Source organism: Nonomuraea aridisoli, from assembly GCF_003236395.1.
Classification (GTDB): domain Bacteria; phylum Actinomycetota; class Actinomycetes; order Streptosporangiales; family Streptosporangiaceae; genus Nonomuraea; species Nonomuraea aridisoli.
The window spans coordinates 1-56,448 of sequence record NZ_POUD01000010.1 but is presented as its reverse complement, the minus strand read 5'-3'; the positions used below and the strand labels follow the sequence as shown (position 1 = coordinate 56,448).

Genomic DNA, 56,448 nt, shown 5'->3' with positions numbered 1-56,448 from the left:
GCCACCTGTTCAACTGCCTGCGCTGGACCGCCCCCGACGGCCTCGTCGTCGACCCCGAGCAGTGGCAGCCCGCCGCGACCGTCTACGAGCGCGCCGCCCGGGCCGGGGTCCAGCCCGTCTACGTCGCCCCCGCCGAGTTCGAGGGCACCGGCCTGACCAGGGCCGTCTACCGCGGCGTGCGCCACGCACCCGCCGAGTCCGCCGACGAACGGGTCGCCCGCGCGCACGCCGCCCTGCGCGAGAGCCGCCCCGCCCACGTCACCGTCTACTACGGCGACCTCGACGCCGCCGGCCACATGACCGGCTGGGGCAGTGACGAGTGGCTGGAGCAGCTGTCCATCGTCGACGACATGGCCCGGCGGCTCGCCGAAGGGCTTCCGCCCGGGTCCGCCCTGTACGTCACCGCGGACCACGGCATGGTCAACGCCACCGACAAGATCGACGCCGAGAGCACGCCCGAGCTGATGGAAGGGGTGGCGCTGCTCGGCGGCGAGGCGCGGGCGAGACACGTGTACACCCGTCCGGGAGCCGCCAAGCAGGTGCTGGAGGCCTGGCGCGAGACCCTGCGCGACAAGGCGTGGGTGGTCTCCCGGCAGGAGGCGGTCGACTCGGGCTGGTTCGGCCCGCGCGTGCGCGACGCGTGGCTGGAGCGGATCGGCGACGTCGTGGCCGTGCCGTACGGCGGCGTGGCCGTCACCGCTCCCTCGCGGCACCCGATCGAGGCCCGCTTCATCGGCTACCACGGCTCGCTCACCGCGGCCGAGCAGCACGTCCCACTTCTGGAGGTACGCACGTGACCAGCCCGTTGATCACTCCCGAGCAGCTCGCCGCGCTGGAGGGCGCGACCGTGCTGGACGTGCGGTGGCGGCTCGGCGGGCCGCCCGGGCTGGAGTCGTACCGCGAGGGCCACATCGAGGGCGCCGTCTTCTGTGACCTCGACGCCGATCTCGCGGCCCCTCCGGGCGAGGCCGGGCGGCACCCGCTGCCGGAGGCGCAGTCCTTCCAGAGCGCGATGCGCCGCCTGGGCGTGTCGGACGACCGGCCGGTGGTCGTCTACGACGACGCGGCCTCCACCGCCGCCGCCCGTGCCTGGTGGGTGCTGCGCTACTTCGGCCACCGGGACGTACGCGTGCTCGACGGCGGGCTGCCCGCCTGGATCGCGGCCGGGCGGCCGACCACCAAGGAGGTCCCGCAGCCGGCCGAGGGCGACTTCACGGCGCGGCCGGGCGGCATGCCGGTGCTGACCGCCGACGAGGCGGCGGCGCTGGCCGGCGCGGGCGTGCTGCTCGACGCCCGGGCCGCCGAACGCTACCGGGGCGAGGTCGAGCCGATCGATCCGGTGGCCGGGCACGTGCCCGGGGCCGTCTCCGCTCCCACGACCGACAACGTCGGGCCCGACGGCAGGTTCCTCGCTCCCGAGAGGCTCCGGGCCCGCTTCGCCGGCCTGGGCGTCACCGAAGGGGTGCCGGCGGGCGCGTACTGCGGGTCCGGCGTGACGGCCGCCCACGAGGTGCTCGCGCTGGAGGTGGCCGGTCTGCCCGCCGCCCTCTACGTCGGCTCCTGGTCCAACTGGGTCGCCGACCCGTCGAGACCCGTCGCCACCGGCTGACCGCCGCGGGCGAAGGGACGTCAGTGGAGGGGGAGATCGCCGGCGCCGAAGCAGACGAAGCCGGTCTCCTCCGTCTTGGCCGCCGCGTACGCCAGCGCCGCGTCCGGCGGCTGACCGGCGGCCAGGAGCTCGTGGAAGAGGCCCATGAGCGCCCTCGCCGTCTCGTCGCGGACCGGCACCATTCCGGCGATCACGCACGACGATCCCTTGGCGAGGAACGTGCCGGGCAGGCCCAGCGGTGCGCCCTCCATGGGCGTGCGTGACATCCCGGAGTTGCACGCCGACAACACCACGAGCCCGGCCGAACGCGGCGCCTCCAGCAGGTCGTACGCCATCAGCGAGCCGTCCTCCAGCGTGATGCCCGACACCAGCGGGCTGCGCGCGTGGAACACCCCGTGGGCCGCCAGGTGCAGCACGTCGGCCGTCTCCAGCGCCTCCAGCACCGCCGCGGTCCGCGCGGGCACCCGGCGCCCGCCCCGATGGCAGGCGAGCACGTGCTCCACCTCCGCCTCGGCGTGCGCCAGGGCGGGCCCGGCGGCCGCCACCACGACGGGCGTCCCGTTGGGGCGCGGCAGCTCCCGCGCCCGGACCCAGCCGGAGGCGCTGGCCGCCACGCTCACCGGGCGTTCCCGCAGGCACGGCAGCGCGCCCCACGGCAGCGTGTGCAGCGCGCCGACCGGCACCACCACCAGCGGCCGGTCGCCCAGCAGGCCGGCCAGCGGCCGCAGCAGCAGCCCCTCGACCTCCTCGGCGGCGGCCGCCACGCCGGCCTCGTGCCGGCGGCGCAGCGCGTGGCGGAGCCGGACGATCGCCTCCTTGACCTCGCGCACGTCGGCCAGCCGCCGCAGCAGCGCCCGCTCCCCGCTGATCAGCACGGCCAGCAGCGTGTCCTTGTCGGCGACGTACTCGACCAGGACGCCCTCTCCGAGCTCCGCCCGCACCCGCTCGGGGCCGGCGAGCGCGCACGCGTGGGCGGGCGCGGCCACCGCCCGCCACCGCTCGGCCCACTCGAACACCTCCGCGACGACGCCGCCCTGCACCGCCAGCCCCAGCCCGAACGCCGCCAGCCGCTCCCCCGACCTGGCCGCGTGAGCGCGCACCGACGGGTCGTCGAACGTCTCCACCTGCCCGCTCACCTCGGCCAGCCCCTCGCGCAGCGCGTGGAAGGCCGCAGGGACGTCCTCCTGCAGCGCCGCCTGCAGCGCGAGCGCGTGCTGGCGCACCGGCGCGGGGATCGGGGGAGCAGGCGTCTGCTCGGCGGACAACGAGGTCAGCCGGGTGCCGGCCGGCACCCACCGCTCGCGCCGCTCGGCGTGCCGGGTGAGCCGGGTCAGCTGCGCCGACGCCGTTGGGTGGTCGTCCACGGTGAGCGCCGCCTCGGCCGCCGCCAGCCGCAGCGACGCCGCGTCCGCCGGGTGGGCGCCGTCCTCCAGCGCGTCGGCGCACGCGACCAGCTCGGCCACCAGCTCCGGCGTGACGGGTCCCATGGCCAGCCGGGAGCGCAGCACCACCTCCCTGGTCAGCGGCAGCCACGACGTGCGGTCCTGCGCGGACAGCTCGGCCGCGGCCTGCTCGGCCACCTGTACGGCCCGGTGCGGGTCGCCGGTCAGCAACTCGACCTGCGCCAGCTTCAGGCGGGCCTCGGCCAGCGCGACGTGCGCCCCCGACGCCTCGAGATCGGGCACGGCCAGGTTCAGCATCGCCCTGGCCTCGCCGGGCAGGTGCGCGGCCAGCAGCGCGCCGGCGAAGTCGGCCCGCATCGTGGCCAGCCGCTCGGGGAAGCCGAACAGGGTGTCCTCGGCCTCCTGGTAGTGCTTGAACGCCCCCGCGATGTCGCCCCTGCGCACCGACAGGAAGGGCAGGTTGGCGGCGGACAGGCGGGACAGGTGACGCAGCCCGGCCTCTTCGGCGATCTGCAGGCAGGCGGACAGATCGCGCATGGCGGCGTCCCAGTCGCCCCGGTAGGCGTGGATGAGGCCGCGGTTGAGCAGCCCGCCGGCCAGGAAACGGCGGTCGTCGAGGGTGCCGGGCGCGTTCCGCAGAGCGCGCAGCGCGCGGTCGCAAGCGGCGGTGGCCTCCTGGTGGCGTCCGAGATGGGCGAGGGCGACCGCGCGCTGCGTGTCCAGCTTGGCCCGGTCGAGCGGAGACAGGTAGACCCAGGCCAGCGCCGCCACGCGCAGAGCCTGCAGCGGATGCCCCCGCTCGGTGCGTACGGTGACCAGCGACAGCCGCGCCTGCGCGACCCGCGCGGCAGGGGCGCCCGGAGTGGCGATGGCCCGGCGCAGGTGGTGTTCGGCGCCCTCCAGGTCGCCCAGCTCGCGGGCGGCCAGCGCCATCGCGCGTAACGCCACGACCTCGGCCTCCGTGTGCCCGGCCCGACCGGCGGCCTTCAGGATGACCCGCCCCGCGCGCATCGCGTCCTCGGGATCGACCAGGGAACGCATCATGGCGGTCTCGGCCGCGGCGACGAGCCGGTCGAGGCCGCCCGATGCGTCCGCTGGTGTGCTCATGGTCGCGGCGGGGTCAGGGGCGGATGCGCACCCACGTGGTCTGGACGGGCGCCTGGCCCGGCCGGTGGCACACCACGCTGATCCAGCCGGGGGGCAGCCCGGTGGCCGCGAAATGACCGGTGTGGGCGATGCGCCGGGTGAGAGTGAGGTGAGGCGTCCTGACGTCGACGAGGGCGCCCTCACCCGGATAGGGGGAGATGAGTCCGGCCACGTCGATGAGCCCGTCGCCCTCGCTCACCTCCAGGTCGAAGGTCAGCCCGGCGGCGACGAAGCGCACCAGGTGGGAGCCGTCGTCGTCGCGGACGCCGCGAACGGCCGAGCACTCGGCCGGCCCGGCGGTCACCGAGTGGGGGACCCTGAGGCCGAAGGCGTCACGTGCGGCGGCGGACACATGACCGGGCATCGGGTCGTTCCCGGTGGCCAGCCGCAGCGCCGCCAGGAAATACTCGTCGTTGATCATTGCGCCGTCTCCTGGGTCGAGATCAGAGTGCGCAGTTTGTCGAGACAACGGGCCTTCGTCGGGCCGACGCTGCCGACGGGGAGCCCGAGCCGGAAGGCCACCTGCTGGTTGCCCAGGTCGTTGGCGACGAGCTGCAGCAGGCTGCGGCAGGGCTCTTGCAGGGTGGAGACCGTCTTCCAGAGCAGGCGCCGGTCGTCGGCCTCCAGGACGGCCGCGGCCGGGTCGGCCTCCTCGACGACCTCGACCGCGGAGATCAGCGCACGCTCCTTGCGCAGGAGCTGCAGCGCCTCCCGGCGTACGGTCGTCATGAGCCAGGCGCCCACGCCCGCCGGCTCTCTGATCGTGTGCAGGTGCTGGAGCAGCCGCAGCCAGGCGCCCTGGACGGCGTCCGCCGCGTCGGCGGGCCCGAGACCGCAGGCGCGGGCCACGGCCCACATGCGCGGCCCGAAGCGCGACTCCAGCGCGTCCCAGGCCGACCGGTCGCCCCCCGCCGCGGCCAGGAGCAGCTCCGCTGGTTCGCGTGCGTCGCGCATGCGGCCTCCTTCCGTCCGGCACCAGGAGGCGGTCGCGTCTCCTCGTGATTGTCTGGGGACTGAGCGTAAACTCTACAGATTTCCCCGGACGAGAACTCCGAGATCGGCAATTTGCTCGGCGTCCCGGGCCTCGAGCAGCCGCTCGGCGACCTCGCGGGCGGGCGCCTCCGCCGCCCCGTCGGCGATCGCCGCCGTCACCAGCGCGGTGGCGAACGACGTGCCGCTCCACGTCGCGTACCCGCCGAAGTCCGCCGTGTCGAGATAGCTGCTCGTCAGCCAGTCGCCGGGCGCGCACGCGTCGACCCAGGTGCCGTGGGCGGAGTAGGGCGCCCGCCGCCCCAGGGTCGCGTCCACGGCCGCCACGCCGACGACGTACGGCAGCGCGGCGGGCCAGAACGGCTGGTCGGAGCCGGTGTTGCCGGCGCAGGCCACGGTCACCGTGTCGTCGAGCGCGCGGATGGCGTCGGTCAGCAGGGGCGGCGGCCGGTCGTCGAAGCTGTGGCAGCCGAAGGAGAGGTTGAGCACGTGAGGGGGCCTTTGCCGCATGCGGTGAAGAGCGCGGACGACGGTCGCCTCGTCGGTGAGGCCGTCGCCGTCGAGCACCCGCTCCACGCGCAGCTCGGCGCCGGGGGCCGCGCGCGCCAGCAGGCCCGCGATGAACGTGCCGTGGCCGGCCTGCGAGCCCTCGGTGGCGTCGGCCTGCTCGGGGGCCAGCCGGGCGTACCACTCGCTGCCGGACCACCACGGATGCTTGGCCACTCCGGTGTCGAGCAAGCCGATGACGACGCCGGAGGCCGAGCGGCGGCGCTTGAAGGGGACCGGCTCGGCGGGGAACGGGCGTGAGGCCGGGCCGCCGAAGAACAGCGGCTGGCCGCGCAGCACGTGGTTGGGCGAGGCCCGCAGGCCCTGGTCGCGCAGCTCGGCCGTGACCTCGCACGGGTCGGCGCCGGCCGCGAGGTGCACCACGCAGACGCCGTCGGCCTCCGACACCGCCTGGGTCCAGCGCGCCGCGGCGGACATCGCGCTGCGGTCGATCAGCACCTGACCCGTGCGGATGAACGACGCGCCGACAGATTCCAGTTCCATGAGCCGGTATCTTTCCTCGCTCGGCGGCCTGTCACCCGCCACATCAGCACCAACTTGGTATGGCCCCCCTCTGGTGCCGGATGGCGACCGACGGTAGTCTCTCCCTAGTCACTTGTGATCATCCCGGGGCGAGGCCGTTGGGGAAGGCGCACCTCGTACCGAAACGGGAGGTCCGGTGTCTGCTCGTGGCGTCCTTTACGTCCACTCGGCTCAGCCCGCGCTGTGCCCTCACATCGAATGGGCAGTCGCGGGTGTTCTTGGCGTGCCCGTAGACCTGACGTGGACGCCGCAACCCGCAGCGCCCAACGTGGTCCGCGCGCAGGCGGAATGGGAGGGCCGGCCCGGCATCGCGGCGGCCATCGCGTCGTCCCTCATGGGGTGGCAGCGCCTCAGGTTCGAGATCACCGAGGACGCCTCACCCGGCGTGGACGGCTCGCGCCATGCCTACACGCCGACTCTCGGCGCGTTCACGGCGGTCATCGGCGCCGCCGGCGACATCATGATCCCCGAAGACCGGCTCCGCGCCGCGATGATGATGGCCGCGCAGGGGCGCTGCGTGCTGGAGGAGGAGCTGGACAAGCTCCTCGGCAAGCCGTGGGACGAGGAGCTGGAGCCGTTCCGGTACGCCGGCGACGGCGCTCCCGTCCGCTGGCTGCACGCCGCCGTCTGACCGGAGGAGCCGGCCCCGGGCCGTCGCCGAGGCGCGCGGTCACCCGGCTCCGTCCAGGTGCGCCCAGGACAGCGGAACGGCGAGGGCCCCGCACGACGTCGTGCGGGGCCCTCGCCGTTGGCGGAAGGGTTCTACAGCGGGATGTTGCCGTGGGCGCCGCGGGCCGGGGTGGCCTGGGCGAGGAGCTTGGCGATGGCGCCGCGGGTCTCCTCGGGCTTGATCACCTCGTCGATCACGCCGACGTCCTGGGCCCTGGCCAGGCCGCCGACGAGCTTCTCGTGCTCCTCGGCCAGGCGATGCTCCAGCTCGGCCCGCTCCTCCTCGGGGGCGGCGGCGATGTCGCGCCGCTTGAGGATGCGCACCGCGGCCACCGATCCCATGACCGCGACCTCGGCCGTCGGCCAGGCGAAGACCTTGGTGGCGCCCAGGGCGCGGGAGTTCATCGCGATGTACGCCCCGCCGTACGCCTTGCGGGTCATCAGCGTGACGCGCGGCACGGAGGCCTCGGCGAAGGCGTGCAGCAGCTTGGCGCCGCGCCGCACGACCCCGTCGTGCTCCTGGCCGACACCCGGCAGGTAACCGGGCACGTCCACGATGACAACCAACGGCACCCCGAAAGCGTCACACATACGTACGAACCTGGCGGCCTTCTCGGCGGACGTGGCGTCGAGGCAGCCGCCGAGCCGCATCGGGTTGTTGGCGATCACACCGACCGTCCGGCCGCCGAGGCGGCCCAGCGACGTGACGATGTTGGGCGCCCACTTGGGGTGAAGCTCGATGCCGGGCTCGTCGAGCAGGCCGTTGACCAGAGGCTTGACGTCGTAGGCACGACGCGCGGAGTCGGGCAGCAGTTTGGAGAAGTCGACTTCGTCGATCGCGCCGTTGCGCACCCGGCCCTGGTGGCCGAGGAGCGTGGTGAGCTGGCGCGCCTTGACGTACGCGTCGGTCTCGGTCTTGGTCACGACGTGGACGACACCGCTGCGCTTGCTGTGCGGCTCGGGGCCGCCCAGGGCGGCGCTGTCGACGTTCTCGCCGGTGACGCTGCGCACGACGTCGGGGCCGGTGACGAAGATGCGGCCGGAGTCGGCCAGGATGACCAGGTCGGTGAGGGCGGGCCCGTAGGCGGCGCCGCCGGCGGCCGGGCCGACCACCACGGAGATCTGCGGCACGATGCCGGAGGCCTTGGTCATGGCGGCGAACACCCGTCCGACGCCGTGCAGCGACTCCACGCCCTCGGGGATCCGCGCGCCGCCGGAGTGCCAGATGCCGATGACCGGCACCCGCTCGCGTACGGCCACGTCGTAGGCGTGCACGATGTGCTCGCAACCCTCGCTGCCCATGGCGCCGCCCTGGGAGCGGGCGTCGCTGCAGAAGGCGACGACGGGGACGCCTTCGACGCGGCCCATGGCGGCCAGCACGCCGCTCTTGTCCTGGGGAGTGATCAGTCGTACCGAGCCCTCGTCGAGCAGCGCGGCCAGGCGGACGGCCGGGTCGCGGGGATCGGCGGGCTCCTGATCAGAGCCGTCGGTCACCACCCGGTTGTCGAGCACGGTCATTTAAGCCCCCTTAAAGACGACGGAAACGTTGTGGCCTCCGAAGCCGAACGAGTTGTTGATCGCGGCGATGTCGCCGTCCGGCAGTGCGCGGTGCTTGCCGTAGACGAGGTCGACATCGATGCCGTCGTCGAGGTCGTCGAGGTTGATGGTGGCGGGGACGATCCGCTCCTGCAGGGCCTTGATGGTGAAGACGGACTCGATGCCGCCCGCACCGCCCAGCAGGTGACCCGTCATCGACTTGGTCGAGGTCACCAGCGGATGGGTGCCGATGGCCTTGGCCACCGCCTGCACCTCACCGACGTCGCCCGCGGGCGTCGAGGTGGCGTGCGCGTTGACGTGCTTGACGTCGAGGCCGCTGATGCCGGCGTCGGTGAGCGACTGCGTCATCGCCATGATGATGCCGCGGCCCTCGGGCTCCGGCTGCGTGATGTGGTGGGCGTCGGCGGAGTAGCCCACACCCGCGCAGTACGCGTAGATGCGCGCGCCGCGGGCCTTGGCGTACTCCTCGGACTCCAGCACCACGATGCCCGCGCCCTCGCCGAGGACGAAGCCGTCACGGGCGCGGTCCCACGGCCGGGACGCGGCCGCCGGGTCGTCGTTGCGGGTCGACATGGCCCGCGCGGCGGCGAAGGCCGCCATGTTGAGGCCGTGGATCGCGGCCTCGGTGCCGCCGGCGACCACCACGTCGGCGCGGCCGGCCCTGATCATGTCCATCGCGTGGCCGATGGCCTCCGCTCCGGAGGCGCAGGCCGACACCGTGGCGTGCACGCCGGCCTGGGCCTTCAGGTCGAGCCCGATCCAGGCGGCGGGGCCGTTGGGCATGAGCATCGGCACGGTGAACGGCGAAAGCCGGTTCCAGCCCTTCTCCCGCCAGGTGTCGTACGCGCTCAGCGTCGTCGAGATGCCGCCGATGCCGCTGGAGACCACGACGCCGAGCCGCTCGGGCGCCACCTCGGGGGCGCCGGCGTCCTGCCAGGCCTCCCTGGCGGCGACCAGCGCGAACTGCTCGCTGCGGTCGAGGCGGCGGGACTCGGGCCGCGGCAGCACCTCGGTCGGATCGACCGCCGCCGTCCCCGCGAACTTCACGGGGACGGAGTCGATCCAGTCCGTGGTGAGCGTCTCGACACCCGACTGACCGGCGAGGAGCGCCGTCCAGGACGAGGTGACGTCTCCACCGACGGGCGTCGTCGCGCCTAGCCCGGTAACGACGACACGTACCCGGTTCGCACTCACGTTTCGCGCTCCTTACTGATCAGTTGGGTGTGCTTCGGTCAGCCCTGGATGAAGGTGAGGACGTCCTTGACCGTCTTCAGGTTCTTGAGCTGGTCGTCGGGGATCTCGACGCCGAACTCGTCCTGGGCGGCCACGGCGATCTCGACCATGGACAGGGAGTCGATGTCGAGGTCGTCCACGAAGCTCTTCTCAGGGGTCACCTCGGAGGCCGGAATGCCGGTGATCTCGTTGATGATCTTGCCGAGGCCCGCGAGGATTTCCTGCTCGGTGGCAGCCATGTCGCTAGTTCTCCTTTGGTTTCCTGGTGTCTGTGCGGCAGGGCCGCACAAGCTCATGAAATGGACCGCGACCCCGTCAGGGGATCTCGATCACTTGCCCCGCGTACGTCAGGCCCGCGCCGAAGCCGAGCACGAGAGCGAGACCGCCCGAGCGGACCTCGCCGCGCTCCAGCATGCGCGAGAGCGCGAGCGGGATCGAGGCGGCAGAGGTGTTGCCCGCGTGGACGATGTCACGCGCGACGACGGCCTTGTCGGCGCCCAGCTTGCGGGCGATGGCCTCGACGATGCGCAGGTTTGCCTGGTGGGGCACGAACGCCGACAGCTCGGACGGCTCGACGCCCGCGCGGGCGCAGGCCTCCAGCGCCACGGGGTGCAGGGCGGTGGTGGCCCACCGGAAGACCGTCTGGCCCTCCTGGTGCAGGAAGTCGGCGCGGTCCTTGATCTCGATGGCGTCGAACTTGTCGCCGGAGCTGCCCCACACCACGGGGCCGATGCCGGGCGTCTCGGACGGGCCGACCACCGCGGCTCCGGCGCCGTCGGCGAAGATCACGGCGGTGGACCGGTCGGTCCAGTCGACCCACTGCGACAACTTCTCGGAGCCGATGACGAGCACGTTCCTGGCGGCACCGCCGCGCACGGCGGCGCTGGCGGTGGCGAGCGCGTAGCAGAACCCGGCGCAGGCGGCGTTGACGTCGAACGCGCCCGGCGACTTGATGCCGAGGCGGTGGGCCACGACCGCGGAGGCGTTGGGGATCTGCGTCTCCAGCGTGCAGGTGGCCACGATGACGAGGTCGATGTCCTCGGGGGACAGGCCGCCGGCCGCCAGCGCCTTGCCGCCGGCGATGGTCGCCATGTCCTCGACGGACTCCTCCTGGGCGACCCTGCGCTCCTTGATGCCGACCCGCGACTGGATCCACTCGTCGTTGGTCTCCATGGTCTTGGCCAGGTCGTCGTTGGTCACCACGTGGGCCGGCTGGTAGTGGCCCAGGGCCAGAACCTTCGCGCCGGGGGCGATGTCGGGGATCCTCACTTGATCAGCTCCCTGGCCGCGTCGAGGTCGTCTGGGGTCTTGAGCGCCACCGTCCGCACACCGCGCAGCCCGCGCTTGGCGAGGCCGGTCAGCGTGCCGCCGGGCAGCAGCTCGATCATCGCGGTGACGCCGAGACCGGCCATGGTCTCCATGCAGGAGTCCCACCGGACGGGGTTGCTCACCTGCTTGACGAGCCGGTCGAGGAACTCGGCGCCGCTCCCGACCGCCTGCCCGTCGGCGTTGGACAGCAGCGTGACCCGCGGGTCGGCGGGGGCGACCTGCTGGGCGGCCTCGCGCAGGCTCTCCACGGCCGGGGCCATGTGACGGGTGTGGAACGCGCCCGCCACGGACAGCGGGATGAGCCGGGCACGGGCCGGCGCGTCGTCCTTGAACGCGGCCAACTGCTCGAGCGTGCCGCCGGCCACGATCTGGCCGGCGCCGTTGATGTTGGCGGCCGTCAGGCCGTGGCGCTCGATGGCGGCGAGCACGTCGTCCTCGGCGCCGCCGAGCACGGCGGTCATGCCGGTCTCGGTCACCGCGGCGGCCTTGGCCATGGCCTGGGCACGGTCGCGGACGAGGGAGAGCGCCTGCTCCGGGGTGAGCACCCCGGCCAGGGCGGCGGCGGCGAACTCGCCGACGCTGTGGCCCGCGAGCACGTCGGGCGTCGCGCCGAGCGCCTCGGCGGAGGCCAGCGCGGCGGCCACGAGCAGCGGCTGGGCGACGGCGGTGTCGCGGATCTCGTCTGCGCCGGCGGTCGTGCCGTAGGCCACCAGATCGAGCCCGACGACCTCGGACCAGGCGCCGAGCCGGTCGGCGAGCCCGGGCAGCTCGAGCCACGGAGTCAGGAAGCCTGGTGTTTGGGCGCCTTGGCCCGGAGCGACGAGTACAAGCACAAAACCCACCATGCCCTGTAGAACTCCGACACGAGGATGGAGATCCGTACGAACTTTGTCCAGGGTCTTTTGTAGGAAGGCCACAGTGGGGATTTCGGCGGCATTACGTTAGAGCGCGCCAGGTTTCGGCGCTCTCCGACAGCCTGCCGAGGATGAGCCCGACCTGAAGCGTGAAGGCCGACCTGCCCTCGGTCGGCTGGTAGCCGGTCAGTTCGGTGATCTTCTTCAGCCGGTAGCGGACGGTGTTGGGGTGGACGAACAGCAGCCGCGCCGTCGCCTCCAGCGAGGTGCCCTGCTCCAGGTACGTCGCCAGCGTGTCGAGCAGCGGCGTGCCGGCCAGCGGCAGGTAGACGTTCTCGATGAGCTGCCGGCGGGCGTCGGCGTCGCCGTCGAGCGCCCGCTCGGCCAGCAGGTCCTCGGCGTGCACCGGCCGCGGCGCGTCCGGCCAGCCGCAGGACGCCTTCAGCCCGGCCAGCGCCGCCCTGGCGGAGCGGGCGGCGGCGTGCAGGTCGGGCACCTCAGGGCCGATGACGACCGGCCCGACGCCGAAGCGGGCGACCACCTGCCGGGCCGCGTCGTCGACGCTGCCGGCGCCGCCCACGATGACGATGAGCCGGTCGGCCTGCACCCCGGCCAGCAGGTCCATGCCGATGCGGCGGCCCTTCTCGCGCAGCCCGTCGATGACCGCCCGCGGGTCGTCGTCGGGGGCGTGGCCGGCGATGACCACGACGGGGGAGGACGTCCAGCCGAGCGCGGCGGCCCAGGAGTGCAGCCCGTCGTCGACTTCGCCGCGGACCAGGGCGTCCACGATCAGCGCCTCCAGCCGGGCGTCCCACGAGCCCCTGGCCTCCGCCTCGCGGGCGTAGACCTGGGCGGCGGCGAAGGCCACGTCGCGGGTGTAGCGCAGCATGGCCTGCTGGAGCTGGTCCTCTCCGCCGGGGGCGGCCAGCTCGTCGGTCTGGGCCTCGACGACCTCGACCACGACCCTGACGATGTCGACGGTCTGCTGGAGCGAGATGGAGCGCTTCAGCTCGCGCGGAGCCGTGCCGAAGAACTCGATGCTGGGTGTGGGACGGTCCTTGCCCGCGTGCTGGAACCACTCGACGAACGCGGCGATCCCCGCCTGCGCCACCAGCCCCACCCAGGAACGGTCCTCGGCGCTCAGCGCGCGGAACCACGGCAGTTGCTCGTCCATGCGCGCCATCGCCGCGGTGCCGAGCGCGCCCATGGCGCGCTCGAGCCTGCGTGTGGTGTCCTCCCTGGTCCGGTCTGTCACGCCTCTAGAGTGCCAGGTCCAGCAGGATGTCCGGAACGGGCGTTCGCGCCTGTCCGGACCGCCCGCCTGGATGACGGGGCTGTATGACGGGGCTAGATGACGGCGACCGCGGTGATCAGGCCGAGCGCCACGTGCGTCACCGCCAGGACCCGTGCGCCGGGCTGCAGCTCGGGCTCCTTGACCAGCTCGCGTACGGAGATGCCGACGACCTTGTCGAACAGCAGCATCGCGACCGTCTGCACCACGATGCCGACGAGGCCGAACACGGCCGTGCCCGCCAGGCCCTCCGCCAGCCGGCCGCCGGAGGCCCAGATGGAGGCGGCCACGATGAGCCCGACGGCGGCCAGCGCCGAGGAGGCGAGCAGGGTGGCGTTCGGGTTGCGCTCCTGGCGGATGATCTCGCTGAGCTTGCCGGGCGTGGCCCAGTCGATCACGTAGAAACCGACGATCATCAGGATCACGCCGACGGCGGCGTAGGCGGCGATGGCGCCCGCGCCGCGGGCGAGGGTTTCGAGAAGGGTCACGTCAGTTCCTATCACGTGGTGCGGTGGGAAAGGGGGGTCAGGCAGCGATGCGGTGCGGGACGAACGAGGAGGTGTCGTCGGTGATCAGGCCGGTCGTCTCCCTGATGCCGAGGCCGGCCGCCTCGTCGGCGACCACCCAGGCGCCGAGCACCGGCCGCTGCCCCTCGAAGACGGGCAGGGCCTCGAAGCCCTGGAAGACGTAGCCCTCGCGGCCGTAGATCCCCGTCGTCTCCTGCGTGCCCTCGGGGGTGACGATGCGCATGGAGGCGCCCTCCCGGCCGAGCAGCGGCTTGGCGATGTACGAGGTCAGCTCGCGCGGGCCGTCGAGATAGGCGGGCAGCAGGTTGGGGTGGCCGGGGTTGAGCTCCCACAACACGGCCAGCAGCGCCTTGTTCGACAACAGCGCCTTCCACAGCGGCTCGATCCAGGTGGAGTGGCGCACGGCGTGGCGTCCGAAGTCGTCGGACAACATCCACTCCCACGGGTAGAGCTTGAACGCCGAGCGGATCATCCGGCCCTCGACGTCGACGAAGCGGCGGTTGAGCGCGTCCCAGCCGATGTCCTCCATGGCCACGGCGACCGTCTGCAGGCCCGCCTGGTCGGCGGTCTCCTGGAGGTAGGCCACCGTCATGGCCTCCTCGCCGGTCTCGTCGGCGTTGGTGAAGGCGAAGTGGGTGGGGCCGGGCGGCAGCCGCAGCTCGCGCCAGCGGTCGATGAGCCGTTCGTGCACGGAGTTCCACTGGTCGTCGCCGGGGAAGGCGTCCTGCAGCCAGAACCACTGCACGACCGACGTCTCGACCAGCGAGGTCGGCGTGTCGGCGTTGTACTCCAGCAGCTTGGCCGGGCCGGTGCCGTCGTAGCGCAGGTCGAAGCGGCCGTACAGGTGGCCGTCGCGCCGCTCCCACGAGCGCGCGACCTCCTCCCACGCCCACTCGGGGATGGCGAAGTCGGCGAAGCGGCCGGTGGAGACCACGTGGTCGGCGGCCCGCAGGCACATGGCGTGCAGCTCCTCGACCTGCTCCTCCAGCGCCTCGACCTCCTCCAGCGAGAAGACGTAGTGGACGGACTCGTCCCAGTAGGGCCTGCTCAGGCCCGCCGGGTGGGCGGCCCGGTGGTAGGCCAGGCCGTGGCTCTCGATCCTCTTCTCCCAGTCGTCCCTGGGAGGGTGGTGCTCGCGCCGCACGTCAGCTCCCGCCGCTCCAGCTGCGGCCGAAGCCGCCGCGCTGGATCTCCTTGCCGCCCCGGCTGCTGATGTTCACGTCGGAGGGGCGCAGGGTGGTGCCGCCCCGGACCGTGTTGCCGACCCGCCGTCCGCCGTAGTACCACATGTACGCCCCCCGGGACCCGCCGTAGTAGGCGCTGCCGTGGCCGTCGTCGTCATCGCAGTAGTCGTCGTCCACGACCTGGTACGAGCCCGCGGGCAGGGGCGAGGCGGTGGGACTCGGCGAGGGGGAGGCGTCGGCCTGCTCGTCGGAGTCGTTGCCCGGCGTGGCCCCGTAGTAGTCGCTCATGGCCTGCTCGGCGGCCGCGGAGTCGTCGTCGACGTACAGGACGCAGTCGGCGACGACGTCCTCGTCGTCGGAGACGGCCGCGCAGTATCCGACCACCATCACGGACAGCACCCCGAGGACGACCAGCGGGACGACCTTCGAGGACTTGCGCGGCGGCACCGTGGGCGGCTGCGGCGGTTCTGCCATCAAACTCCTGCTTTCCTGGGCCGCTCAGCCTAGCGGCGGCCCGTCTCCCCGTTCAACATGTGTTGGATTCGCGCGGTCATGGACGCCCCGGGCGTGGCCGCCTGGGTATGACGGAACGCATGGAACCGGTTGACGCGCTGCGTGAGATCGCCTTCCTGCTCGAACGCGCCGGCGAGCCGACGTATCGTGTGCGGGCCTTCCGCCGCGCCGCGTCCGTCGTCGCCGACCTCCCCCGTGACGAACTCGTACGACTCTCACGCGGCGGCGGGCTCGCCGATCTCCCCGGCATCGGCAAGGTGACCACACTCGTCATCAACGAGAGTCTCGACGGCCAGGTTCCTACGTATCTGCGGAGAATGCGGGCAACCGCCGAGATCGAGCTCGACACGGAGACGGCCGCGCTGCGCACGGCGCTGAAAGGCGACCTGCACAGCCACTCCGACTGGTCCGACGGCGGCTCGCCGATCGAGGAGATGGCCGAGGCCGCCATCGCGCTCGGCCACGACTACGTGGCGCTGACCGACCACTCGCCGCGCCTGACCGTGGCCAAGGGCCTGTCGGCCGAGCGGCTGGAACGGCAGCTCGACGTCGTGGCCGAGCTGAACGGGCGGCTCGCGCCGTTCCGGGTGCTCACCGGGATCGAGGTGGACGTCAACCCCGACGGCTCGCTCGACCAGGACCCCGCGCTGCTCGAACGGCTCGACGTGGTGGTGGCCAGCGTGCACTCCAAACTGCGCATGGACGGAGAAGAGATGACCCGCCGCATGGTCACCGCGGTGGCCGACCCGCTGGTGGACGTGCTCGGCCACTGCACCGGGCGCGTGGTGCGGGCGGGCGGGAAGCGGGGGGTGAAGCGGCCGGAGTCGGAGTTCGACGCGGAGCTGGTCTTCGAGGCGTGCCGGCGGTTCGGGGTGGCGGTCGAGATCAACTCCCGTCCCGACCGGCTCGACCCGCCGAAGCGGCTGATGCGGCTGGCGTACGAGATGGGGTGCGTGTTCGCGATCGACTCCGACGCGCACGCGCCCGGCCAGCTCGACTGGCAGCGGTTCGGCTGCGAGCGCGCCGCCCGGTGCGGCATCGAGGCCGGGCGGATCGTCAACACCTGGCCCCTCGACCGGCTTCTGGACTGGACGCGCGCCGCGTGAGAACTTTACGGAACGTGAAAAAGACGCGCCCCCGCCCGGGGTCGCCGGAGCGTGAGACCCCTGTGTCCACGGGGTTATGCGAGTGTCGAGGCCTCGGCCGGCGCGCCGCGATTGTCGGTCCCGCCGCGTAGCGTCACCGCTGTGAATCGTACGGACCGGCTCTACGCACTCGTCGAAGACCTGCGCGCCATCGCGCCCCGCCACCGCTCGGCCCGCGAGCTGGCCGAGCGGTTCGAGGTCAGCGTGCGCACGATCGAGCGCGACATCACCGCGCTGCAGGAGTCGGGCGTGCCGATCTACGCCGAGCCGGGGCGCAAGGGCGGCTACGCCATCGACAAGAAGATGTCGCTGCCCCCGCTCAACTTCACCCCCGCCGAGGCCGTGGCCATCGCGGTGGCCCTGAGCCGGGCCGGCGACCAGCCGTTCGGCCGCCAGGCGCGCAGCGCGTTACGCAAGGTCGTGGCGGCCATGCCGGGTTCGGAGGGCGAGCTGGCGCGCGAGCTGGCCCGCCGCGTGCAGCTCATGCAGCCCGAGTCCGAGCCGGGCGGCGACGTCCGGCCGCTCGGCGCCGAGGGCGTCTCGCGGGCGATCGAGGAGGCGCTGCTGCGCCGGCGGGTGCTGCGGCTCGACTACGCCGACGCCAAGGGCGCGCTGACCTCGCGCGACGTCGAGCCGGGGGTGTTCCTGGGCGGGCGCGGCGGGTTCTGGTATCTCGTCGCGTGGTGCCGGCTGCGCGACGACGTGCGCGTCTTCCGCCTCGACCGCATCGCCGCGGCCACCGTCACCCCCGAGCGCTGCCCCGACCGGCCGCTCGAAGGCTTCGCGACCGAGGTGCCGGAAATGGTGGTGCACGGCACGGTTCTCGATTAGACGCTCGATAAGTCGTTCCGAAACACCGACATAGGGTTGTCGCTTACGTGAGAGATCGTCGTCTTGTTCGAAAGAAGCGAGGGAGACGACGATGGACAACACGGTGACGTGGTTCGAGGTCGCGTCCGACGACCCCGAGGGCGCCCAGCGGTTCTACGGCGGCCTGTTCGGCTGGACGTTCGAGCGTGACGAGGGCCCGATCGACTACCGGCTGATCGGCCGTCCGGACGCCGGGCATCCGATGGGCGGTCTCTACAACACCGAGGGCGCGTTTCCCAGTCACGCGATCTTCCATGTGCAGGTGGCCGACGTGGAGGAGACCTGCGCCAGGAGCGAGGCGCTGGGCGGCAAGGTGCTCACCAAGGTGATCGACGACGGTGCCGGCACCGACTTCGCCTACCTGCGCGACACCTCCGGCAGCGTCTTCGGCGTCTTCCACCGCAGGTGACCGCCCGGCCCGGGCACCGCCTTCCCCGCGACACCCCGGGCCCGAGCGGTTCACCCCTTCGCCCTGGACACGCCGCCGATCGCCGAGCGGCGGCGCGTCCAGGGCCTCATCAGAACGCGGTCGTCGCCAGCCAGCGGTCCAGCAGGTCGCGGTCGCCGAAGACCTCCGCCGTGTCGGGGGAGCGGCGGCCGTAGAGCACGAGCAGCAGGTCGGCGACCGGGCCGCGCACGGCCACGTCGCCCTTGGCGTGGCCGCGTTCCCACGTGATCTTCCCGGCGGGGCCCTGCGTGATGGTCCACTCGCCGTCGGCGTCGGTGGCGTGGAGGTGGATCGTGGCCCCCTCCACCCCCAGCTCCGCCAGCGGCCGGGTGACCCAGGCCGCGTACGGCAGGTTGTGCAGGTACTCCTCGATGCCGTCGGCCGCCGTCGCGGCGTCGATCTCCGGCTCGATGCCGAGCGCGAGCTCGGCGTCGGCCCGGTGCACGACCAGCTCGAAGAGCATCCGGCGCGGCCACCACGACGCCCGCCGGTCCGGCCCCCACGTCCACACCTGGGTCGCCGGGTCGGTGGCGCGCAGCGTGTCGAGCAGCTCGGCGGCCCCGGCCCTCAGCCAGTCCGCGTCACCGCTCGCGCCCTCGGGCAGCCCGCCGGCCACCTGCTTCGACCAGATGCGCTCCTGCACCCGGTCGCGCAGCACGTGCGCGGCCCAGCGGTGGGTCTGCCCGACATGGGTGACCAGCTCGGCGAGCGTCCATCCCGGGCACGTCGGCACCGGGACGGACAGATCACCGGCCAGCGCCGCCAGCCGCGAGGTCTCCCTGTCGATCTGCGATGAGTAGTCCGTCACACCGCAAAGACTAGGCGGCCGGGCAGGTCGCGCCCTTCTGCGGGAGCCTGCCTTCGATCAGGTAGCCGTCCACGAGCCCCTGGACGCACTTGCTGCCCGACAGGTACGCCCCGTGACCCTCGCCCTCGTAGGTGACCAGCGTGGCGGTCTTGAGCTGGGCCGTCAGCTTGGGCGCCCACTCGTACGGCGTGGCGGGGTCGCCCTTGCCGCCCACCACCACGATCGGCGCCGAGCCGGTGGCGTCGACGTGCCGCGCCTCGTCGCTGCCCTTGGCCGGCCACACCCGGCACAGCCCGCCCGAGCCCTCGCTGCCGAACAGCGGCGAGATCTTCAGCGCGGCCGCCTCGGTGCGGCGCAGCGTCGCGACGTCGGGACGCTCGGCCGTGTCGACGCAGGTGATGGCCGGGAAACTGGTCATCTGGGTGGAGTACTTGCCGTCGGGGGAGCGGCCGGTGTAAGTGTCGGCGAGGTACATCAGCGCCTCGCCGCGGCCCTTGAGCGCCTCGCCGAGGGCCTGCTCCAGGAACGGCCAGGTCAGTTCGGAGTAGAGCGCGGCGGCCACGCCGGTCGAGGCCAGGCCCTGCGTCAGCGCGCGCCCGCCGATCGGCAACGGCCGCTCGGTGAGCTGCGTCATCAGCTTCTCGACGTTGGCGTCCGCGGTGTCCTCGTCCCGGCCCACCTCGCAGGAGCCGCTCTTGACGCACGAGCGCAGGAAGCTCTCGTACGCCTGCTGGAAGCCGCGGGTCTGGGCCAGCGTGCGCTGCTCGAAGGTGACCGTGGGGTCGAGCGGCGCGTCGAGCACCATGCGGCCGACCTTCTTGGGGAACAGGGTGGCGTAGACGCCGCCGAGCTGGGTGCCGTACGACATGCCGACGTAGTTGAGCTTGGCGTCGCCGACGGCGGCGCGGATGCGGTCCATGTCGCGGGCGGCGTTGACGGTGCCGACGTACGGCAGGATCTTGCCGGAGTGCTGCTGGCACAGGGCGGCGAACTCCTTGTTGGCCGCCTCGGCCGCCCGGTGCGTCTCCTCGTCGGGAGGCAGCGTGTCGAGCGAGGTGAACCTGTCCATCTCCGCGGTCCCGCCGCAGCGTACGCCGGAGCTGCGCTCGACGCCGCGCGGGTCGAAACTGACCAGGTCATAACGGGTGCGCAGCGACGTCAGCGCCTTGCCCGCCTGGTCGAGCGTGTCCACGCCGGACGCCCCGGGGCCGCCGAAGTTGAACACCATCGAGCCCAGCCGCTTGCCCGGACCGGTGGCCGGCAGCTTGATCAGCGCGAGCTCCAGCTTCTCCCCGTCGGGCTTGGCATAGTCCAGGGGCACCGCGAGCTTGCCGCACCGCACGGAGGCGTCCTGGCGGGCCGGCGGCTCGCCGTCGGGCCGCTTGATGTCGGTGCACGGCCCCCAAGCGATCGTGCCCGGACCCCCGGGAGGCTGGTCGGCGGACTGCGCGGCCTGCTGGGTGGCAGGCTGGGCCGGCACGCTGGAGCAGCCGGCGGTCAGGAGCAGAGCGGCGGCTAGGACACGACGCATAACGAAAGTTCCCCTCACATCTCTCAGGGGGAGGTAGTGCCCACAATACGTGACGATGCACCAAATCTGGGTGAGGCGGCACGTACCCCTCCTGAACGTGCCGCCTCACCCGCTGCCGACGGCGGAACACGACGGCGCTCCCACGAGCAGATCGCGGGAGCGCCGCCGGCAGAGCGGGCTCAGACGCCCATCGACTGGGTGTCGTTGCTCTCGGCGCCGCCGGCCTCGGTGACGCCGTTCTTCAGGTGGTAGCGGGCGATCGCCTCGCGCAGCACCTCGCCGTCGAGCTCGCCCCGCTTGACCAGGCTGGTCAGCACGGCCAGCGTGATCGAGGCGGCGTCGACGTGGAAGTGACGGCGCAGCGCCGAGCGGGTGTCGGACAGGCCGAACCCGTCGGTGCCCAGCGAGGACCAGTCACCCGGCACCCACTGCGCGATCTGGTCCTGGACGGCCTTCATGTAGTCGCTGACGCCCACGAACGGCCCCTGCGCCTGCGAGAGCGCCTGGGTGACGTAGGGGACGCGGCGCTCGGCGTCGGGGTTGAGCAAGTTGTGCTCGTCGCACGCCAGCGCCTCGCGCCGCAGCTCGGACCACGACGTGGCCGACCAGACGTCGGCCGACACGCCCCAGTCCTCGGCCAGCAGCCGCTGCGCCTCCAGAGCCCACGGACCCGCCACGCCGGAGGCCAGGATGTTGGCCTTCGGACCCCGCGTCTGCGGGCCGTCGGCGAACTTGTACAGGCCCTTGAGCAGGCCGTCCACGTCGATGCCGTCCGGCTGGGCCGGCTGCAGGTAGGGCTCGTTGTAGACGGTCAGGTAGTAGAAGACGTCCTCCGGCTGGTCGCCGTACATGCGCCGCAGGCCGTCCTTGACGATGTGGGCCACCTCGAACGCCCACGACGGGTCGTAGGCGACCACGGCCGGGTTGGTCGAGGCGATGAGCGGCGTGTGGCCGTCCTCGTGCTGCAGGCCCTCGCCGTTCAGCGTGGTGCGGCCCGCGGTGGCGCCGAGCAGGAAGCCGCGGCCCATCTGGTCGCCCATCTGCCACATCTGGTCGGCGGTGCGCTGGAACCCGAACATCGAGTAGAAGATGTAGATCGGGATCATGTGCTCGCCGTGCGTGGCGTAGGCCGTGCCGGCCGCGATGGCCGAGGCCATCGACCCCGACTCGCTGATGCCCTCGTGCAGGATCTGCCCCTGCACGGCCTCCTTGTACGACAGCAGCAGCTCCCTGTCGACGGCCTCGTACGTCTGGCCGTGCGGCGAGTAGATCTTGGCCGTCGGGAACATCGCGTCGAGACCGAACGTGCGGGCCTCGTCGGGGATGATCGGCACGAACCGGTGGCCGATCTCCTTGTCACGCATGAGGTCCTTCAGCAGCCGCACGAACGCCATCGTGGTGGCCACCTGCTGCTTGCCCGAGCCCTTGCGGAAGGTGTTGTAGACCTCGTCGCCGGGCAGCTTGACCGGCTTGGCGCGCACGACCCGCTTGGGCAGCACGCCGCCGAGCGCCGCGCGGCGCTCCTTCATGTACTGGATCTCGGGGTCGTTCTCGCCCGGGTGGAAGTAGGGCGGCAGGTCGCCTTCCAGGGCGGAGTCGGGGATCGGCAGGTAGAGCCGGTCGCGGAACTCCTTCAGCTCGGCCTTGGTGAGCTTCTTCATCTGGTGGGTGGCGTTGCGCGCCTCGAAGTCCTTGCCCAGCGTCCAGCCCTTGATGGTCTGGGCGAGGATGACGGTCGGCTGGCCGACGTGCTCGCGGGCCGCCTTGAACGCCGCGTAGACCTTGCGGTAGTCGTGGCCGCCGCGCGACAGCTTGCGGATGTCGTCGTCGGTGAGGTGCTCGACCATCTTGCGCAGGCGCGGGTCGGAGCCGAAGAAGTTGTCGCGGATGTAGGCGCCCGACTCGACCGAGTAGGTCTGGAACTGCCCGTCGGGCGTGGTGTTCATCTGGTTGACCAGCACGCCGTCGACGTCGGCCGCGAGCAGCGGGTCCCAGTCACGGCCCCAGACGACCTTGATGACGTTCCAGCCGGCGCCGCGGAAGTAGGACTCCAGCTCCTGAATGATCTTGCCGTTGCCGCGTACCGGGCCGTCGAGCCGCTGCAGGTTGCAGTTGATCACGAACGTGAGGTTGTCGAGCTCCTCGCGCGCGGCCAGGCCGATGGCGCCGAGCGACTCGGGCTCGTCCATCTCGCCGTCGCCGAGGAACGCCCACACGTGGCTGCGGCTGGTGTCCTTGATCTGGCGGTTGAGCAGGTAGCGGTTGAACCGCGCCTGGTAGATCGCGCCGATCGGGCCCAGGCCCATGGAGACCGTGGGGAACTCCCAGAAGTCGGGCATGAGCCGCGGGTGCGGGTAGGACGGCAGGCCGCGGAAGCCGTGCGACAGCTCCTGGCGGAACGCGTCGAGCTGGGTCTCGTTGAGTCGGCCCTCGAGGAAGGCGCGGGCGTAGATGCCGGGCGCCGCGTGCCCCTGGAAGAAGACCTGGTCGCCCGACTCGCCGTGCTCCTTGCCGCGGAAGAAGTGGTTGAAGCCCACCTCGTAGAGCGAGGCCGCGGAGGCGTAGGTGGCGATGTGGCCGCCGACGTTGGTGCGGGCGTTGGCCCGGGACACCATGATGGCCGCGTTCCAGCGGATGTAGGCGCGGATGCGGCGTTCGACGTGCTCATCGCCCGGGAACCAGGGCTCGCGCTCCGGCGGGATCGTGTTGATGTAGTCGGTGCTGCGCAGGCCCGGCACGCCGACCTGGTGTTCGCGCGCCCGCTCGAGCAGGCGCAGCATCAGGTAGCGCGCTCTGGTGCGGCCCTCGGTCTTCACGACGTTGTCGAGAGACTCGAGCCACTCGTTGGTCTCGCTGGGGTCGACATCAGGCAGCTGGCTGGGTAGGCCGTCGCTGATGATCGAGAAACGCTGGCGTCCGGAAGCCACTGGGTCTCGCCTTCCGAGATGGACTGATGTCTGGTCTGGGTGCCCTTCCATCCTGGTAGCTAGCCGTAGAAAACGCATCTCTACTGGCTGGTAACCAGAGTGTCCCTGCTGGCAGGGCCATCTTCGATGGCCTAGACCACCGATGGTAGGACGAATCGCCACCAAAGGTTACATCCCGGGACCAATTTAACAAGACAGGAAAACGGGCGAAATTTCGCTCGGATGCCTGTTGCTGGGCCCGGGCCTCATGGGCGTACTCTGTCCCATCCCCCGATCGGGGAAGGTTCATCCGCGACGGCGCGGATGCGAGCCGCGAGTCTAGCCTCCGGTGACCCTGGTGACCCCGCCGAGGGTGATGAGGAGACGTTGCGTAGCCGGCCGGTCTCTCCGCGTCGCCATGGAAGGCGGTCGGCGCGGTGCGCAACAGGGCATCAGCACCGCGTAACGTTTCCATCAATTTTGTCCCTGCCCCTAGAGGTGCGGCAAAAGTTGCGAATGTCGCTTTTCGTCCGGCACTCCGCGTACCAATCTGGAGGTATGAAGGCGACGGTAGGAGACCGGCTCCTGGTGCACGGGAATACCGTTGGCGAAAGGGACCGGACAGGAGTAATCACAGAGGTCATGGGGCCTGACGGCACGCCTCCGTACACCGTGAGGTTCGACGACGGGCACACCGTCCTGGTGTTTCCCGGGCCGGATGCCCTCGTCGTACATACGTAAGATTTCCACGTGAGATCCGAAATCATCAGTGTGGCCACGGGTTCGCGTGAGAGGGTGCACGACATCACGTCCGAATGCGCCGCATTCGTACGTGCGGAAGGAGACGGACTGCTGCACGTTTTCGTGCCGCACGCCACGGCGGGCGTGGCGCTGCTCGAGCTGGGGTCGGGCAGCGACGACGACCTGCTCGCGGCCCTGGGAGACCTGCTGCCGGCCGACGACCGGTGGCGTCACGCCCACGGCTCGCGCGGCCACGGCAGGTCGCACGTGATGCCCGCGTTCATCCCGCCGTACGCCACGATCCCTGTGCTGGACGGGCGAATGGCGTTGGGCACGTGGCAGTCCGTCGCACTCGTGGACCTGAACGTCGACAACCCGCAACGTCAGGTTCGCCTGTCGTTTTTGTCTGATTGATTCTGGCCGAGTACGGCCGTACCCGTGGCGACCGTTGACGACTGAGGGTCACAGCGTGTGGACTGTGCCGAAGCGATAAACCGCATAAGCGGGGCCACTCAAGCAGGAGGGATAAACGTGAGCGCGACCGCGGGTCAGGCGCAGGGCGAGCGCGGCCTGGCCGAACGACTCGGCCTCAAGCCGGGTCAGGTGGTGCAGGAGATCGGTTGGGACGAGGACGTCGACGACGAGCTGCGCGACTCCATCGAGGACCTGACCGGCAACGAGCTGCTGGACGAGGACAGTGACGACGTCGTCGACGTGGTGCTGCTGTGGTGGCGCGACGGCGACGGGGACCTGTTCGACGCTCTGACCAACGCCATGCGATCACTCGCCGACGGCGGCCAGATCTGGCTGCTCACTCCCAAGGCCGGGCGCGAGGGCCACGTGGAGCCGAGCGACATCGGGGAGGATGCGGCGACCGCCGGTCTCTCACAGACCAGCACCATCTCCGCCGCACCCGATTGGTCCGGAACACGGCTGGTCACACCGAAGGGCCGCCGGTAGGAGAGTCCGAACGCCTGCCGTAGGGCAGGATGGAGACCGTGAACGCGCATCCTGCCGAGGTCGGCGTCCCGGCTCCGGATTTCGAGCTACAGGACCAGCACGGCACCCCGGTGAGACTGTCCCGGTTCCGGGGGCGGAAGGTCGTGCTGGTCTTCTACCCGCTGGCGTTCACCGGGGTCTGTCACGCTGAGCTGGCCGCCCTGCGCGACCATCCGATCGGGGACGCGCAGGTGCTGACGGTCTCCGTCGACTCGGTGTTCACCCACCGCGCGTGGGCCGATCGCGAGGGCTACCGGTTCCCGATGCTCTCCGACTTCTGGCCGCACGGACAGGTTGCCCGGGCGTACGGTGTCTTCGATGAAGAGAAGGGGTTCGCCCTACGGGGGACCTTCATCATCGACGGCGAGGGGGTGATCCGGTGGTCGGTGGTCAACCCGGTCAGCTCCGCGCGCGACATCGCCGACTACGTCAAGGCACTCGCCGCCATTTCTTGACTCTCTCGGAGGAAGCGATGCCCTGCTACCGCTGCGGGGCCCGGCAGACGGACCCGGTGCGCGGGGCGAGCCCGTGGCAGCGCGGGGTGCGCCAAGAGTCGCAGGTGCTGATCTGCCCGGACTGCCAACGGCTGCACGACCTCGACCTCGACACCTGTGCCACCTGCGCGTCCACGGCGCTGATCTGCCGGTTGGGCGAGGTGGAGTGCCGGTCCTGCGGGGCCGTGCGGCTGGCCCGCACGACGCTCGGCAAGCCCGCCGGCGCGGCGCCGCCCGGTCTGTCGGCCGAGGTGGAGGCGGCCCTCAACCGCGTCCTGGGGCGCGCCTGAGCCTCTGGGGCTCTCCGGCTGGGTGTGCAGCGCCGTGCGCTCCTCTCAGGCGGTCTGGGGGCTTTGTGATGGTGTCGTACGCTGGCCCGACTGCGGCTTCGGTGGACAACCCATCGCCTTTCCGGACATTTGATGAGCTGCGATATCGTCTCCTTCCGTGTCCGCAAATTCGTTCGTCGTCGCGCTCGACGTCGGTGGCACGTCCATGAAGGGCGGCCTGGTCAGCGATTCCGGTGCGGTGCTGCTGAGCGAGCGGCGGCCCACGCCACGGGCGGACGGCCCGGACGCGGTCGTGGCCGCCATCTCCACCTTCATCAGCGACCTGGCCGCCTCGGGCGACGGCGCCCCGGCCGGCGTCGGCCTGGCCGTGCCCGGGCTGGTGTCGGAGCACTCGGCCATCTACGCGACGAACCTCGGCTGGCGCGACGTCCCCGCCACCGCCTTCACCACCCTCGACGTCCCGGTCATGCTCGGACACGACGTCCGCACCGGTGGGCTGGCGGAGAGCATCCTCGGCGCCGGACGCGGGCTTTCCGACTTCCTCTTCCTCCCCATCGGCACGGGCATCGCCGGCGCTCTGATCATCCGCGGCGAACCGTACGGCGGCTCGTCCGGCTGGGCCGGCGAGATCGGGCACACCCCCGTGTTCCCGGACGGCGAACAGTGCGCGTGCGGCCAGTTCGGCTGCCTGGAGACGTACGCGTCGGCGGCCTCGGTCGGCCGGCGCTACAGCCAGCGGGCGGGCGTCGAGGGCGTCCGGGCCGAGCAGGTGGTCTCCTCCGACGACCCGATCGCCATCGAGGTCTGGGACGAGGCCGTGGAGGCCCTGTCGCTGGCCCTGGCCACGTACACGCTGCTGCTCGACCCCACCGTGATCGTCCTCGGCGGCGGACTGGCCGAGGCGGGCCCCGCCCTTTTCGACCCCGTACGCACCCGGCTCGTCAAGCGCCTGGCCTTCCGCGAGGCGCCCCCGCTGATCCCGGCGGCGCTCGGGGTCGACGCGGGCATGCTGGGAGCGGCCCTGCTGGGCTGGCGCGCAGCGGGCCGCCCCGAGCTGGGGCCGGGCTGGGCCGTGGATGTGCGATCGGAGCCCTTGGTGTCGTAAGGTGTAGTGCCGATCAGGGGCGGTTAGCTCAGCGGTAGAGCACTCGCCTTACAAGCGAGGGGTCACTGGTTCGAACCCAGTACCGCCCACCAGCAGAAAGAGCCCCGTCTCCGATCATGGAAACGGGGTTTCGTACCATTAGCCGGTCCCAGGGATCTCTTTCAAAGAGCCTTTAGGTGTTTCTGGTGATCTTCGCGTTCATTGCGTCGACCATCCTCCGGTCGGCCTCCGCCGCGCTGCGCTGATGGATCAGTGTCTTGGCGACTTGCCAGGAAGTGTCTGAGTACAGGTGACGTCGGTGTCACTGATCCGATAGACAGACGCCCGAACGTGCGACCGCGATGTCTCGGGAGGTCCAGTGCAAAACCTGGGGGGCTGCTTAGCCGCCGTAGTGATTGTCCCGTTGATCGGGCTCTTCTTTCTGATCATGATTCCGGTGTGGCGGGACGATGCACGCCTCGACGACTTCCACGCGCGAGTGCTGGCCTATCCGGTACCACCGGAGACCCGCGTCAAGGGCGACAGCGACGCCACTTTCGGTAAGAACTCCGGCGGGAGCGGAGACTACTGCGCGTACAGCGTCCGACTGGTTCTTGAGACCAGGTTGTCGCAGAAGGAGATCCATGCCCATTACGGCAGGGCAGCCATCGCGGGCCCTGACAACAGAAGTCGGGCACAGGTCGATCTGCGCTTCAGCGAGGACAGTGGGAACGGCGGAGACGTCACCGTGGAGTTCCACGACATCACCCCCAGCGACTGGGACTGGCGCTGCACATAGACCACCGCGTGATCACGTAACGGGGTAGGCGGCTTTCAGTTCGTGATGATCGGCTGGAAGGAGCACCCCACCACCAGCAGAGGGCCGGCCAAGGGCATGCTGGACAGCCGTGCCACGCAGCCGCTCGTGGTGCTTGTCGCGGTCGTAGCCCGTCGGCGGGACGATGCCGGGGCGTTGCCGTGGGCGGGCGCGCTTGCCGCGCAGCGCCCTGACCAGTACCGGTATGGCGTCACGACACCTGGTATTGGCAGTCCATGGGCCATGCAGGGCACTGCCTGTCCGCCGGCGATGCGACGAAGGTGGAGGTGTTGCATGCCATCGACACCGGAACGACGCCGGCCGGACCGGGCCTCAGTCGTATCAGGCACTGCCTCGGCAGGCACCTGTTGCATATGATCCATCTCTTGGCGGCGGAAGGAATGCCGCTGCCCGGCAGAAAGCGGCTGAGGAGAGCAGTTTGAAGACGTTCCCCCACGAACCAGCTCCGCCGCACGGCATGGCCGCACGCGCGCTGGCTCCCGACCTGGCCCGTGGCGTCATGCTGCTGGCCATAGCCTTGGCGCACGCGCCGCTGTTCGTGGTCACGGTCAACCGCGGCTCCGCCGTGGCCAACGAGATCGCCGGCTTCTTCTACCTGATCTTCGTCCACAACCACGCGCGGCCGATGTTCGCCTTCCTGTTCGGCTACGCGCTGGTGCAGCTGATGGATCGGCAGTTACGGCGCGGCTCCGACTGGGTGAGCATCCGCAAGCTGCAGCGCCGCCGGGGATGGTGGCTGGTCGTGATCGGCTTCGTCCACGTGGCGGTGCTGGTGCCGATCGACATCCTCGCGGTGTACGGCGTGGCCGCCGTGCTGCTCGCCGGCCTGCTGCGAGCCAAGGACACCCTCCTCGTGTGGGCGACGGGCATCAGCCTGGCGGTGTCCACTTTCGTGGTCGGGTTCCCCATGTGGCGGGCGATGTCACACCACGTCGCCGCCTACACCCTGGGCACCATCGCCGTCGGCGACAAGGACTTCGGGGAGATGTTCCTCGCCCGGATCCAGAACTGGCCGTACGGCGTGGCCGTGGGCGTCGTCTCGATCATTCCCGGGGTGATCGCCGGCATGTGGGCGGCGCGGCGGCGGCTGTTGGAGCAACCCGCTCAGCACCGGAGGTTCCTGCTCCGCGCCGCGGTGCTCACCACGGTGGTGTCCGTCGCCGGTGGCGTTCCCGCCGCCCTCATCCAGGAAGGGGAGTGGACCCAGCCGTCGGAGGCCGCGGTGTGGATCGCGGCCCTCGCGCAGGCGCTCACCGGATTCGTGGGCGGTATCGGCATGGCCGCGATCATGGCACTGGTCGCGATCGTGGCCGTCCGGCGGCGCAAGCTCCTGACCACGGCCGTCGAAGCGCTCGGCCAGCGCTCCCTGAGCCTGTACCTCTTCCAGTCCGTCGCGTTCGTCGCGGTCTTCCATCCGTACGGGCTCGGTCTTCAGGACGAACTTGGACTTACCGGCGCCTTGGGGGTGGCCGCGGCGACGTGGCTGGTCTCGCTGGTCATCGCTGATCTCATGCGGCGCGGCGGCCACCGCGGCCCGGCGGAGATCCTGCTGCGCCGCCTCGCCTACCGGAGATAGGCGGCCGGCGCTCGTCCTGAGACGACGTCTCATGTGGTGAGCCGGCGGTAGCGGACTCGCGCACCGCGACCAGTCCGGCTCTCCTCGGCCGGACGACTCCCACAGGTCATCGGGCACCCTTCACTCAAGGAACACCCGGCGTCGAAAGGGTGCCTCGATCTGGGGCGTGGCCTGGGCATTAGCCCGGCCGCTGAGGTGGCCTTCCGCATGCGCGACACGTCCGCATCCGTGAGCGGCATGTAGCGCGAACGTTGCCAGGGCATCAGTCGACGGGAGGGACCAAGGTTGCCGGGCTGCGGCGGAAGCGGCCAGGTGAGACGCCATACTCGCGGGTAAACGCTCCGGAGAAGGCGAACTCCGTCGAGTATCCGACCTCGCGGGCGATCGTCGCCAGTGTGACGTCGGTCTCCCGGAGCAGTTGAGCGCCGAGACTCAGCCGCCAGCTGATGAGGTAGGACATCGGAGGGCGGCCTACTTCTTCGGTGAAGCGCCGCGCGAACACGGTGCGGGGCAGCCCGACCATCTCACTCAACCGGGCCACCGTCCACTTGCGCTGCGGGTTCTGGTGGATCTCCCGAAGGGCGGCGGCGATCTCGGGGTCGTCGGTTCGTGGCCACTCGGCCGAGCCGCGTTGCTCGTGCCACTGACGGAAGACGTGGACCAGGATGAGGTCAAGCAGCGCGGGAAGCGTCGCCGCAGTGCCCATGTCTGCCTCGGACGTATCTGTGCTGAGAAGGTCGATCAGGGCACGCGTCTGCGGATAGCGGTCGTAGTCCAGTGACACTGTGATCAGGTCGGGCAGGGTGCGGAGGTACTGCGGGGTGTGGCCGTGCTGGAGCTGGTAGACGCCGCACAGGAACTCGAAGTCGGACGGCTCAGACCTCGGCGGAGTCGTGCGCATCGACATCGACGGCAGGTCGTTCAGCGCACAGGGGACATGGCTGAGGCCATGGGGGGCACCGGAGGTGATGAGCACGGCATCCCCCGGCTTCAGGCCGACCGGCTCCTGGCCTTCGGAGATGAGCCAGCAGGTGCCGCTCAGGACGACATGGAAGCCGGTGCCGTCGAACGCGGAGAAACGAACGCCTTGGAAATCGTACTGTCTGACCACGCGGCTGCCGGGGCTCCCGACCCGAACGGCGCGGACTACCTCGCTCAGTAGGTCCACTCAGTCGAGTGTAGCGACGCCGCAGTTCAAGCTCGTATAAGGGCGTGCGGCTCTAGTATGGTCCGGCGCGGCAGGCGTTGGTTGGATGGTGAGCATGATCGATTACTCACCCGAACACACGACGAGCGAAATCCTGCGTGCCCACGCGGAGAAGGCGGAAGCAGCCGATCGACCCGCTCCGGAGAGCATGAACGCGCTGCGCGATGACGGGATTTTCGCCTTGCGGACCCCCAAGGAGCACGGCGGAACTTGGGCAGATGCGGAAAGCATGGCCCGGTGCTTCACGGAGCTCGGCCGGGCTTGCCCGTCCATGGCCTGGATCGCTGGGACCTGCGTGACCGCGAAGAACATGGCTGCCAATTGTTTCCGGGATCCGTCGGTACGCGAGTCGCTCTTCGCCGACCCGGATGCGCTCTTCTGCGGTTCGGGAGTTCCCGGAGCTCAGGGCAAGCGTGTGTCCGAAGGGGTGCGCGTCAGCGGCCGGTGGCGGAATGTCTCGGGGTGTGAAGACGCGGCTTGGGCCGGCCTTTCCCTCATGGTGGAGGGCACGCTTTCGTTCGCTGTCATACCGGTGGCCGATCTGACGGTCGAGCGGACCTGGCACATGGCCGGCATGCGCGCCACGGGCAGCCACAGCCTGGTTGCTCAGGACGTGCTGGTGCCGGCCGAGTATGTCGCGCCAGCGGCGGGCTTCACCGTGGCAGATGTCACGCTATACGCCATCACGGTGCTGGGCGCAGTGGTGGGAGCTGCCAGGGGCGCACTCGACGCGACCGAGGCGATGTTCGCGTCCGACAGGAAACCCTTCATGACCGCGTACTCCCGCATGGGTGAGTCCTCCGGGGCCCGGCAATGGTTGGCAGAGGCGACCCACCTGGTGAACCGGGCCGAAAGGACCATGCTTACGGTCGCGAGGGCTGTGGACACGGCCGACCTGTCCGCAGCCGAGAGGCCCCGTCTGCAGATGGACCTGGCGGACGCGGGCCGTGACTGCCGGGCTGCGGTTGAGCGCATGCTCGACCTGCATGGCGCGAGCGGATTCAACACCTCCAACGTGCTCCAGCGGCACTGGCGGGATCTCTCCGTCGGCAGCCGTCACCCCCACCTCAATCCGTACCTTGCGGTCGAGTCCTTCGGCGCGACGTTGGTCGACCGCCTCTGAGGCTTAGCTTGATCTTTGATCTTGGTGTTGGTGAGGCAGGTATGGGGCGGTCTCGTGTCGCCTTACCAGCGAGGGGTCACTTGGTTCGAACCCCGTATCGGCCGATCTTCCTCGCCAGCTCCGGAAGCGGTACTGAAGACCGGCCGTCGCCGATCTTCGCCCGCTCGATCAGAGCTCTGCAACTCGTCCGTGATCTGATTGATCATCACGGGCGACGTGCGTGAGGGGGAAGACGCCGTGACCTTCCTCGCTCTCGACCCCTCCCAGGAAACCGGTCGGGGGTTAGCCTGCCGAGTGATGGACGAGCCCCTCGCTCTCGACTTGGACGAGCCTGCTGACAAGGAGCACGTGTCCCGGTGCGCGGCCTGCAAACACCGGCTGCGCACCGAGGCATCGCGCAGTCTGGGCTTGGGCCCGGACTGCGCCTCCAAGCTGGGCATCACCTCGCGCCGACCGGTCCGCATCACCGGTGTGGCGAAGTGGCGCGACTGCGACGGGCAGATCAGCCTGCTGGATGAGGAACACCCAAGTAGCGCGCCGCCGTCCTCGCCCTCGTCGTAGTCGGTTGCAACGCCCCTCTTCGCCGGCAACGACCCAGAGCCTACAAGCGACCATGACCCGCGTGTGGATGACCTGCGGAACCGTTGATCGGGTGGATGGCTGGTGCCCTCGTCTGGTGCCTTGCCGACGCCTCCGCGGTCCGCACCGCTGCTGGTCGACCTGGACCAGCAGATGACGCTCAGGCTGCTCGCCTTGGACGGGCGCGGCTCCCTCAACCGCGCCGAACGTGGCTCGTCCTCCCGGAACCCGCCTCGCCGTCGCCCGCCCACGACGTGAACGGTGGGCGTCATGACCGTTACCTGCCGCCGCCTACTGTTCGAAAGCGTGCCGCGACGTCGCAGCCGAGAGAGCGCACCGCGCTGTGCCAGCGCTTCCCCCGCGCCCATGCACTGACATTTCCTTATTCGCCGGATAATCAGGTGTGACGCGGCACGATGATCGGTACGGTGGGAAACAGCTTCACGAGACCTGGAGAGGTGCGGGTCGAATGGGTGTCGGTTATCTTTTGGGAAGAATCATCCGATGCCCGCTTCACACATCCGCGCCTTTTCCAGAAAGGGTGAGCTGGTCAGGTCTGGTGCCGGCGCGGGTCGAAGTCTCGTCGGTTATCCACTGTTAATGGGGTTGTCGCAGGTTCGAGTCCTGCCCGGAGCCTGGGCTTCGGTAGCTCAGTCGGCAGAGCGCCAAAAATGCCGGCGGGCGTTCCCATATCCGCGCCAGTTCCAGACCTGATGTGTTCGTCAGTCCTGCCAGCGGTACGGGTCGAATCTCTATCGGTTATCGCCTCAGGAGCGGGTGGCGCAGGTTCGAATCCTGCCCACCCGACCAGCGGTTCCGGGTGGTAGCTCAGCGAGGCAGAGCGTCTGTTTAAACGCCGGTGGACATCACCACATCCGTTCCCTTTTCTCATATCCGCCCTCGGGCGGGTCGAAGGTGAAGGAGCGTAGCCATGGCCCGTGACCCTCTCGCGGCGGTGTCGACCATCGCCACCCCGCAGACGCAGCCGATCCCCGGCCGCACCGACCAGGTGAAGAACGCCGCCGGCGGCTACGTGTTCGGCAAGGACCTGTGGCGCAGGCTGGAGGACTTCCTCATCCTCGGCACCACGGGCGGCACGTACTACGTGGGCGAGGACAAGCTGACCGCGGAGAACGCGGGTGTGCTGTTCGAGGCGATCGCGGAGGACGGACCGCGCGTCGTCCGGCTGCTCACCGAGATCTCGACGGCCCGTCCGCCGCGGGCGCCGAAGCAGCGTCCCGCCCTGTTCGCGCTGGCCGCCTGCTACGCGAAGGGCGACGCCGACACCCGCCAGGCCGCGAAGACGGTCCTGGCGAAGGTGGCGCGGACGACCGACCATCTCGCCCAGTTCTTCGGCTACTACAAGAACCTCGGCGGCAAGCCGACCTCTCGCGGTACGGCGCCCACGGTGGGTCGTTCGCTGCGCACCGCTCTCGGCTCCTGGTTCCTCGCCGGCAGCGCCGACGACGTGGCGTTCAAGGCGTGCAAGGCCATGCAGCGCAAGACCCCGCAGGGTGAGGCGTTCGCGCTGCGGGACGTGCTCCGCATCGCCCACCCGGCCGCGGACGACGCTCAGCGCAGGACGCTGTTCGGCTGGATCGCCGGCAACGTCTCCGACGACGAGGCCCGTGACGAGCTGCCCGCGGTGGACCGGTTCCTGACCGCGAAGGCCGTCACCAGCGTGGACGACGCGGTGCGGGTCGTCACTGAGGCACGGGTGCCGTGGGAGTTCCTTCCCGATGCGATGCTGCGCGCGCCCGAGGTGTGGGAAGCCCTGGTCGACACGGTCGGCATGACGGCGCTCATCCGCAACCTGGCCCGCATGACCCGCATCGGCACCCTCAAGCCGATGGCCGACGCCACCACGCGCGCCGTCGCCCGGCTCACCGACCGGGACGCGATCCTCAAGGCCCGCATCCACCCCATGGACGCGTGGCTCGCCATGCGCGTCTACGCCTCCGGGCAGGCGCAGCCGAACCCGCGCGCCGACCGGCAGACGTGGCACCCGGTGCCGGCCGTCCTGGACGCGCTGGAGGAGACGTACGAGCTCGCCTTCGGCACGGTCGAACCGTCCGGGAAGCGGCTGCTCGTCGCCGTGGACTCCTCCGGGTCGATGAGCTGGGGTGGCGGTGTCCATGTCGGCGCATCGCCGATCGGCTCCCCGTACGAGGTCGGCTGCGCCATGGCGGTCATGCTCGCCCGCATCGAGAAGGGCAACGTGCACGTCATCGACGTCGACACGAACGTCCACGCGTCCAAGGTGACGCCGCGCACCAACCTGCGCGAGATCGCCTCCTGGCAGCCCTCCGGCGGCGGCACGGACCTGTCGCTGCCGTTCGCGTGGGCGGCACGCCGGCGGATGAACGTGGACGGCGTCGTCGTGTTCACCGACAACGAGACGTGGGCCGGCCGCGCTCACCCGACGCAGGCGCTCGACGTCTACCGCCGCACCGTCAATCCGCAGGTTCGCGTGGTCGTGGCTGCGATGACCGCGGCGGGCTACTCGATCGCCGCCCCCCGAGACGAGGGAGTGCTGAACGTGGCCGGCATGGACGCGTCGCTTCCGCTCATCGTCAACGGATTCGTCCGCTCCTGAAAACGCGTCGAGCTGACGGGCTGGTGACCGTTCCTGGTGCTGTTATCGGTCTGGGTGCAGCAGGGTTTCGGCAATTTGTTGAACGCGTGCGAGGGTGATGCCGTTTCGCTGCTCGACGGCGAGTGGGTGGTCGGTCGGCTCCAGTTCGATGAGGGGACGTTGGCCGACCGGGCGGATGTGGAGGTTGGTCTTGAGGTTGATCGTCGGCGGGTAGGTCGGCAACGCGGTCGACAGCCAACCGAAGTAGGGCGGTTCGTTCTCCCTGCCGGGGGTTTCCCAGAGCTCGCCGGCGCGGGCGTACTTCTCGGGGCTGAGGGAGACCCAGACGCCCCAGCTGAGCGTCTCGCCGAGATCGGTCACCGGGATCTCGATCGTGCCGCGCATGAAGAACGCCTGGCCCTGGATCACGCACTGATCGGAGCTCAGCTCACTGTCCGGATCGTCGGCCATCTCGGGCGTCCAGTAGACGGGAGCCTCGGTGGAATAGGCCAGCGGCAGACCGTCGTGCCGTTGCCCGCAACATGAACAGGTGAATCCGAGATCGTTCGACACCGGTCAAGGATACTGAGGCGATTCGAACCCACGTGGCGGTCAAGCTGCTGCGCGCGGATGTACCGGGTGTGTGTCCGCCGGGGCACGGGCGGCTGAGGAGGTGTTCCGGCCGGGCGCGGGGGCCGGAACACCATGGAGTCGCCGAGGTCACAGGGCGAGAAAGGACTCGCGTCGAGCCGGAGCGCGGTACTCGGGCTGCGCGAGCAGCGCCGAGATGGTTCTCCACGTGGTGAAGGGCGTTGTCGTACGGTTTGGCTGCGCGGGTCCAGGCGAATGGCTTGAGGCTGGTCGTTCTGTCGGGGTGTCCGGGAGCGGCTGCCGCGGCCGAAGGCCGGCTGCGACAGCTGGTTCGTCGGGTCAGATGGCTACGAGGTTCTGGATCTGGAACTGGAAGCCGGTCGGGGTGGGGTCGCCTTGGCGGCGCCAGCCCGACGCGGCGTAGAGGGCGTCGAACTCCGCGAGGTCGCGTTCCTGGCCGGGCAGCATGGCGAGCATGTGCATGTCGGCGAGGGGTTCGAACCCGGGGGTGCCGAGGGGGCCGATGATGTTCTCCACGACCAGCGCGCGGGCGCCCGGGCGTGCCGAGGCGCGGCAGTTGCGGAGGATCTTGACGCAGTCCTCGTCGTCCCAGTCGTGCAGGATCGTCTTGAGCAGGTAGAGGTCGGCGGCGGGGACGCTGTCGAAGAAGTCTCCGGTGACGGCGGTGAAGCGGTCACCGAGCCCGTCCTTGTCGCCCGCTTCCTGGGCGCCCGGTGTGGCGTGCGCCAGGTCGAGGCTGATGCCGCGCAGCTCCGGGTGGGCCGCCAGGAGGCCGCGGACCAGCGCGCCACTGCCCCCGCCGACGTCCACCACGAGCGAGATGCCGGTGGTGTCGATGGCGGTGAGCAGGTCCTCGTTCAACGCGCCGACATTCCTGACATGGCGATCGAGAACAGCTGGCCTTCCTCGGGGTGTCGCCCCAGGTAGGTGAAGAAGTCCGTGCCGAGGACGCTCTCGATCTGGGTGCCGCCCTTCCGGACGGCCTCCGGCATGCGTTCCCAGGCTCGCCAGTGCGACGGACCCGTCCAGGTAAGGGCAAGCTCCCGGACCGTGTTCGGCACCCCTTCGCGCAGCAACTCGCTCATCGGCGTCCCGGTGAACCGGCGGTCGCCGACATGGGACACCAGCCCGAGCGAGGCACACGCGCGCAACAGCCGGTAGGTGGCTCGGGGATCGCTCGACTCCCGTGACGCGATCTCCTCCGCGGTCAGCGCGGCTCCGGCAAGGTGGTCGGGGATCGAAAGCTCGACAGCGGTACGGATGATCTGGCTCACCCAATAACCGCTCAACATGCCCAGCAACGTCACCGCAACCGGGGCTTCAGGGGCTGGATTACCCACGGTCTCCGTCATGGAAAAACGCCGTTCTCCTCAAATCAGACATGGAAAAAGTGCGCCCACGCGAGGGCTGCCGCACCGGCAGCCGCTGAGCGTCGTCCGACATCTTCCATCGGCAAGGTGAGGACGGTTACGGCGGGGGTCCCTGTCGGTCGGGTGACGGTGTGAGCCTCAGACGGCGGTGGACCAGGTTGATGTCGGAGATGCGCACCGTCAGGTTCTCGCCTTTGGCCGGCAACCGCCGGTCGGGGAAGTCCGAGACGTGGACGAGTCCCTCGACGCCGTCGGCCACCCTGACGAAGACCCCGAAGGGAACGACCTTGGTCACCAAACCGGTGACCACCATGCCGAGGCGCGTCCTCGCGACCTCCAGCAGCGGGTCGTCCTGGAGGGCCTTCAGCGACAGGATCACCTGGGCACGTTCGAGGTCCACCATGAGGACCTGGCCGACGACCTCCTGCCCGATCCGGACGATCTCCGAGGGATGGTCGAAGCGCCGCCGCGACAACTCGGCCACGCTCACGAAGCCTTCCGCGCCGTCGAGATCGACGAACACCCCGAACCGCTCCACGGAGCACACCCGTCCCCGGCGAACCTGGCCCTGCTCGAACGTGCGCAGCGGATCCAGGTCAGCCATCGAGCGCCGCCCGGTTGCGGAGTGCCATGCCCGTGACGGGGCGCATGGCGCGGCGTTCGCAGTACGGCCGCAGCGGCGGGTCGCACAGCAGGTCGACGGAGTAGAAGCGGCCGGCGGCGGTCAGGACGCGGTCCAGCAGCTCGCCGCCGATCGGCGCGGGCCGGCCCACGAAGAAGCCGTGCAGCCGGCCGGCCGTGATCGTGCTCATGTCGTCGGTGTACCGGATCATGTCCAGCAGTATCCGACGGCAGGAGGCGGCGGGGGTCAGGAGGCGGCGGGCCGGTACGGGGAGTCGATGAAGACGAGGGCGTCGCCGACGGCGCGTTCCGCCGATCCGCTGGGCCTGTTGACCAGGGCGCCCTGGACCGACATGGCGGTGGAGCCGCCGCCGTCGAGGTTGACGGCGTCGTGCAGGCCGAGGGCGTTCGCCACGGCGGCGGTCTCGTCCATCGTGGTGCCGACGCTGCTGGTCAGGCGGCCGTCGATGGTGGCGAGCACGATCTTCTTGTCCTCGGTCGTGCCGGCGATCGTGCGGGGGTTGCGGTCGAAGAAGCTGCCCGAGCCGGGCGGGACGACGACCTGGCCGTCGGCGATGAGGCGGTAGCGGCCGGTCACGCCGTACAGGCCCTTGCGCATGGGGAGCTTGTCGCCGTGCTCGTCGAGCAGGGTGGAGGTCTCCTTGAGGCAGCCGTCCGCGGCCACCTGGAGCAGGGAGGCGGCCTCCTGGCCGGTGGCCTGCAGGGACGTCTGGTCCTGCGCCAGCGTCGTACCGCGGGTGGTCAGCGTGTCCACCACGCAGCCGCGGTCGTCGAGGACGACCTCGACGCCGGGCCCGGACGGGGTGGCGGCGGCGAACTCGGGGGTGAACTTGGCGACGTCGCCGGGGACGGCGCACTGGGTCTGGTCGGCGAGGGCGGCGCACGCGGAGGGGACCACCGGCGGGTGGTTGACGAACTCGAGCGGCAGCGTGGCGTCGGTCCGCTTGTTCCGTACGCTGCCGGACCAGCTCAGCTTGCCCATGATGACGCGGTTGCTCGTGGCGTCCACCACGAAGTTCGCCTCGGCGGGGTCGGTGATGGGCTCGCTGAGCAGCTTCCCGCCGAACAGGCCGAGGCCGACCTGCTCGCCCGGGTACTGCTGGCTGGCGGTGAAGGTGAAGAACGAGGCGTTCACCCCGGCCAGCGCGCCGGACAGGCGTACGAGGTCGGTGGTCTTCTCGGTGCGGGCCAGGTCGGGGCCGTAGGTGGCCTCGAGGTGGCCGCGGGTCCGGCTGGGGTCGATCGTCAGGACGTTGACCACCCAGGGGCCGCGGGTGGTGGTGTTGATCTGGTCGGCCGGGGCGGGATCGGTGCCGCGGACGATGCGGGTCAGCGTGACGCCGTCGGCCAGCGTCCGGGTGGTGCGGGTCTCCGTCAGGTCGGCGTCGCCCAGCGGGAGGGCGGTGTCGGCGTGGGCGGCCGGGACGAGGGCCAGGCCCAGCAGCGCCGTCGCGGCCATCGTCGTGGCCGCCGCGGCGCGCTTCATCCCGCCCAGGAAGGGGGTGTAGATCATGCCCCGAGCTTGATCGGCTCGGGATAACGGCGACTGGTGTGACGACTGTGCTCGAAGTGACGTACGGGTTAAATCACTGACCGCCGAAGGCGTCAGTAGCGGGAGTTCACGAAGACGAGGGCGTCGCCGACGGCGCGTTCGCGTGATCCGCAGGGCTTGTTGACCAGGTCGCCCTTGACCGACATCGTGGCGGAGCCGCCGCCGTCGAGGTTGATCGCGTCGTGCATGCCGAGCGCCCTGGCGACGGCGGCGGTCTCGGCCAGCGTGGTGCCGACGCTGGTGGCCATCCGGCCGTCGATGGTGACGAGCATGATCCTGCCGTCCTCGGCGACGCCGGCGACGGTGCGGGGGTTGCGGCCGTAGAGGCCGCCGGAACCGGGCGGGACCGCGATCTCGCCGTCCGCCAGGAGCCGGTAGCGGCCGGTCACGCCGAACAGCGCGCCGCCCGCCGGCACCTCGTCGCCGTGCTCGTCCACCAGGGTCGAGGTCTCCTCGAGGCAGCCGTCCGCGGCCACCCGCAGCAGGGCCGCCGCGTCGCGGCCGGTGGCCTGGAGGGACGTCTGGTCGTCCGCCAGCTTCCTGCCGCGGGTCCCGAACGTGTCCACCACGCAGCCCTGGTCGTCCAGGACGACCTCCACACCCGGCCCGGACGGGGTGGCGGCGGCGAACTCGGGGTCGAACCGGGCCACGTCACCCGCCGCCCCGCACGCGGTCTGGTCGCCGAGCTCGGCGCACGAGGCCGGCACCACCGGCGGGTGGTTGAGGTACTCCAGCGGCAGCGTGGCGCCGCTCCGCTCGTTCCGCACGCTGCCCGACCAGCCCAGCCGGCCCACGAGGACGCGGTTGGTGTCGGCGTCCACGACGAAGTCGGCCTCGTCGGGGTTGGTGGTGGGCTCGCTGAGCAGCTTCCCGTCGTACAGGCCGAGACCGACCGGCTCGCCGCGGTATTCGGGGTTGGCGGAGAAGGTGAAGAACGAGGCGTTGATCCCGGCCAGCGCGCCGGAGGAGCGGACGAGGTCGGTGGTCGTCTCCGTCCCGGCCAGGTCGGGGCCGTAGGTGGCCCTGAGGTGGCCGCGCGTCTCGCCGGGGTCGATCGTCAGGACGTTGATCACCCAGGGGCCGCGGTTGGTGGTGTTGATCTCGTCGGTCGACGCGCGGCCGGCGCCCCGGACGATGCGGGTCAGCGTGACGCCGTCGGCCAGCGTCTTGGTGGTGCGGGTCTCCGCCAGACCGGCGGCGCCCAAGGGGACGGCGGCGTCGGCGCTCGCGGCCCGGCCGGTCGGCAGGAGGACCAGGCCCAGCAGGGCCGCCGTGGCGCGGATCAGGAGATCACGCACGGGCGGCGTCCTGTTCCAGCCAGGCGACGATGTGCTCCACGTAGCTGTCCACGCCGGCCAGCGGCCTGCCGCCGAGCTCCAGCACGGCGACCAGATGATCGACGCCGAACGTGTCCTCCCAGACGCGGGCGCGGCGGTAGGTCTCGCCGTCGACGGCCCGGCGCAGGGTGTCCCAGCCGTGCCAGCTCATGAAGGCGGCGTCGATCGCCGGGTCGAACAGGTGGGCGCGGTCCCAGTCGAGCACGCCGACCAGCTTGCCGTGCGCGCCCCACAGCACGTTCCCACCGCAGAGATCGCCGTGGACGAGCGCGTCGGGGACCGGCTCCAGCGCGACGGCGGCCTCGAGCCGGCGGCGGCCCTCGGCCCGCCACTTCGCGGGGAAGCGGGGGACGACCTCGTCGGCCAGGATCCGCGCCCAGTCGTGGTCGCGGGCGGCGGGCAGCGCGGCCCGCAGCTCCGGAGTGACGGGCAGCTCGCGCAGGGCCTGGAGCAGCTCGCCGATCCGCGCGGGGTCGCCCTGCCCCTCGGGCAGGCCGGCGCCGTCGAGCCACGACACGGCGACGGCCGCGCGATTCCCGAACGTCCGCACCGGCGTCAACGGCTGGGGGACGGCGAACGGCAGCCCGGCCGCGCCGATCACCCGCAGCAGCTCCGTACGGCGGGGCAGCTCCTCGGCGCCCCTGGGGCGGCGGCTGACCCGCACGGCCGCGACTCCGGGGAGCAGCACGACGTCGTGCATGCCGCCCTTGGCCAGCCGCGCGGTGCCGAGCGCGGCTCCGGGTACGAGCGCGTCGGCGATCTCCAGCAGGTCGCCGGGGACCTGGTCACTCATACGTCGGGGCCACTCTCTCTGCGAACGTGAACGCGGCCGGCAACGGTCGGTCGCCGCCGGAGCGATGTGAGCCAGGCAGATGATAGATGGTTCGAGAACGTACCGTGACCGTCCGTTGGCGCTCTCGTGGCCCCGCCGCCCGGTGGACGCGTAAGGTCGGGAATGTGGGGGATCACGACATGCCGCGGCTCGCCCGGGCCCGAGCCGCCGCCGGGGCGTTGTTCTTCGACGACGAAGGCCGGGTGATGCTCGTGCGGCCGGTCTACAAGCCGGAGCGCGACATCCCGGGCGGCTGCGTCGAGCCCGGTGAGACGCCCTACGAGGCGTGCGTGCGGGAAGTGCGCGAGGAGCTGGGCATCGAGCCGCCGATCGGCCGGCTGCTCGTGGCCGACTGGGCGCCCCACCCGGACCACGGCGACAAGATCCTCTTCGTGTTCGACGGCGGTGAGCTCGACGCGGAGACGCTCGGACGGATCAGGTTCGCCGACGGAGAGCTGAGCGCCTACGACTTCCACCCGGCCGGCGAGCTGGAGGAGCTGCTGGTCGAGCGGATGGCCCGCCGGGTCAAGGCCGCCGTGGTCGCCCGGGAGCTCGGCGAGACGGTCTACCTGGAGCACGGGCGGGCCGTCGCGTCCGGCTAAATGGATTGCGGGTCAACAGGGTGATCGCTGTAGTTTTGCCGTGTTCCACTCGAATCCCTCATGAACGGACCTCGCCTGTGGCGAAGCTGAACCAGATCCTCGCCGTGGAGAAGGGCGTCAAGGCCGGCGGCCAGCGCGCGATCACCGACGCCTACCACGCCATCCAGAAGGCGCCCCTGCTGTCGGGCCTGTCGCGCACGTACCAGCCGATCGACGACGAGGGCGAGCAGCTTCCGCCGGAGTCCACCCGCGTGCAGGTGAAGGCGGAAGAGGTTCTCGCCGACGTGGCCAAGGCCCTGACCAGGCTGTTCGACGTGACCGCGGCCAAGGACTGGACGAACACGGTCGCCAGGGCCGACGTGGTGGTGGACGGCCAGACCCTGCTGCGCGACGTGCCGGTCACGTACCTGCTGTTCCTGGAGAAGCAGCTCGTCGACCTGCACACGTTCGTGGCGAAGCTGCCGACGCTGGACCCGGCCGAGACGTGGACGTTCGACGACAACGCCGAGACGTGGCGGACCGAGCCGGTCAAGACGACCAGGACGAAGAAGGTCCCGCGCAACCATGTGCTCGCCGAGGCGACCGACAAGCACCCGGCGCAGGTCCAGGTCTTCACCGAGGACGTCGTCGTCGGCTACTGGACGAAGACGGCGTTCTCCGGGGCGCTGCCGGCCCGGCGCGTCAACGAGCTGCTCGCCCGGGTGCGGAAGCTGCAGGACGCGGTGAAGTACGCACGCGAGGAGGCCAACGGCACCGAGGCCGAGGAGCGCGAGATCGGCGCGGCCGTGTTCCGTTACCTTTTCGCCTGATTTCGCCTAGCATGAGACTCCCCGTTCGAGCGACGGGGTGCGCGATAGCGCGAAGCTGAAGCTCAGGCTGAAGCTGACGAACGGTGACAGTGGAGGTTCGAATCCTCCCCCGGGCACACGCGCCCGGGTGGCCCAACCGGAAGAGGCAGCCGATCAGACTCAGATTCTCGCTCTAGCCTCAGCATCGACCGTCGAGCGCCAGATCGACCGAGGGCGGGCTGTGATCGTTGAGATGCCGGTTCGAATCCGGCCCGGGGCTCTGCGTGCCCCGGTGGCTCAATGGCAGAGCACACGTCGTCAGGACTGACCTGCCCTCTTAAACGCCGCTGGCGCCATACATGGCGGCACCTTTCAGGCCCCCCGGCTTGGGTAGTCCGGGGGGCCGCTGCCGTCTGGAGGGTTACCTGACTTCGTAGGCCCGGATCACCGTCGAGGTGACCTCGTTGCCGGAGGCGTCCACGGCGTGGCCGCGCAGGGAGACGAAGCCCGGGGCGGAGGGGTTCTTGACGCGGGCGGTCCACGTGCCGGCGTGCCGGGTGAGCGGGGCCTTCTGCCAGGTGGCGCCGTCGTCGTAGGAGAACTCGGCCTCCACCGCGCGGACGTCGCCGGCGGGGCCCTGACTTGTGAGCGTGAGCGGGACGTGCAGGCTCCGGTGCGGCTCGGCGGTGTTGTCCACGCTCAGCTCCGGAGCGAAGCCGACGGCGGTGAGCGGCGGGGTGACGCTCCCGTCGGTGTGCTCGGAGGTGAACTCCAGCACCGTCTCGCGCCGCGTCGACAACCGCAACGCCGGGGACGTCACGCCGTACTCGACGCGGTACCGGCCCGGCGACGGGTCGACGTCGATGCCGACCAGCGCGTCGTCGCGCTCCTCGACCAGCTCGCCGTCACGCAGGAGCGCGAGGTGCCGGCCGCCGTAGTCGACGTCGGCCGAGCCGACGTGGCCCGCGCCGTCCGCGTACCCGCCGAGCCGGAGCACCAGCTCGTCGCCCCGCCGCTCCACGGTCGGGTACGGGGGCAGCGCCGGCGTCATCGGCAGGCCGAACACGGCGCCGTTCCAGCGCTCGGTGGACGTGCTGCCGGCCGGGTAGGCGGTCGCCTCCTGGGCGAGCCGGGTCAGCACGGTGGGCCAGCTCTCCGTCTCCAGGCCCTCGGTGAAGGACGACTGCCAGGAGACGTCGCCCGCGAAGTACTCCGTGCGCGTCGAGGGCAGCGCGACCGGCGGCAGGTCATATCCGGTCGGGTACGACACGCCGGGGACGACCGGGGTGTTGTTCCGCCATCCCAGGGCGCCGGGGACGTTGGCCGCGTACTCGGTCTCGACCTTCGCCACGTCCCTGCCGGTCACGTGGCGGGTGAAACCGGTGGTGTACGACCCGGCGAGGCGCCAGCCGGACTGGTAGACGTACGGGGTGCCGGTGAAGCCGCCCTGGCCGTCCGGCTCGGCGAACAACGCGCTCACCACGGTGGACAGCTCCGGCGTCGCCTGCGACGACTGGTCGGCGGTGCGGTCATCACCGTGGCGACGAAGTAGGTGCCGTACGGGACCCGGAACGTGCCCTCCGGCTCCATCAGGTAGAACGCGTCGTAGTCGGCGTGGTCGGCGATCATGGTGATCGACTGCGCGGCCGGCGCGCCCGTGCGGTCGAGCGTGCTCACCTTCAGGTCCGCGCTCGGCTGCTCGCGGAAGACGCTGAACGGCGTCCGCACGCTGACGCCCTCGGCGCTCGCCACCAGGTTGCCGGAGAAGACGCCGTACGCGCCGCCGGCGGCGCCGACCGAGGTGCGCAGCTCGACGGAGGACTCCCCGCGGGCGGGCACGGTCACGGACTCGGCGCTCAGGGCGAACAGCCCGGACGGCGCCGCGGTGTCCATGGCCAGCTTCAGCGTGACCGGGGCGTCGGAGGTGTTGCGGTACGTCACGGCGCGCACGAGGGTCTCGTCGCTCTGCGGGTACTTCTGGAAGCCGACGTTGACCGTGGCCGGCGCGGCGCTGACCGGCTGCTTCAGCGCGCGCACGATGTCGAGCTCACCGGCGCCCTGGTCGAACACGCCGAAGTCCGGGTTCGGCCGGGCGGCGCCCACGAGCGCCGACTTGCGCTGCTGGGCCGTCCAGTCCGGGTGCGCCTGGGTGAGGATGGCCGCGGCGCCCGCCACGTGGGGGGTGGCCATCGACGTGCCGGTGAAGGAGACGTACGGGTCGCCGGGGGAGCCGGCCTCGCCGGCAGAGCTGCGGGCGGCGACGATGTCGGTGCCCGGGGCGGTGATCTCCGGCTTGACGCCGTAGTCGTCGAGGCGCGGGCCGCGGCTGGAGTAGCTGTCGACCACACCGGTCTTGTCGACCGCGCCGACCGCGAGCGCCGCGTCGGCGGAGGTCGGCGAGCCGATCGACTGCTCGGCGCCGACGTTGCCGGCCGCGACGACGAAGAGGGTGCCGTACTCGGCGCTGAGGTCGTCGACGGCGGCCTCCAGCGGGTCGACGCCGGGGGTGTCGTCGGCGCCGAGGCTCAGGTTGACCACCTGGGCGCCCCACTGGGCGGCCCACTGCATGCCTTCGAGGATCGACGACTCGGGGCAGGCGCCCCGCCCGAGGTAGTTGAAGCAGACCTTGCCGTCCAGCAGGGTCGCGCCGGGCGCGACGCCCTTGTACTTACCGCCGGAGGCCGCGCCGCTGCCGGCGACGGTCGAGGCGACGTGGGTGCCGTGGCCGTTCAGGTCGTCGTCGCCCTCGTAGTCCGGGACGAAGTTCCGGCTCGCGGCCACCTTGCCGGCGAGGTCGGGGTGGGGCACGCCACGCGCATGGAAGAGCGCGGTCTCGTACGGCGCGCGCCCGACCATGCTGACGGCAGAGGCTGCTACCTCGTTCTCACCGGGCACGGCCTGGACACACCCGAGAACGCCGCGCCGGCCCATGTCGTGTCGGTGCGACGTCATTTCCTCGACCGGCTCAGCCGGGAGGATCTCACCGCCCTCGAACGCATCGCCCGAAAAGTGGAGGGGCCCTAGAGCGGGCGCCCGGGATGACCACCGAGACGCCCTCCTGGTCGAGGATCCAGCGCAGGGCGAACTGGGCCATGGTCACGCCCTCGGGCACCAAGGGGGCCAGGCGGCGGACCGCCTCCAGGCCGGTGGCGAAGTCGACGCCCGAGAACGTCTCGCCGACGTCGAACGCCTCCCCGTGCCGGTTGAACGCGCGGTGGTCGTCGGCGGCGAACGTCGTGTGCTCGTCGTACCGGCCCGACAGCAGGCCGCTGGCCAGCGGGACGCGCGCGATGATGCCGACCCCGGCGGCGCGGGCGGCCGGCAGCACCTGCTCCAGCGGCTTGAGGCGGAACGCGTTCAGGATGATCTGCACGGTCGCCACGCCCGGCCGGGCGATCGCCGTCAGGGCCTCGTCGCACGTCTCCACGCTGACGCCGTACGCCGCGATCTTCTTCTCCGACACCAGGGTGTCGAGCGCGTCGTAGACGGCGTCGGTCGAGTAGACCGGCGTCGGCGGGCAGTGCAGCTGGACCAGGTCGAGGGTGTCCACGTCCAGGTTGCGGCGGGAACGTTCGTTCCAGGCGCGGAAGTTGGACATCACGTAGTTGGCAGGGATCTGCTCCATCCGGCGGCCCATCTTGGTGGCCACGGTGAGCCCGGGGTGCTTCTTGGCGAAGCGGCCGACGATCTGCTCGCTGCGCCCGTCGCCGTACACGTCGGCGGTGTCGACGAAGGTGACGCCCGCGTCCACCGCCGCCTGAAGCGTGGCGAACGCGTCGTCCTCGGAGACCTGACCCCAGTCGGCGCCCAGCTGCCAGGCGCCGAGCCCGACCACGCCGACCTCACGCCCGGTGCGTCCCAGCACGCGGTGTTCCATGGTTGTCAACCTTTCTCACATGCGAAGACGTCAAGCAGCACCAGTGTCCCGGATGAGGGTGAGCGGACCACCCCCGGGTGCCCTCGGGCACCGTCCTGCGGCTCGGGCCGAATCCGGCGCGCGCCGGCAGGCCCCGGGGCGATCGCACACGAAAGCGCACTTCAGCGGACAGTACGCTGTTGGCCATGATTCGTCCTGCCGTGCCTGCCGACGTGCCTCAAATCCTCAGCATGATCCACGAGCTCGCCACGTACGAGAAGGCCGCCCACGAGGTGCGCGTGACCGAGGAGCAGCTGCGCGACACCCTCTTCCGCGACCATCCGGCCGCCTTCGCGCACATGGCCGAGCAGGACGGCGAGACGGTCGGGTTCGCGCTGTGGTTCCTGACCTACTCGACCTGGCGCGGCGTGCACGGCATCTACCTGGAGGACCTGTACGTACGCCCGCAGCACCGCGGCGGCGGCCACGGCGTCGCCCTGATGAAGCGGCTCGCGGAGATCTGCGCCGAACGCGGCTACCAGCGGCTGGAATGGTCGGTCCTCGACTGGAACGAGCCGTCGATCCGGTTCTACGAGAAGCTCGGCGCGGTCGACCAGGACGACTGGCGCAGATACCGGCTGACCGACGAGCCCCTGCTGCGCCTGGCCGGCCGCCGCGACTGACTCCCCGGCGGGCTCGCGCGGACGACCGGCCCCGGACACGCGTCACGCAGGTCACGTACGGTGACGTGGCCTGCGTGACCTGGACGTTAAATGCCGGCGCGGGTCGGGGCGCGGCCCGCTTCGGCCTGTTCGAACATGCCCATGCCGGGCTCTTCGAGGTCGCGGTGCGTCTCCTCCATGCGCAGGGCGAGGCCCATCGCCATGAACGTGGGCGCCCACTCGCCGATGAAGATCCCCCACCGGTCGGCGCGGTCCAGGCCCGCCTGCTCGGTGTTCTTGGACATGAGCCAGGTCGCGAACGACAGTCCGATCGACGCGATGCCGGCCATGTACATGTGGGTGGACTTCACACCCATCTGGTGCAGCTTCTTGATCATGTTCCCCCCTTGCTCTGACACCTGTTACCCGAGGGGACCTGCGCTAACCGATCATTTCCGGCATGTTTCCTGCGTGACGGTTGTGCGGGACTTGTTACCACGGTGAATCACCCGTAACCGACGCACAGCCACGCAGGGTCAGAGTGCGTAACGAGCGCTTCCTAGCTTGGGGATCCCGGACGCCGAGCGTAGGAGAGGTCGATGGCGCGCTGGATCGCCGACTGGCACCCCGATGACCCAGCCTTCTGGGAGAGTTCAGGCAAGCGCGTGGCCCGGCGCAACCTGATCTTCTCTATCCTGGCCGAGCACCTCGGCTTCACCGTGTGGACGTTGTGGAGCATCGTGGCGACCCGGCTGGGATCGTACGAGTTCTCCACCGACCAGCTCTTCTGGCTCGTCGCGCTGCCCAACCTGATCGGTTCGGTGCTGCGGGTGCCGTACACGTTCGGGCCGGCGCGGTTCGGCGGGCGCAACTTCACCGTGGCCAGCGCGCTGCTGCTGCTGATCCCGGCGGTGCTGCTCGGGGTGGCGGTCAACGAGCCGGGGACGCCGTACTGGATGTTCCTGGTGATCGCGGCGCTGGCGGGGGTCGGCGGCGGCAACTTCGCCTCCAGCATGGCGAACATCACCTACTTCTACCCCCGCCACAAGCAGGGCGTCGCGCTGGGGCTGAACGCTGCCGGCGGCAACATCGGCGTCAGCTCCGTCCAGCTCGTCATGCCGCTGGTGATCGGCTCGCTCGGGCTGGCCGCCGCCGGGTGGTTCTGGATCCCGTTCATCGTCGTGGCGGCCGTGTGCGCCTGGGCGTTCATGGACAACCTGACCAGTGCCAAGGCGAACCCGCGCGAGCAGCTCGCGGTGGCGGGCAAGGCCCAGACCTGGATCATGTCGTTCCTCTACATCGGCACGTTCGGCTCGTTCATCGGCTACTCCACCGCGTTCCCGCTGCTGAGCCAGAGCCTCTTCCCGGACGCGCCGTACGCCGCGGTGGCCTTCGCCGGGCCGCTCATCGGGTCGCTGATCCGGCCGGTCGGCGGCTGGCTGGCCGACCGGCTCGGCGGCGCGCCCGTCACGTTGTGGAACTTCGCCGCGATGGGCGGCGGCGTGCTGCTGGTCTGGCTCGCGGCGGGGTCGGGCAACTTCTGGCTGTTCTTCCTGGCCTTCCAGGTCCTGTTCCTCACCTCCGGCATCGGCAACGGCTCGACGTACCGGATGATCCCGGCCATCTTCCAGGCCAAGGCCGTCGCCGAGCGCGGCGAGGGCGAGGAGGCCCTCATGTACGGCAAACGCCAGGCCTCGGCCGCCATCGGCATCATCTCGGCCGTCGGAGCGCTCGGCGGGTTCCTCATCAACCGGGCGTTCGGCATGTCGTTCGCCGCGGCCGGCACCCCCGGCCCGGCCTTCCTCGCCTTCTGCGCCTTCTACGCCTGCTGCTTCGCCCTGACCTGGTGGTGCTACACCCGCAAGGTCGGCGCCAGGGTCGTGGCCAGCCTCGCCTACGCCAGGGTCTGATCGGATGAGCGAGCCGGTGAAGACGCACTGCCCGTACTGCGCCCTGCAGTGTGGCATGGAGATAGGCACAGGGATCGGCCCGGGGAGCGGCACAGGGCTGGTGATCACTCCCAGGACCGACATCCCGGCCAACGCCTCGGGCGCGCTGTGCCAGAAGGGGTGGACGGCGGGCGAGCTGCTCACCAACGGCGAGCGCCTGACCACGCCCCTCCTGCACGGCGAGCCCGTCGCCTGGGACGTCGCGCTGGACTACGTGGCCGACCGGGTCTCCGCACTCCGTGCCGAGCACGGCCCCGACGCCGTGGCCGTGTTCGGCGGCGGCGGGCTGACCAACGAGAAGGCGTACGCGCTGGGCAAGTTCGCCAGGGTCGCGCTCGGCACCAGCCAGATCGACTACAACGGCCGCTTCTGCATGTCCTCGGCCGCCGCCGCCTCGATCAGGGCGTTCGGCATGGACCGCGGCATGCCGTTCCCCATCACGGACCTCGCCGAGGCGGACGTCGTGCTGCTGGCCGGCGGGAACGTCGCCGAGACGATGCCGCCGTTCGTCCGCCACCTGTCGGGGCCGCGGCTGATCGTCGTCGACCCGCGGCGCACCCCGACGGCCAAGATGGCCTGGCTGCACCTGCAGCCCGCGCCCGGCACCGACCTGGCCCTGGCCCTCGGCCTGCTGCACCTCGCCGTCGCCGAGGACCTGGTGGACGAGGCGTACGTCGCCGCCAGGACCACCGGGTTCGAGGAGGTGCGCACGTCGCTGGCCTCCTGGTGGCCCGAGCGGGTCGAGCGGATCACCGGCGTGCCCGTCCACCGGATGCGGCAGGCGGCCCGAGCCCTGGCCGCCGCGGGCAACGCGTACGTCCTGACCGGGCGCGGCGCCGAGCAGCACGCCAAGGGCACCGACACGGTGACCGCGTTCATCAACCTGGCCCTCGCGCTCGGCCTGCCCGGCACCCACGGCTCCGGGTACGGCTGCGTGACCGGGCAGGGCAACGGGCAGGGCGGCCGGGAGCACGGGCAGAAGGCCGACCAGCTCCCCGGCTACCGCAAGATCGACGACCCGGCGGCCCGCGAGCACGTAGCCGGCGTCTGGGGGATCGCGGCCGAGGACATCCCTGGGCCGGGGCGGTCGGCGTACGAGCTGCTCGACGCCCTCGGCACCCCGGAAGGGCCGAAGGCGCTGCTGCTGTTCGGGTCGAACCCGATCGTCTCGGCCCCCGGCTCCGACCGCGTGGCCGCCCGCATCGGCGCCCTCGACCTGCTGGTGGCCTGCGACGTCGTCATGTCGGAGACCGCCGTGCTGGCCGACGTGGTCTTCCCCGTCACCCAGTGGGCCGAGGAGACCGGCACCATGACGAACCTCGAAGGCCGCGTCCTGCTGCGCCGCCGCGCCGTCGCGCCGCCCCCGGGCGTGCGCAGCGACCTGGACGTCATCGCCGGGCTCGCCGAACGGCTCGGCCACCGCTTCGCGACCGACCCCGGCGAGGTCTTCGACGAGCTGCGCCGCGCCGGCGCGGGCGGCCCCGCCGACTACTCCGGCATCACCTACGAGCGGATCGCGGACGAGACCGGCGTCTTCTGGCCGTGCCCGTCGCCGGAGCACCCCGGCACGCCCCGGCCGTTCCTCGACTCCTTCGCCACCCCGGACGGCCGCGCCCGGTTCGTACCGGTGCAGCACCGGCCGGCGGACGAGGAGCCCGACGACGACTACCCCGTCCACCTGAGCACCGGCCGGGTGCTCGCCCACTACCAGAGCGGCGCCCAGACGCGCAGGATCGAGCCGCTCGTCCGGGCCGCGCCCGAGCCGTACATCGAGCTCCATCCGGACCTCGCCGAACACCTCGACATCGCCGCCGGCGACGTCGTGCGCGTCACCAGCAGGAGGGGCGAGACCAAGGCCGTGGCCAGGATCAGCGACGCCATCAGGCGCGACACCGTGTTCATGCCCTTCCACTGGGAGGGCGCCAACCGGCTCACCAACCCGGCACTCGACCCCACGTCGCGGATGCCGGAGTTCAAGGTGTGCGCGGTCAGGGTGGAGAGGTTGTCATGAGACTCGTCGTCGTGGGCAACGGAATGGCCGGATCCCGGCTGGTCAGCGAGGTGCGTGCCCGGGACCCGCACATCAGGATCACCGTGTTCGGCGCGGAGTCGTGCCGGCCGTACAACCGGGTGCTGCTGTCGAACGTGCTGGCCGGCGGCTCCAGGCCCGAGCAGGTGCGCCTCCTCGACGCCTCCTGGTACGACGCCAACCGCGTCACCGCCGTCTTCGGCAGCGCGGTCGCGCACATCGACCGCGAGACCCGGCACGTCGTCACCGAGGACGGCCGGCGCGAGCCGTACGACCTGCTGGTGCTGGCCACCGGCAGCGACGCGATCGTGCCGCCGATCCCGGGCGTGGAGCGGGCCATCCCGTTCCGCACGCTCGACGACTGCGAACGCATCCTGGGGGCGGCGGAGAAGGCCCGTCAGTCCGTGGTCATCGGCGGCGGGCTGCTCGGCGTCGAAGCGGCCCGCGGCCTGGCCGGGCGCGGCCTGCCCGTCACGCTGCTGCACCTGGCCGGACACCTCATGGAACGCCAGCTCGACGTCGAGGCGGGCGAGGTGCTCGGCGAGACGCTGGCCGGGCTCGGCATCCAGACCCGCACCGGCGTCAGCGCCGCCGGCGTGGACGACGACGGCGTCCGGCTCGACACCGGCGAGCTGGTCGAGGCCGACCTCGTCGTGCTGGCCTGCGGGGTGCGCCCCGTCACGAACCTCGCCGCCGAGGCCGGGCTGGAGGTCCGCCGCGGCGTCGTCGTGGACGACGAGCTGCGTACCGACGACCCGTCGATCTTCGCGATCGGGGAGTGCGCCGAGCACGACGGCACCGTCTACGGCCTGGTCGCGCCCGCCTGGGAGCAGGCCGCCGTGGCCGCCGACGTCATCACCGGAGGCAAGGCCCTCTACCGCGGCTCCCGCCTGGTCACCCGCCTGAAGGCCAAGAGCGTCGAACTGGCCGCGATGGGCGAGACCCAGCTCGGTGAGGAGCACGCCGAGGTGGTGCGCTTCAGCCACCGGGCCCGCGGCACCTACCGCAAGCTCGTCATCCGCGACGGCCGCCTGGTCGGCGCGATCCTGCTGGGCGAGAGCGACGCCGTCGGCACGCTCACCCAGCTCTTCGACCGCGGCGCGCCGGTGCCGGGCGACCGCGCCGGGCTGCTGTTCCCCGGGCTCGGGTCGGCGCCGGTGACCGACAGCCCGACGCTGATGCCGGACGCGGCCAAGGTCTGCCACTGCAACAACGTGACCAAGGGCCAGATCAGGGCGTGCTGGGAGGCCGGCGCGCGCGACGTGGCCGGGGTGGCCGCCGCCACCCGGGCCACGACCGGCTGCGGCACCTGCCGCGACGCGGTGGAGGGCATTGTCGGATGGCTCTGCGAGCAGGAGGGAATCTCGGTATGAGGATCGTCGTCGTGGGGTACGGGCCGGCGGCTCACCGGTTCGTCGAGACGCTCGCCGGCAAGGGGTTCGACGGGCGGGTCACCGTCATCGGGGAGGAGCCGCGCCCGGCGTACGACCGGGTGCACCTGACGTCCTACCTGTCGGGCACGAGCGCCGACGAGCTCACGTACGCGGTGCCCGGCGGGATCGTGACGCGGCTCGCCACCCGGGTCACCGCCGTCGACCGGGAGGCCAGGCACGTCGTCACCGCCGACGGCGGGGCCGAGCCGTACGACGTGCTCGTGCTGGCCACCGGGTCGGCGCCGTTCGTGCCGCCGGTGCCGGGGGCCGAGCACGCCTTCGTCTACCGCACCATCGAGGACCTCGACGCCATCCGCGCGGCCGCCAAGGACGCCGTGGAGGGCGTCGTGGTCGGCGGCGGGCTGCTCGGGCTGGAGGCCGCCGACGCGCTGCGGGCGCTCGGGCTCAAGGCGCACATCGTCGAGATGAGCCCCTGGCTGATGCCCCGCCAGGTGGACGAGGGCGGCGGCTCGGTGCTCAAGGGGCACATCGAGTCCCTCGGGCTGGGCGTGCACGCCGGCTCGGGCGTCCAGGAGGTCGTCACCGGCCCGGACGGCCGCGTCGCCGGGCTGCGCAAGCCCGACGGCACGCTGCTGGAGGCGCAGGTCGTGGTCTTCTCCGCGGGCATCAGGCCGCGCGACGAGCTGGCCAGGGCGTGCGGGCTGGACGTGGGCGAGCGGGGCGGCATCGTGGTCGACTCCGCGATGCGCACCTCCGACCCGTCCGTCTACGCAGTCGGCGAGTGCGCGCTGGCCGGCGGCATGGTCTACGGGCTGGTCGGGCCGTGCAACACGATGGCCGAGGTCGCGGCCGATCGGATCATGGGCGGCACGGCGGCCTTCGAGGGCGCCGACATGTCCACGAAGCTCAAGCTGCTCGGCGTCGAGGTGGCGCAGTTCGGGGCGATGGACGGGGCGCTCGACGTCACCTACATGGACCCCGTGGGCGGCGTGTACAAGAAGTTGTTCATCAGCGACGACGCGCGCACGCTGCTCGGCGGCATCTGCGTCGGCGACGCCTCGCCGTACACGGCGCTGCGGCCGTTCGTGGGCAAGGAGCTGCCGGCCGCGCCGTCGGACCTGCTGTTCAGCGGGGCGGGCGCCACCCTCGACCTGCCCGACGAGGCGCAGGTCTGCTCCTGCAACAACGTGTGCGCGGGCGACATCCGCACCGCCATCGCCGACCAGGGCGTCACCGACGTGCCCGGCATCAAGGGCTGCACCCGCGCCGGCACGACCTGCGGCAGCTGCGTGCCGATGCTCAAGCAGCTGCTGGAGAAGTCGGGCGTCGAGGTCAGCAAGGCGTTGTGCGAGCACTTCGCGTACTCGCGGGCCGAGCTGTTCGACATCGTACGGGTGCGCGGCATCACGACGTTCTCCGAGCTCATCGCCGAGCACGGGCAGGGCCGCGGCTGCGACATCTGCAAGCCGGCCGTCGCCTCGATCCTCGCCTCGCTGCACAACGGGCACGTGCTCGACGGCGAGCGCGCCGCCCTCCAGGACACCAACGACGCCTTCCTGGCCAACATCCAGAAGAACGGCACGTACTCGGTCGTGCCGCGCATCCCCGGCGGCGAGATCACGCCCGAGAAGCTCATCGTGATCGGCGAGGTTGCCCGCGACTTCGGCCTCTACACGAAGATCACCGGCGGGCAGCGCATCGACCTGTTCGGCGCCCGGATCGAGCAGCTGCCGGAGATCTGGCGGCGGCTGGTCGAGGCCGGGTTCGAGTCGGGGCACGCCTACGGCAAGGCGCTGCGCACGGTGAAGTCGTGCGTCGGCTCCACCTGGTGCCGCTACGGCGTGCAGGACTCGGTCGGCATGGCCATCGCCCTGGAGCTGCGCTACCGGGGGCTGCGCTCGCCGCACAAGCTCAAGTCGGCCGTCTCCGGCTGCGCCCGCGAGTGCGCCGAGGCCCGCTCGAAGGACTTCGGCATCATCGCCACCGAGCAGGGCTGGAACCTGTACGTCGGCGGCAACGGCGGCTTCAAACCCCGCCACGCCGACCTGCTGGCCAAGGACCTGAGCACCGAGGAGCTGATCAGGACCATCGACCGGTTCCTGATGTTCTACATCCGCACCGCCGACCGGCTGCAGCGCACCGCCGCGTGGCTGGAGTCGCTCGACGGCGGCCTCGACTACCTGCGGGAGGTCATCATGGAGGACTCGCTCGGCATCTGCGCCGACCTCGACGCGCAGATGGAGCACCACGTCGCCACGTACGCCGACGAGTGGCGGGCCACGCTGGACGACCCCGAGAAGCTGGGCAGGTTCGTCAGCTTCGTCAACGCGCCCGGCGTGCCCGACCCGTCGATCGTGTTCGCCAGCGAGCGCGGCCAGATCAAGCCGGTGATGGCCCGATGAGCTGGACCCGGATCTGCGCCTACGACGCGCTGGCGCCCGAGCGGGGGGTCTGCGCCCTCGTGGACGGCGTGCAGGTCGCCGTCTTCCGCACCTACGACGGCGACCTGCACGCGCTCGACAACCTCGACCCGTTCAGTGGCGCGTACGTGCTCTCGCGCGGCATCGTCGGCACCAGGAAGGGCGAGCCGACGGTCGCCTCGCCGCTGCACAAGCAGGTCTTCTCCCTGGTCACCGGGCGATGCCTGGACGAGGAGGGCGTGTCGGTGCCCGTCCACGCCGTACGGGTGAGGGACGGGCTAGTGGAGGTGAACGTGCGGCGACCGGCGGGTTTCTTTGAAGAGCTGCGCGCGGTGGCGGCGGCGGGTTAGGCTCGGGCGCGTCCCTACACCGGGTCCGTCTCCAGCGGGGGATAGACGTGCGGGCCGCGGTGGGCCGCGGGAAGCACGCAACGCCGTCCGGAATCCACGCTTTCGCAGCGTTCGGCGTCTTCGCGGTTGGGGAGTGGCTCGGAGTTCGGCTGGGTTCGCGGCACTGGATGGACGGTATCCCCGCGACCATGATCGCCGGTCTCGGTTGCGCAACGATCGAAGCTCTGAACGGTCTCGCCAATTTCAGTAAGCCGTGATGGTGAGTACTGGCGAGTAAAGGCGTTGTGCGAAGTGCCTAAACCGGGCATTCGTAGCGGACTGGTGCGGGCATCAAGCGGCCATGAGCAAGAACTCTCAGCGCAGGGCACTCCTGCTGGCCGCGATAGTCCCCGCCCTCCTCGTCGCGGGTTGCTCCGCGGGGACCACGCAGGCGATGCAAGGAGCCGCGAGCCCACCCGCGCCCACCGAGATGGAATCGCCCGGCATGTCGCCGGACATGTCGCCGACGGACCAGGCCCCGGCGACGGATCCCCGTACGGCCATCCAGAACTACTTCAACGCCCTGAAGTCCGGAAACGTCGACCAAATCGTCGATTCCTTCTCCGACGACGCGGTCGTCGCCTGGAACGGCGAGCCGACGGCCGAGGGCACCCAGGCCATCCGCCGGCTGTACCAGGAGCAGGCGCAGGGCCAGGAAGGCGCCACGCACACCATCGACGAGGCGCGTACGGCCGGCCAGGAGAACGCCGTCGTCCGCGCGACGAGCAAGCAGGACGACGAGACCCACCGGGAGCTGTTCGTGCTCACTCGGGACGGCGAAGAGTGGAAGATCTCGGAGCTCATGACCAACCAGCAGTCCTGATCGCTCTTTCCGGGGCGGTGCGCCTCGGGCGGCCGGTGGCCGGGACCGGCGCCGGCGGTCGGAAAAAGGCGGGAGAGCGGTTTCTGCTCTCCCGCTTTTCTTTTGCCTGGATATATGGCAGGCGTCAATTATTTGGCGCCGGGAATGCGGGGGTGGATACGGCGCTGGTCGACCAGCGCGAGATAGACGGCGAAAGCGCCTCTGGCCCACATTTCTGCCTGGGAGAGGGACAGCCTGATCTCCTCGCCCTCATGCGAGACGATCAGGTATCCACCGGGCGGCGTCCGCCGCCAGGCGACCACGATGCTCTCGTACACCAGCACATCCAGCATCGCGGTCAGGTGGTCATGTCCGGCGGCGGGCACGGCGCAGGCCTCCTCGCTCCTCGCCGAATTCTCGCCCTCGCCTCCATTGTGCGCGCCACGCCGCCGAACGGCGCGCCATCCGGCCGAACCGGCTGGAACCTCGGGAGCGCCTGCGGTGTAACACCACCGGAGGTGGTCCCATGAGGGCGATTCTGGTCGTGCTGGCCGTTCTGTCAGGGGTGTTCGCCGGTACGGGCTCGGCGGCGGCGTCGGGCGGG

The 56,448-nt window shown here is 71.0% G+C and carries 56 protein-coding genes and 1 tRNA gene (1 of these 57 only partly in view); 27 read left to right on the top strand and 30 right to left on the bottom strand.

Features of this window, described 5'->3' with window-relative positions; translation table 11 throughout:
* A protein-coding gene (locus C1J01_RS04550) for an alkaline phosphatase family protein (RefSeq protein ID WP_111176284.1) crosses the window boundary here: on the top strand, positions 1–797 show its 3' portion. The gene continues 316 nt to the left of window position 1, outside the view; the window shows 797 of its 1,113 coding nt (coding positions 317–1,113); its start codon lies beyond the left edge, outside the window; it ends in the stop codon at positions 795–797.
* The gene (locus tag C1J01_RS04545) at positions 794–1,609 is read left to right on the top strand and encodes a sulfurtransferase (RefSeq protein ID WP_111176282.1); all 816 of its coding nucleotides are present in this window, start codon (positions 794–796) and stop codon (positions 1,607–1,609) included. The genes C1J01_RS04550 and C1J01_RS04545 overlap by 4 nt, the downstream gene beginning before the upstream one ends.
* A gap of 20 nt (positions 1,610–1,629) precedes the next feature.
* Here C1J01_RS04545 and C1J01_RS04540 read toward each other — a convergent pair whose 3' ends face one another.
* From C1J01_RS04540 to C1J01_RS04525, 4 genes are all read right to left on the bottom strand, one after another.
* Positions 1,630–4,119 (bottom strand): CHAT domain-containing protein, encoded by a 2,490-nt coding sequence (locus C1J01_RS04540; RefSeq protein WP_111176280.1) that lies wholly within the window; start codon positions 4,117–4,119, stop codon positions 1,630–1,632.
* Positions 4,120–4,132: 13 nt separating this feature from the next.
* Entirely contained in the window at positions 4,133–4,579 is a 447-nt protein-coding gene (locus C1J01_RS04535) for a hypothetical protein (protein WP_111176278.1), read from the bottom strand.
* Positions 4,576–5,112 (bottom strand): RNA polymerase sigma factor, encoded by a 537-nt coding sequence (locus C1J01_RS04530; protein ID WP_111176276.1) that lies wholly within the window; start codon positions 5,110–5,112, stop codon positions 4,576–4,578. The genes C1J01_RS04535 and C1J01_RS04530 overlap by 4 nt, the downstream gene beginning before the upstream one ends.
* A gap of 72 nt (positions 5,113–5,184) precedes the next feature.
* On the bottom strand, positions 5,185–6,198 hold the full coding sequence (locus C1J01_RS04525; RefSeq protein ID WP_111176274.1) for a S8 family peptidase: 1,014 nt from the start codon (positions 6,196–6,198) through the stop codon (positions 5,185–5,187).
* Positions 6,199–6,373: 175 nt separating this feature from the next.
* On the opposite strand from C1J01_RS04525, the gene C1J01_RS04520 reads away from it, so the two are divergent.
* Positions 6,374–6,868: a DUF3145 domain-containing protein gene (locus C1J01_RS04520; RefSeq protein ID WP_111176272.1), complete on the top strand. Its 495-nt coding sequence runs from the start codon at positions 6,374–6,376 to the stop codon at positions 6,866–6,868.
* Positions 6,869–6,999: 131 nt separating this feature from the next.
* Here C1J01_RS04520 and C1J01_RS04515 read toward each other — a convergent pair whose 3' ends face one another.
* The 9 genes from C1J01_RS04515 to C1J01_RS04475 all read right to left on the bottom strand — a co-directional run bounded on the left by C1J01_RS04515 (position 7,000) and on the right by C1J01_RS04475 (position 15,355).
* Positions 7,000–8,424: an acyl-CoA carboxylase subunit beta gene (locus C1J01_RS04515; protein WP_111176270.1), complete on the bottom strand. Its 1,425-nt coding sequence runs from the start codon at positions 8,422–8,424 to the stop codon at positions 7,000–7,002.
* Positions 8,425–9,657: a beta-ketoacyl-ACP synthase II gene (fabF, locus tag C1J01_RS04510; protein ID WP_111176268.1), complete on the bottom strand. Its 1,233-nt coding sequence runs from the start codon at positions 9,655–9,657 to the stop codon at positions 8,425–8,427.
* 38 nt (positions 9,658–9,695) lie between these two features.
* Complete coding sequence (locus C1J01_RS04505) at positions 9,696–9,935, bottom strand: acyl carrier protein (RefSeq protein WP_055506111.1); 240 nt, start codon at positions 9,933–9,935, stop codon at positions 9,696–9,698.
* Between the two features lie 76 nt (positions 9,936–10,011).
* Positions 10,012–10,965 (bottom strand): beta-ketoacyl-ACP synthase III, encoded by a 954-nt coding sequence (locus C1J01_RS04500; protein WP_111176266.1) that lies wholly within the window; start codon positions 10,963–10,965, stop codon positions 10,012–10,014.
* A complete protein-coding gene (locus tag C1J01_RS04495; protein WP_111176326.1) occupies positions 10,962–11,858 on the bottom strand; it encodes an ACP S-malonyltransferase in 897 nt (298 codons plus the stop codon). Before C1J01_RS04495 ends, C1J01_RS04500 begins: the two co-directional genes overlap by 4 nt.
* 103 nt (positions 11,859–11,961) lie before the next feature.
* Complete coding sequence (locus C1J01_RS04490; RefSeq protein WP_111176264.1) at positions 11,962–13,086, bottom strand: PucR family transcriptional regulator; 1,125 nt, start codon at positions 13,084–13,086, stop codon at positions 11,962–11,964.
* Positions 13,087–13,226: 140 nt separating this feature from the next.
* A complete protein-coding gene (locus tag C1J01_RS04485; protein WP_111176262.1) occupies positions 13,227–13,658 on the bottom strand; it encodes a DUF350 domain-containing protein in 432 nt (143 codons plus the stop codon).
* Between the two features lie 37 nt (positions 13,659–13,695).
* The gene (locus C1J01_RS04480; RefSeq protein ID WP_111176260.1) at positions 13,696–14,841 is read right to left on the bottom strand and encodes a glutathionylspermidine synthase family protein; all 1,146 of its coding nucleotides are present in this window, start codon (positions 14,839–14,841) and stop codon (positions 13,696–13,698) included.
* 1 nt (position 14,842) lies between these two features.
* Entirely contained in the window at positions 14,843–15,355 is a 513-nt protein-coding gene (locus C1J01_RS04475) for a hypothetical protein (RefSeq protein WP_111176258.1), read from the bottom strand.
* A gap of 119 nt (positions 15,356–15,474) precedes the next feature.
* Between C1J01_RS04475 and C1J01_RS04470 the strand changes: the two genes are divergently transcribed.
* From C1J01_RS04470 to C1J01_RS04460, 3 genes are all read left to right on the top strand, one after another.
* Positions 15,475–16,500, top strand: a complete 1,026-nt coding sequence (locus C1J01_RS04470) for a PHP domain-containing protein (RefSeq protein WP_111176324.1) — start codon at positions 15,475–15,477, stop codon at positions 16,498–16,500.
* 141 nt (positions 16,501–16,641) lie between these two features.
* Positions 16,642–17,370, top strand: coding sequence for a helix-turn-helix transcriptional regulator (locus tag C1J01_RS04465; RefSeq protein ID WP_111176256.1), 729 nt, complete (start codon positions 16,642–16,644; stop codon positions 17,368–17,370).
* Positions 17,371–17,461: 91 nt separating this feature from the next.
* Positions 17,462–17,818, top strand: coding sequence for a VOC family protein (locus C1J01_RS04460; RefSeq protein ID WP_111176254.1), 357 nt, complete (start codon positions 17,462–17,464; stop codon positions 17,816–17,818).
* 109 nt (positions 17,819–17,927) lie between these two features.
* Here the strand turns inward: C1J01_RS04460 and C1J01_RS04455 are convergent, their stop codons facing one another.
* The 3 genes from C1J01_RS04455 to aceE all read right to left on the bottom strand — a co-directional run bounded on the left by C1J01_RS04455 (position 17,928) and on the right by aceE (position 23,123).
* Complete coding sequence (locus C1J01_RS04455; RefSeq protein ID WP_111176252.1) at positions 17,928–18,665, bottom strand: maleylpyruvate isomerase family mycothiol-dependent enzyme; 738 nt, start codon at positions 18,663–18,665, stop codon at positions 17,928–17,930.
* 10 nt (positions 18,666–18,675) lie between these two features.
* A complete protein-coding gene (locus tag C1J01_RS04450) occupies positions 18,676–20,196 on the bottom strand; it encodes an alpha/beta hydrolase (protein ID WP_111176250.1) in 1,521 nt (506 codons plus the stop codon).
* Between the two features lie 179 nt (positions 20,197–20,375).
* On the bottom strand, positions 20,376–23,123 hold the full coding sequence (gene aceE / locus C1J01_RS04445) for a pyruvate dehydrogenase (acetyl-transferring), homodimeric type (protein ID WP_111176248.1): 2,748 nt from the start codon (positions 23,121–23,123) through the stop codon (positions 20,376–20,378).
* Positions 23,124–23,345: 222 nt separating this feature from the next.
* On the opposite strand from aceE, the gene C1J01_RS53440 reads away from it, so the two are divergent.
* From C1J01_RS53440 to C1J01_RS04400, 9 genes are all read left to right on the top strand, one after another.
* Positions 23,346–23,843: a DUF1918 domain-containing protein gene (locus tag C1J01_RS53440; protein ID WP_328589595.1), complete on the top strand. Its 498-nt coding sequence runs from the start codon at positions 23,346–23,348 to the stop codon at positions 23,841–23,843.
* Positions 23,844–23,852: 9 nt separating this feature from the next.
* Positions 23,853–24,257, top strand: a complete 405-nt coding sequence (locus C1J01_RS04435; protein WP_111176244.1) for a secondary thiamine-phosphate synthase enzyme YjbQ — start codon at positions 23,853–23,855, stop codon at positions 24,255–24,257.
* 117 nt (positions 24,258–24,374) lie between these two features.
* Entirely contained in the window at positions 24,375–24,803 is a 429-nt protein-coding gene (locus tag C1J01_RS04430) for a DUF3052 domain-containing protein (RefSeq protein WP_111176242.1), read from the top strand.
* Between the two features lie 38 nt (positions 24,804–24,841).
* Complete coding sequence (locus C1J01_RS04425) at positions 24,842–25,297, top strand: peroxiredoxin (protein WP_235854249.1); 456 nt, start codon at positions 24,842–24,844, stop codon at positions 25,295–25,297.
* Positions 25,298–25,314: 17 nt separating this feature from the next.
* Positions 25,315–25,626 carry a hypothetical protein gene (locus C1J01_RS04420; protein WP_111176238.1) on the top strand — a complete coding sequence of 104 codons (312 nt, stop codon included), beginning with the start codon at positions 25,315–25,317 and terminating at the stop codon, positions 25,624–25,626.
* Between the two features lie 157 nt (positions 25,627–25,783).
* Entirely contained in the window at positions 25,784–26,731 is a 948-nt protein-coding gene (locus C1J01_RS04415; RefSeq protein WP_235854248.1) for an ROK family protein, read from the top strand.
* 17 nt (positions 26,732–26,748) lie between these two features.
* Positions 26,749–26,823, top strand: a tRNA-Val gene (locus C1J01_RS04410).
* A 311-nt stretch (positions 26,824–27,134) separates the two neighbouring features.
* Positions 27,135–27,509, top strand: a complete 375-nt coding sequence (locus C1J01_RS04405) for a hypothetical protein (protein ID WP_146615467.1) — start codon at positions 27,135–27,137, stop codon at positions 27,507–27,509.
* Positions 27,510–27,966: 457 nt separating this feature from the next.
* Positions 27,967–29,124 (top strand): DUF418 domain-containing protein, encoded by a 1,158-nt coding sequence (locus C1J01_RS04400; protein WP_328589594.1) that lies wholly within the window; start codon positions 27,967–27,969, stop codon positions 29,122–29,124.
* A gap of 262 nt (positions 29,125–29,386) precedes the next feature.
* Here the strand turns inward: C1J01_RS04400 and C1J01_RS04395 are convergent, their stop codons facing one another.
* Positions 29,387–30,292, bottom strand: a complete 906-nt coding sequence (locus C1J01_RS04395; protein WP_111176230.1) for an AraC family transcriptional regulator — start codon at positions 30,290–30,292, stop codon at positions 29,387–29,389.
* A 94-nt stretch (positions 30,293–30,386) separates the two neighbouring features.
* On the opposite strand from C1J01_RS04395, the gene C1J01_RS04390 reads away from it, so the two are divergent.
* The 3 genes from C1J01_RS04390 to C1J01_RS04380 all read left to right on the top strand — a co-directional run bounded on the left by C1J01_RS04390 (position 30,387) and on the right by C1J01_RS04380 (position 34,629).
* On the top strand, positions 30,387–31,454 hold the full coding sequence (locus C1J01_RS04390) for an acyl-CoA dehydrogenase family protein (protein WP_111176228.1): 1,068 nt from the start codon (positions 30,387–30,389) through the stop codon (positions 31,452–31,454).
* A gap of 297 nt (positions 31,455–31,751) precedes the next feature.
* Entirely contained in the window at positions 31,752–32,015 is a 264-nt protein-coding gene (locus tag C1J01_RS04385) for a DUF6011 domain-containing protein (protein WP_146615466.1), read from the top strand.
* A gap of 949 nt (positions 32,016–32,964) precedes the next feature.
* A complete protein-coding gene (locus C1J01_RS04380; protein ID WP_111176224.1) occupies positions 32,965–34,629 on the top strand; it encodes a TROVE domain-containing protein in 1,665 nt (554 codons plus the stop codon).
* 42 nt (positions 34,630–34,671) lie between these two features.
* Here C1J01_RS04380 and C1J01_RS04375 read toward each other — a convergent pair whose 3' ends face one another.
* The 8 genes from C1J01_RS04375 to C1J01_RS04340 form a co-directional block, all read right to left on the bottom strand.
* Positions 34,672–35,181, bottom strand: coding sequence for a DUF2199 domain-containing protein (locus C1J01_RS04375; protein WP_111176223.1), 510 nt, complete (start codon positions 35,179–35,181; stop codon positions 34,672–34,674).
* 357 nt (positions 35,182–35,538) lie between these two features.
* Positions 35,539–36,081: a methyltransferase gene (locus C1J01_RS04370; protein WP_111176221.1), complete on the bottom strand. Its 543-nt coding sequence runs from the start codon at positions 36,079–36,081 to the stop codon at positions 35,539–35,541.
* A complete protein-coding gene (locus tag C1J01_RS04365) occupies positions 36,078–36,572 on the bottom strand; it encodes a methyltransferase family protein (RefSeq protein WP_111176219.1) in 495 nt (164 codons plus the stop codon). The genes C1J01_RS04370 and C1J01_RS04365 overlap by 4 nt, the downstream gene beginning before the upstream one ends.
* A gap of 115 nt (positions 36,573–36,687) precedes the next feature.
* Positions 36,688–37,194, bottom strand: coding sequence for a S1 RNA-binding domain-containing protein (locus C1J01_RS04360; RefSeq protein WP_111176217.1), 507 nt, complete (start codon positions 37,192–37,194; stop codon positions 36,688–36,690).
* Complete coding sequence (locus C1J01_RS04355; RefSeq protein ID WP_111176215.1) at positions 37,187–37,423, bottom strand: hypothetical protein; 237 nt, start codon at positions 37,421–37,423, stop codon at positions 37,187–37,189. Before C1J01_RS04355 ends, C1J01_RS04360 begins: the two co-directional genes overlap by 8 nt.
* Before the next feature lie 35 nt (positions 37,424–37,458).
* Positions 37,459–38,745: a phosphodiester glycosidase family protein gene (locus C1J01_RS04350; RefSeq protein ID WP_220039725.1), complete on the bottom strand. Its 1,287-nt coding sequence runs from the start codon at positions 38,743–38,745 to the stop codon at positions 37,459–37,461.
* A 92-nt stretch (positions 38,746–38,837) separates the two neighbouring features.
* A complete protein-coding gene (locus tag C1J01_RS04345; RefSeq protein WP_220039724.1) occupies positions 38,838–40,082 on the bottom strand; it encodes a phosphodiester glycosidase family protein in 1,245 nt (414 codons plus the stop codon).
* Complete coding sequence (locus tag C1J01_RS04340) at positions 40,075–40,914, bottom strand: phosphotransferase (protein WP_111176213.1); 840 nt, start codon at positions 40,912–40,914, stop codon at positions 40,075–40,077. The genes C1J01_RS04345 and C1J01_RS04340 overlap by 8 nt, the downstream gene beginning before the upstream one ends.
* Before the next feature lie 164 nt (positions 40,915–41,078).
* Here C1J01_RS04340 and C1J01_RS04335 point away from each other — a divergent pair, with 164 nt between their 5' ends.
* Together C1J01_RS04335 and C1J01_RS04330 are read left to right on the top strand one after the other, a co-directional pair.
* Positions 41,079–41,555 (top strand): NUDIX domain-containing protein, encoded by a 477-nt coding sequence (locus C1J01_RS04335; RefSeq protein ID WP_111176211.1) that lies wholly within the window; start codon positions 41,079–41,081, stop codon positions 41,553–41,555.
* Positions 41,556–41,632: 77 nt separating this feature from the next.
* Positions 41,633–42,364, top strand: a complete 732-nt coding sequence (locus tag C1J01_RS04330) for a DUF7873 family protein (protein ID WP_111176209.1) — start codon at positions 41,633–41,635, stop codon at positions 42,362–42,364.
* Between the two features lie 400 nt (positions 42,365–42,764).
* Here the strand turns inward: C1J01_RS04330 and C1J01_RS04325 are convergent, their stop codons facing one another.
* From C1J01_RS04325 to C1J01_RS04310, 3 genes are all read right to left on the bottom strand, one after another.
* Positions 42,765–43,826, bottom strand: coding sequence for a hypothetical protein (locus C1J01_RS04325; RefSeq protein ID WP_111176207.1), 1,062 nt, complete (start codon positions 43,824–43,826; stop codon positions 42,765–42,767).
* The gene (locus C1J01_RS04320; protein ID WP_111176205.1) at positions 43,820–45,199 is read right to left on the bottom strand and encodes a S8 family serine peptidase; all 1,380 of its coding nucleotides are present in this window, start codon (positions 45,197–45,199) and stop codon (positions 43,820–43,822) included. Before C1J01_RS04320 ends, C1J01_RS04325 begins: the two co-directional genes overlap by 7 nt.
* A gap of 124 nt (positions 45,200–45,323) precedes the next feature.
* Positions 45,324–46,220: an aldo/keto reductase gene (locus tag C1J01_RS04310; RefSeq protein ID WP_235854247.1), complete on the bottom strand. Its 897-nt coding sequence runs from the start codon at positions 46,218–46,220 to the stop codon at positions 45,324–45,326.
* Positions 46,221–46,405: 185 nt separating this feature from the next.
* On the opposite strand from C1J01_RS04310, the gene C1J01_RS04305 reads away from it, so the two are divergent.
* On the top strand, positions 46,406–46,882 hold the full coding sequence (locus C1J01_RS04305) for a GNAT family N-acetyltransferase (protein WP_111176203.1): 477 nt from the start codon (positions 46,406–46,408) through the stop codon (positions 46,880–46,882).
* An 86-nt stretch (positions 46,883–46,968) separates the two neighbouring features.
* Here the strand turns inward: C1J01_RS04305 and C1J01_RS04300 are convergent, their stop codons facing one another.
* On the bottom strand, positions 46,969–47,259 hold the full coding sequence (locus tag C1J01_RS04300) for a hypothetical protein (RefSeq protein ID WP_111176201.1): 291 nt from the start codon (positions 47,257–47,259) through the stop codon (positions 46,969–46,971).
* Between the two features lie 201 nt (positions 47,260–47,460).
* Between C1J01_RS04300 and C1J01_RS04295 the strand changes: the two genes are divergently transcribed.
* The 6 genes from C1J01_RS04295 to C1J01_RS04270 all read left to right on the top strand — a co-directional run bounded on the left by C1J01_RS04295 (position 47,461) and on the right by C1J01_RS04270 (position 55,865).
* The gene (locus tag C1J01_RS04295) at positions 47,461–48,771 is read left to right on the top strand and encodes an MFS transporter (protein ID WP_111176199.1); all 1,311 of its coding nucleotides are present in this window, start codon (positions 47,461–47,463) and stop codon (positions 48,769–48,771) included.
* Positions 48,772–48,775: 4 nt separating this feature from the next.
* Positions 48,776–50,821 (top strand): molybdopterin oxidoreductase family protein, encoded by a 2,046-nt coding sequence (locus C1J01_RS04290; protein ID WP_111176197.1) that lies wholly within the window; start codon positions 48,776–48,778, stop codon positions 50,819–50,821.
* On the top strand, positions 50,818–52,212 hold the full coding sequence (locus tag C1J01_RS04285; protein WP_111176195.1) for an FAD-dependent oxidoreductase: 1,395 nt from the start codon (positions 50,818–50,820) through the stop codon (positions 52,210–52,212). Before C1J01_RS04290 ends, C1J01_RS04285 begins: the two co-directional genes overlap by 4 nt.
* Positions 52,209–54,635, top strand: a complete 2,427-nt coding sequence (nirB, locus tag C1J01_RS04280) for a nitrite reductase large subunit NirB (RefSeq protein WP_111176193.1) — start codon at positions 52,209–52,211, stop codon at positions 54,633–54,635. Before C1J01_RS04285 ends, nirB begins: the two co-directional genes overlap by 4 nt.
* Positions 54,632–55,003, top strand: a complete 372-nt coding sequence (gene nirD, locus C1J01_RS04275) for a nitrite reductase small subunit NirD (RefSeq protein WP_111176191.1) — start codon at positions 54,632–54,634, stop codon at positions 55,001–55,003. The genes nirB and nirD overlap by 4 nt, the downstream gene beginning before the upstream one ends.
* 340 nt (positions 55,004–55,343) lie before the next feature.
* Complete coding sequence (locus C1J01_RS04270; protein ID WP_111176189.1) at positions 55,344–55,865, top strand: nuclear transport factor 2 family protein; 522 nt, start codon at positions 55,344–55,346, stop codon at positions 55,863–55,865.
* A gap of 128 nt (positions 55,866–55,993) precedes the next feature.
* Here the strand turns inward: C1J01_RS04270 and C1J01_RS04265 are convergent, their stop codons facing one another.
* Entirely contained in the window at positions 55,994–56,230 is a 237-nt protein-coding gene (locus C1J01_RS04265; RefSeq protein WP_111176187.1) for a VOC family protein, read from the bottom strand.
* Between the last annotated feature and the right edge of the window lie 218 nt (positions 56,231–56,448).

Coding starts and splice junctions, on each gene's coding strand:
- C1J01_RS04505 (WP_055506111.1), bottom strand. CDS start 9,935: ATGGCTGCCACCGAGCAGGAAATCCTCGCGGGCCTCGGCAAGATCATC.
- C1J01_RS04365 (WP_111176219.1), bottom strand. CDS start 36,572: ATGACGGAGACCGTGGGTAATCCAGCCCCTGAAGCCCCGGTTGCGGTG.
- C1J01_RS04525 (WP_111176274.1), bottom strand. CDS start 6,198: ATGGAACTGGAATCTGTCGGCGCGTCGTTCATCCGCACGGGTCAGGTG.
- C1J01_RS04305 (WP_111176203.1), top strand. CDS start 46,406: ATGATTCGTCCTGCCGTGCCTGCCGACGTGCCTCAAATCCTCAGCATG.
- C1J01_RS53440 (WP_328589595.1), top strand. CDS start 23,346: ATGCCTGTTGCTGGGCCCGGGCCTCATGGGCGTACTCTGTCCCATCCC.
- C1J01_RS04360 (WP_111176217.1), bottom strand. CDS start 37,194: ATGGCTGACCTGGATCCGCTGCGCACGTTCGAGCAGGGCCAGGTTCGC.
- C1J01_RS04290 (WP_111176197.1), top strand. CDS start 48,776: ATGAGCGAGCCGGTGAAGACGCACTGCCCGTACTGCGCCCTGCAGTGT.
- C1J01_RS04295 (WP_111176199.1), top strand. CDS start 47,461: ATGGCGCGCTGGATCGCCGACTGGCACCCCGATGACCCAGCCTTCTGG.
- C1J01_RS04535 (WP_111176278.1), bottom strand. CDS start 4,579: ATGATCAACGACGAGTATTTCCTGGCGGCGCTGCGGCTGGCCACCGGG.
- C1J01_RS04460 (WP_111176254.1), top strand. CDS start 17,462: ATGGACAACACGGTGACGTGGTTCGAGGTCGCGTCCGACGACCCCGAG.
- C1J01_RS04380 (WP_111176224.1), top strand. CDS start 32,965: ATGGCCCGTGACCCTCTCGCGGCGGTGTCGACCATCGCCACCCCGCAG.
- C1J01_RS04320 (WP_111176205.1), bottom strand. CDS start 45,199: ATGGTCGGGCGCGCGCCGTACGAGACCGCGCTCTTCCATGCGCGTGGC.
- C1J01_RS04355 (WP_111176215.1), bottom strand. CDS start 37,423: ATGATCCGGTACACCGACGACATGAGCACGATCACGGCCGGCCGGCTG.
- C1J01_RS04470 (WP_111176324.1), top strand. CDS start 15,475: ATGGAACCGGTTGACGCGCTGCGTGAGATCGCCTTCCTGCTCGAACGC.
- C1J01_RS04300 (WP_111176201.1), bottom strand. CDS start 47,259: ATGATCAAGAAGCTGCACCAGATGGGTGTGAAGTCCACCCACATGTAC.
- nirD (WP_111176191.1), top strand. CDS start 54,632: ATGAGCTGGACCCGGATCTGCGCCTACGACGCGCTGGCGCCCGAGCGG.
- nirB (WP_111176193.1), top strand. CDS start 52,209: ATGAGGATCGTCGTCGTGGGGTACGGGCCGGCGGCTCACCGGTTCGTC.
- C1J01_RS04530 (WP_111176276.1), bottom strand. CDS start 5,112: ATGCGCGACGCACGCGAACCAGCGGAGCTGCTCCTGGCCGCGGCGGGG.
- C1J01_RS04285 (WP_111176195.1), top strand. CDS start 50,818: ATGAGACTCGTCGTCGTGGGCAACGGAATGGCCGGATCCCGGCTGGTC.
- C1J01_RS04450 (WP_111176250.1), bottom strand. CDS start 20,196: ATGCGTCGTGTCCTAGCCGCCGCTCTGCTCCTGACCGCCGGCTGCTCC.
- C1J01_RS04270 (WP_111176189.1), top strand. CDS start 55,344: ATGAGCAAGAACTCTCAGCGCAGGGCACTCCTGCTGGCCGCGATAGTC.
- C1J01_RS04515 (WP_111176270.1), bottom strand. CDS start 8,424: ATGACCGTGCTCGACAACCGGGTGGTGACCGACGGCTCTGATCAGGAG.
- C1J01_RS04390 (WP_111176228.1), top strand. CDS start 30,387: ATGATCGATTACTCACCCGAACACACGACGAGCGAAATCCTGCGTGCC.
- C1J01_RS04310 (WP_235854247.1), bottom strand. CDS start 46,220: ATGGAACACCGCGTGCTGGGACGCACCGGGCGTGAGGTCGGCGTGGTC.
- C1J01_RS04385 (WP_146615466.1), top strand. CDS start 31,752: ATGGACGAGCCCCTCGCTCTCGACTTGGACGAGCCTGCTGACAAGGAG.
- C1J01_RS04490 (WP_111176264.1), bottom strand. CDS start 13,086: ATGGGCGCGCTCGGCACCGCGGCGATGGCGCGCATGGACGAGCAACTG.
- C1J01_RS04340 (WP_111176213.1), bottom strand. CDS start 40,914: ATGAGTGACCAGGTCCCCGGCGACCTGCTGGAGATCGCCGACGCGCTC.
- C1J01_RS04350 (WP_220039725.1), bottom strand. CDS start 38,745: ATGATCTACACCCCCTTCCTGGGCGGGATGAAGCGCGCCGCGGCGGCC.
- C1J01_RS04420 (WP_111176238.1), top strand. CDS start 25,315: ATGCCCTGCTACCGCTGCGGGGCCCGGCAGACGGACCCGGTGCGCGGG.
- C1J01_RS04475 (WP_111176258.1), bottom strand. CDS start 15,355: ATGGCAGAACCGCCGCAGCCGCCCACGGTGCCGCCGCGCAAGTCCTCG.
- C1J01_RS04540 (WP_111176280.1), bottom strand. CDS start 4,119: ATGAGCACACCAGCGGACGCATCGGGCGGCCTCGACCGGCTCGTCGCC.